We start from the raw sequence: 57671 nt of genomic DNA, 5'->3' as shown, positions 1-57671 counted from the left end.
ATGATTTAATCTTATTCCCTTTTCTTCAAGAACAATTACCTTAGACCGGTACAAACTTCCAATAGCACTTTTAAAGGCTTTTTTACTCATATTCAATTCGTACTTAATTGTATCTGGATCAGATTTATCATGCAAAGCCAAATAACCACCGTGTTCTTGCAATGATTTTAAAACGCGAGCCTCATTTTCAACTAAGGTCTTTTTAAAACCAATTGGTTGTAAACTCACATCAATCTTGCCATCTTCTCGAATCTTCTTTATATATCCAACACGGTTGTCTCCCTCCTCTACTTTAACATACATCTCGTTTTTGTAGAGTAAACCTTCGAATTGCTTATTTATTAGTACTGTAAAACCTATGCGCGTATTGCGTCCTATAATCAAATCAACTTTATCACCTACTTTTAAATCCATAAGTTTTTATTTTATTGCAGCAAAGTATTGCTTTAAAACACGGTCGTTTAAACTACTTGGCGTTTTTACCTCTAATACTTGTGGCACATCATTATTGTTAAACAACTGATCTAATCCATCTTTCAACGAAATTAAATCTGTTGCCTTAAGATAAGACAATCCGTACAATTCACACAATGGTTTCGCATTTAATCCGTGTGGTGTTTCAAAGTATGGTAAAGCATTCACATTTTGAGGACCTGGTATGATTTTAAAAATACCTCCACCGTCATTATTTATCAAAATTACCTTAAAATTCTTTGGAATATGAGTGTTCCAAAAGGCATTACTATCATAGAAAAAGCTGATATCTCCAGTAATAAATACCGTTGGTAATTTGTTAGACATCGCTGCTCCAATTGCCGTACTTGTACTACCATCTATACCACTAGTGCCTCGATTACAAAAAACCTGAATACAATTATTCAAATCAAATAGTTGTGCGTAACGCACTATAGAGCTATTGGCCAATTGCAGCTGAATATTGTTTGGTAATCTATTAATTACAGTTTCGAACACTTTCAAATCGCTATAGTCGCAAGAAGACAGATATTCTTTATGCTTTTTGGCGCGCTTTTCTTTTATCTGTAACCATTGCTTTTGATAAGTACTAACATTTGAATCAAAGTCGTACACTCTAAATAACAACTGACTAAAAAAAAGTTCAGGTGTCATTTTAAAATGGGTAGTTAAACTAAAAAAAGTATCAAATGCCTTTTTGTTATCAATATGCCAATGCGCAATTGGTTTAAATTTTCTTAGGAATTGTTTTATTTTCTTAGAAACAATCATTCCGCCGCAAGTAATTAAAAGGTCTGGTTGTAATTCTTTTAAATCTTGTTCTTCTAACGTAAAAATAGCCTTATCTATACTATTGATACTCTTCGACAAAAATGCATTAGATGTCGTTTCTGTTAGCACAATAACGCCCTCATCTTCAACTAACTTTTCTAACTGCTTCACAAATAATTCATCTGGGAATTTACTACCTACTAAAATCATTTTTTTAGAAGCAGATTTCCAATTTTGTTCTACAGTATCAACTTTAGCCTCTTCTAAAGGTGTATTCTCTATTTGCACTTTTTCTATAGGCAATTCTATAATTGCCTCTGTTAATTCATATAAAGGCTCATCAAAAGGCACATTTATATGAACTGGTCCTTTTTGCGCAATGGCAATTCCTAAACTTTTAATAATCCTACTGGTATTATCTGCGCTTTCATCAATAAGATTTACCTCAGAAAGTATGTGGTTTTTAAATACGCCTTCCTGTCTTATTGTTTGTCCATCTCCAACATCAATCAAATGAGCAGGCCTATCTGCAGATATAACAACCAGTGGAATATCGCTGTAAAAAGCTTCTGAAACTGCAGGATAATAATTTAAAAGAGCTGACCCAGATGTACATAATACAGCCACAGGTTCTTGCAATTGCTGAGCAATTCCTAATGCAAAAAAAGCGGCACAACGCTCATCTACCACACTGTAAGTTTTAATTGCTTGATGATTTGAAAAACCAATAGTTAAGGGTGCATTTCTTGAACCAGGAGAAATTACGACATGCTTTAATCCATGCGCCACACATGAAGCAATTACTTGTTGAGCTAATTCGTTTTTTGGAAACTGGGACATGAAGTAAAATTATCACTACAAAAATACGTATTCTAATTAAAGTGGACGCGAATTCTTATATTTGAAAAACAAATTTTATCAACTAAACTTTCATGAAAAAACTACTACTAATACTCTGTCTTTTTTTTACTATTCAAGAATCATTCAGTCAGTTTTACAAAGATAAAGAACCCTTTACACACACATACTCTATTGTTGCTAGAGATAGTATTACGGGAGAAATGGGTGTGGCTGTGCAATCGCATTGGTTTAGTGTTGGTAGTTTAGTTACCTATGGCAAAGCCGGAGTTGGAGTTGTTGCAACGCAATCATTAGTAAATCCAAGTTATGGCCCTAATGGTTTAAAATTAATGGAAAAAGGGTTAACACCTCAACAAGCTTTAGATTCGTTAATGATGATAGACGAAGGCGCTGCATATAGACAAGTTGCCTTTTTGAATAAAGATGGACTTGTTGCTTCACATACTGGTGATAAATGTATTACTGCGGCAGGGCATGTTACTGGTCCAAATTTTTCAGTACAAGCCAATATGATGTTAAGACCAACAGTTTGGGATGCCATGGCAAATGCTTTTAAAACAACAGAAGGCTCGCTTGCAGAGCGAATGCTCGCAGCAATGAAAGCAGCGGAAAAAGAGGGCGGAGATATTCGCGGAAAACAATCTGCAGCAATGTTAATTGTAAAACCAGAAAGTACCGGTAATAGTTGGGAAGATACTGTATTAGAATTACGAATAGAGGATTATGAAAATCCTATTCGTGAATTAGAGCGATTATTGAAAGTACATAAAGCTTATGATTTTATGAACCAAGGAGATATCGCCATGGAACATGGAGATTCTGAAAAGGCAGAACAGTTGTATTTGAGTGCTCAAAAACTATTTCCTAAAAATTTAGAGATGAAGTTTTGGTATGCTATCAATCTTTTGAATAATGAAGATTATGAAAAAGCGCATCCAATCTTAAAAGATATCTTTTTTCAAGATAACCATTGGCGACTGCTAACTGAAAGATTGGTTCACAGCGAATTACTCACCATACCACATGAAGAAGTTCAGAAAGTTTTAAAACTATAATACCTTTTTTATAATAGCTGCCTTAGCAACCGTTTCATTCCATTCTGCCTCTGGTTTACTATTTTCAGTTACACCTCCACCAATATAAATTTGAACCGATTTGGTTTTAGGGTTTATTTGCATACATCTTAGGTTTACATATAAATCAGCATGATTTTTAGATAATTCACCCAAATAACCAGTATAGTAAGAGCGGTCATAACCTTCTTCTTTTATGATAAATGCCTTTGCTTCCTTTTTAGGTGTGCCACAAGTAGCAGGTGTTGGATGCAAAGTTTCAATTAAAGAATCAATTGCTACATTCTTAGTAAGTTTACCAGAAATATCTGCCCTTAAATGCAGTAAACTTCCGGCTTTCGTGGTATATGTGTCAGAAACTTTAAAGTCAAAACCTTTTAATATTTCTTTGATATAATCAACTACAAATTGATGTTCCTCTTTCTCTTTATCTCCCCAAGAAACATCCAAAGAGTCAACATATTTCTGAGTAGCGGCCAAGGCCATCACTTCAAATTCATTATTCTTAACTTGTAGTAATCGCTCCGGTGTAGCTCCCATCCAAATACCCGTTTTAGGATGTATCCATATATATACAAATGCATTAGCATATTGAGCTAACAATTTAATAAACAACAAATCTAAATCAACTTGATTTAGTAAAACCTCTTCTATTCTTGAAACAACAATTTTAGATATTTCTGAAGTACTTATCTTCTGTATGGTTTTGGTAACCAAATCAACATGTGCTTCTTTTGAGCCTGCTGCTTTTTCAATATGAGAATCCATTTCCTCAATATCAGGCATCTCAAATTCTAAAGTCTTCGCATCAGAAAATGGAATTATATAAGTTCCTCTTTTTACATGAAATGGGGCGAAAATAAAACCTTCTTGCTGGTTATAAAAATGAATCTCATCGGAGCTTTGCAAATATCCTCGAACAATATTTTCATTTGGTTTGCTATACAAAACCAAAGGTCTCTTTAAAGCAATACTTTTATCAATACATTCTTTTATACTCACTCTTCAATTACTTTAATTAATTCTTGTTTTATTTCCTCAAATCGCGACCAAATCAAATCATGACTTGCACCTGTTAATGTGAGAATTTCATATTGCTCTTTAGAAAACTGATTTTCTAGAAATATAGAATTCTCATAAGGTACAATCCAATCAACATCTCCATGTATAGAAATAACATTTGCCGGAGTATTACCCCACGATTGCTCTATGGATTGTAAATCTTCAGGATGCCCTATTTTTTCTACTGAAGCCGCTTCTAACATTTTGGGCATCATCCAACGTGTTAATCGCCACTTATAAAAATTGACAAACCAAAACATGGGCTCTGCTTCAGAAGAAACTGCTCCTGCCATTATAACCACCTTTTTATACGACTTTTGAGAAGCTAATGCAATTGGACCTCCATAACTATACCCTGCCAAAATGGTGGTCTCTACATTCAACGAATCTGTAAACCTATTAATCCAAGCTTGTTCAAATGCAATTGGCTGTACTTCTTTTAAAGAATTCTCTGAATACCCTACTCGATCAAGAGCTAATAAATTAGCCTTGGAACGCAAATCGTCATCTACCAAATATGCCTTAAAATCCATGCTACCACCTGGTGAACCATGTAATAAAATAAGTGTGGGTTTCAGCGAATCTATCTCTTCTTGAGTTGATATTATTCGAAATTCCTTATCTCTAAAAGATGAATGTTGAATAAAAACGGACTTATTATTATCATCAAAAAATTCGCGAACCTCATCATCACTAAAAGGTTTAAAAAAAATATTGATAGTAATAATAAAAAGTATTAATAGACCTATCAATAAATAGGCTAAAATCTTTAAGACTTTTTTTAAAAAATTCATTCTATGCTTTTGGTAGCAGAATTACGGTTAGCTTACACATTGAAATTAAATTCTCCTGTTCATCTGTGATCTTAATCTCCCACAGATGCGTGGTTCTACCTCTATGAATGGGTCTTGCTGTTGCATATACCATACCTGATGAAATACTTTTTAGATGATTTGCAGATATTTCTAATCCTCTAACCTTAAATTTTTCTCGATCCACAAAAATGTGCGATGCAAAACTACCGGTAGTTTCTGCCAAGGCAACCGTTGCACCTCCATGTAAAACTCCATCTGGTTGATGTACCTTAGAATTTACTGGCATACTGGCTACTAAATAATCTTCTCCTACTTCAACCATTTTGATATCTAAGGTCTCCATAAGTGTATTTTTAATCACCGTTTGATTCACATGAGCTAATAAAGATTCTTTATTCATAGGTTGCTGTTTAATGGGATAAAAGTAATGATAAAATAGCGAATCAAAATTTGATTTTATTAGTATTTTTGCACTCAAGAAACAGGATTCATGCAATACAAAATTAGAGCCATACTAGATGTTGAAAAAGATGTTATTAGAGACGTGATAATAGATGCATCTAATAATCTTGAGGATTTGCATAAAGTACTTTCTAATGCCTTTGGATTTAATGGTCAAGAAATGGCTTCATTCTACAAAGCCGATGCAGATTGGAATCAAGGTGAAGAATATGCACTTTTCGATATGGGAACCAATAATGCTATGAAAGATGTACAAATTAAAGCAGCTTTGCCTAGAATTGGTGAAAAGTTGATTTACGTATATGACTTTATGAGCATGTGGACCTTTTTTGTGGAAGTCTCAGATACTGATGTTAGTTCAACCGAGTCATTACCATCTATTTCTTTTGCTTTTGGAGATGTGCCAGAGGAAGCTCCCGAAAAATCATTTTCTTCAGAAAGTATGAATGATGCCTTTGGCTTAGATGAGGATTTAGATGATGACTTCGGTGGTTTTGACAACATTGACGACTACAATTTTTAATCCTGAAATTCATTTCATTTTTCCTGTAACAATTCTGTAACTTGGTCGTTTAATAGTTAACAACCAAATTATACACTATTGGAAACCATTCTTACTCTCAATAATCTCGATAAGAAATTTGGGCATGTTCATGCCGTTAACAACTTATCTTTTCAAATAAAAAAAGGCAACGTTTATGGAATTTTAGGTCCGAACGGAAGTGGAAAATCAACTACGTTAGGAATCATTCTAAATGTTGTAAATAAAACTTCTGGTGACTATAAATGGTTTGATGGAAGCATGTCCACACACGATGCATTAAAAAAAGTTGGAGCTATTATTGAGCGACCAAATTTCTACCCGTATATGACTGCTGCTCAAAACTTGGCATTGGTTTGCAAGATAAAAGGGGTTTCAACTAAAGTAATTAATGAAAAACTTAAAACAGTTAATCTTTATGAACGTAGAGATGACAAATTCAAGACCTACTCACTGGGTATGAAGCAACGTTTGGCAATTGCATCTGCTTTGTTAAACGACCCAGAAATTTTGATTTTAGATGAACCTACCAATGGTTTGGATCCAAAAGGTATTCATGAAATCAGGCAAATCATAAAAAAAATTGCGAAAAACGGAACAACAATTTTGTTAGCCTCTCACCTACTCGATGAAGTTGAAAAAGTATGCTCGCATGTTGTTGTTATTAGAAACGGCGTAAAATTATACGATGGCCCTACAGATGAGATTACCAATTCTCATGGATTCTTTGATTTAAATACAGAAGGTCAGAACGAAAAATTGATCGAATTATTAAATGCATATACTGGTATTGCCAGCGTAAAAACAGAATTAGATGGAACATTAGTTGCCACTTTGGATAAAAATATTGCTGCCTCAGAAATCAACAAATATCTTTTTGAACAAGGCATTACTTTAACACACCTAGTTAAACGCAAACCTAGTTTAGAGCAACAATTCTTAACCTTAACTAACAACAACTAATCATGCTAAGACTTTTAAATATAGAATTCCATAAATTAAAACACAATAGAGCTAGTAGGATATTAATTTTAGCTTACTTCATCTTATTATCATGTATCTCACTGATTGCTGCAATAAAGTTTGATTTTGCTGAAATCAACTTTCACTTGGCTGAAATGGGTATTTTTAATTTCCCATACATCTGGCATTTAAACACTTTTGTAGCGGCTATTTTAAAATTCTTTTTACTATTGGTAATCGTATCTATGATGGCTAATGAATACAGTAATAAAACATTAAAACAGAATTTAATAGACGGGTTGAGTAAAAAAGAATTTGTACTATCCAAATTCTATACTGTTATTGCGTTTTCTGCAATTTCAACATTATTTGTTTTTGTAATATCACTAATTCTAGGATACGCTTATTCAGACTTTACAGAACTTAGTATAGTTACAACAGATTTAGAATATTTAATCGCGTTCTTAATCAAATTAATTGGGTTCTTCTCTTTCGGATTATTTTTAGGAATCCTTATAAAAAGGTCTGCTTTTGCCGCGGCTTTTTTAATAATCTGGAATTTTATCGAATTAATGATTAAAGGATTGTTGCATTGGAAAACAGATTGGAATGTTGATGCAGTTATGAGATTTTTGCCGCTAGAATCAATGTCTAACCTAATAAAAGAACCATTGACGCGATTCTCTGCAGTGCAGTCATTAACAAATCAATTAGGTGAAGATTTAAGTAAAGATTATTCTGTTCAGATATTAGATATTCTAATTGTATCGGGGTGGACTTTTATCTTTATTTACCTGTCATATAGGTTGTTATTAAAAAGAGATTTGTAATCTGTTAAAAAAAGGCATTACTGACGACAGATGATTATATTTGTTGTCCAATTTTGCCTATGAAATCAATCTTTTCTATTTTTTTTCTTTTAACATGTGTTTGTCAATCTGTTGCACAGGGTGAGGCAAATATTTGGTATTTTGGACATAATGCAGGACTTGATTTTAACTCTGGAATACCCGTAGCATTAAATAATGGCCAGCTGAACACATATGAGGGTTGCTCTTCCTTTTCAGACGGTAACGGCAATCTTTTGTTCTATTCAGACGGCACAACAGTTTGGAATAGAAATCACACTCCCATGGTAAATGGAACAAATTTGGCAGGTGACGCTTCTAGTACGCAATCTGCTATGATTATCCCCAAACCTAATAGTTCAAGCGAATACTATATTTTTACCGTTGGTGCTCAATCAAGTGAAAATGCAGGTTTTAATTATTATACAATTGATATGACAGCTGCAGGAGGATTTGGAGCCATAGTGGCAGGACCAATTGATCTTACACAGGAAAGGCTAGCTGCATTATGGACTGAAAAAGTTGCAGCTGTTCAAGGTGGAGATTGTGACTCCTATTGGGTACTTTCGTATATTCAAAATGAATTTTTTGCCTATCGTGTTTCAAGTTCTGGTGTTGCTTCTACCCCAGTGAGATCTGTAATACCTTTTTTTGCTACAGATCCTCGAGGATATTTAAAAATTTCGCCTGACGGAACAAAAATAGCTATAGCTCATATGAGTAATAGCAATATATTACTTTATGATTTTGACGACAATACTGGAGTGGTATCTAATGAAAGAAATTTATTTCTGCCTTTTCTGCCAGAACAACCATCTTTTTATCAATCCAATCAAGCCTATGGTGTGGAATTTTCACCAAACAGTCAGCTATTGTATGTACATGCCTCTAATGGAGCTGCCTGGAATGACAATAACCCTACTTCACACTTTTCAACTTTAACACAATATGACGTAACACTTTCTTCAGCAATAGATATTAGTAATTCTGCCATTGTGATAGACCAACAAAACATGTATCGTGGAGCTTTACAACTTGGACCAGATCACAAAATTTATAGATCAATTTCTCAATCATATGAAATTGGCATGCCATTTTTAGGAGTTATAGATCAACCAAATGAACGAGGAGAATTAGCGAACTATATTCACAATGGTGTTAATTTAGGAGGCCAGACCTCGTCTCAAGGACTACCTCCATTTATTGCCTCTATTTTCTCAAATGTCGAATTGACGGCAGAAATCAGTGATACTGGCGAAATTCAACTAATAAACGATCAAAATTTTCAATTATGCATAGGAGAATCTGTTTCAATAACTTCAGAAATGATTACAGGTTCTTCAACATATGAATGGTTCAAAAATGGCCAATCATTTTCTACTGACCCAAATATTGATTTAAATAATGTTAGTCCTTCAGATAATGGCAATTATTTATTGGTTGTAAATAATGTTGATGATTGCGGTAATATAAATACTTTAGAAGGTCAATTCACCCTCGTTGTTGAAAATATTCCTTATGCCGGAGCACCCGAGGATATTATAGAGTGTGACGAAGATAACGATAGCCTATTTAGTTTTGACTTAAGTCAAAATGATGCGCTAATTATTGATGGTCAATCGGATGTTGAAGTATTGTACTTTCTTTCTATGGAAGATGCCGAAAACATAGAAAATGCTTTGCCAAGACCTTATGAATTTGAAGGCGGAACTGTATATGCAAGAGTGCAACACATTAGAAGTAATCGATGTCATAGTATAACGTCCTTTGAAACTTTTGTTTATAGTGCTGCATTACCAACAGAAAGCATGGATATGACTCCTTTAGTATCATGTGACAATTCAAGTATTGGTTCATTTAGCGATGGTTTTATCATTTCTGACATCACTTCAAAAGCTACAGAAATACTGAATGGCCAAAATCCAACCGAATTCGTTTTAACATATTTTACAGATGACTTATATGCAAATCAAATTATTAATCCATCCGCTTTTCAAAATACAATAGCTGGCGGACAAACCATTTATGTGCAAGTAACGAATGCTTTAAATACTGATTGCTTTGCTCAAACTTCTTTTGATTTAAATATTTACGAGCAACCTATAGCCAATATTGCTCCAGCTATGATTCTTTGTGACGATGATAATGATGGTAGTATGACCTTTGATTTAATATCTCAGAATGACTTCATCAATACCACATCAGGTATGACCATTACATATCATACATCTATTTTGGAAGCGGAATCCGGAGAGAATGGTATTACCAGTTTTACTGGTTCCAATGGAACTCTTATTTATGCAAGAGTGGAGAATGAATTATTTGCTGGATGTTATGATATTTCCGAATTTGAATTATTGTTATATGATAGCCCGTTTCCTTTAGATAGCTCCTCAATTACTCGAATAGAATCTTGCGACAATACCAGTTATGGTTCAGATACCGATGGAATAATTCTATTTGATTTAACTCAAAAAGAATCAGAAATCTTAAACGGACAAGACCCCACTAAATTTAACATTACATATTATACCGATTCTGGATATATCGATCAAATTATAAATCCTCAAAATTACGCAAACTCAGCATTTGTTGGTGGTCAAACCATTTATGTTCGTATGTCTAATTCATTGGAATCAACTTGTTTTTCAGATACCTCTTTTGAGATTTCAATTTTTGAATTGCCAAATGTTTTAGATAATTATACCTACAAAAACTGTGATGAAGATGGCACACCGGATGGGTTTACTGATTTCAATTTAGAGCAAGTAAATGAATTTATAACGTTAGGGGATTCTAGTTTAAATGTGACTTATCATTTATCTATGTCTGATGCCGATTCTGGAGCGTCTAATATTGACCCGCCAAGTCCATTTAATAATAGTATTCAAAATATCATATATGCTCGAATAGAAAATAATAATGGTTGTCATAGGGTAAGTACGATAGAATTAGAGGTTTCTACCACCTCATTTCCTGTAAACTACAATTTCACCTTAGAAATGTGCGATGATGATGCAGTTGATGATGCTATGACTACATTTGATTTATCTCAAGCAACGGCAGATATATTAAATCAATTCCCTCCAGGTCAACCACTTTCAATTCATTATTACAGAAACTTATCTGATGCTCAAACCGAAGTGAATGAAATCACAAATATTTCAGCTTTCGAAATTGAGCAACCTAATCAACAAGAATTATATGTTCGTGTTGAAAGTGATGCAAATGGAGACTGTTTTGGATTAGGTTCTCATGTTACGCTTATTGTATATCCTAAACCATCATTTGATGTTATACCTGAAGCGATTGTTTGTTTAAATACTCCACCTGTAACTTTAGAAACAGTAAATGCACAAGGTAATTACAACTATCAATGGATAAATGAAGCAGGTACAATTGTAAGTAATGCTCCAACTGCTGAAGTTTATTCTGAAGGCGTATATGAGGTAATCGCTAGTTATACAAGCAGCGCCGGTGTTTGTTACTCAGACCCAAGATATGTAACTGTATCTAAATCAAATATTGCCACTATTTCTTCAGAAGATATTACTGTAGTTGACGATTCAGAAAACAACTCCATAACAATTGACACCACAAATTTAGGTGAAGGAGATTATGAATTTGCTATTGACAATGGCAATGGGGGTATAGGATTTTTTCAAGAGGACCCATTTTTCGAAAATATCTCTCCGGGTGTAAGAACTGTTTATGTTCAGGATAAAAATGGCTGTGGTATGGTGAGTATTGAAGTACCCGTTATAGGTTTCCCAAGTTTCTTTACTCCAAATAACGATGGTCATAATGACATTTGGCAAATTAAAGGCGTGACCTCAAATTTCTTTAGCTCCAGCCAAGTATATATTTTTGATAGGTATGGTAAATTATTAGCCACCATAAATCCTCAAACTGGTTGGGATGGATTTTATAATGGCGAAGCGCTACCCTCAAGTGATTATTGGTTTACCGCAACTTTAACCGAACAAAATGGTACTGTAAGAGTACGAAAAGGAAATTTTAGCTTGATTCGGAGATAATGAAAAGAAAAGCTTTCATACTAATATGGGTGCTATTTCAACTTTCTATACAAGCGCAAAACGTATCACTGTATAAACAATTTGGAGGTCCAATAGATTTTACAATTATTGGAAATACGCTTAACATCCAAGAAAACGGATTCTTTACACCTTGCGTAATAACTACCTCTTCAAGTGCTGCGTTACAATTAAATATTGAGGATGAGGTATTAGGTGCTTATTTATATTGGGCAGGTTCTGGCACAGGAGACTTTGACGTTGTATTAAATGAAACCCCTATTACAGCTACAAGAACATTTTCAGATGACCTTAATGAGCAGTTAGTATTTTTTAGTGCGTTTTACGATATTACAGAACAAGTCTTAGCAACAGGAAACAACACCTATACCTTAAGTGAATTAGATTTAACAGGTATTATCGATCAATACTGCCCTAACGGAACAAATTTTGGCGGATGGTCTATCCTAGTGGTTTACAGGAATGAAAACTTACCACTAAACCAAGTAAATATTTATGATGGATTACAGCATGTACCAGATAATTTAAGTATCAACCTAACAAATATTGAAGTAATAGATAATGACGGTGCTAAAATAGGTTTTATAGCTTGGGAAGGAGATGCTTTTTTAAGTGTGAATGAATCCTTATTCATCAATGGTAATCTCATTGGAAACCCTCCTCTAAACCCAAGTAACAACGCATTTAATGGTACCAATAGTTTTACAAATTCAAATCAATTGTACAATATGGATTTGGATGTATATGATGTTCAGAACAACATTCAAATAGGAGATACTGAAGCTCTTATTGAATTAACCTCTGGACAAGATTTCGTAATGATTAATACAGTTATTACTAAATTTAACAGCCAGCTCCCGGATCCCAGTATAGCCATAGAAAATGTGACAATTACTAATTGTAATGAAGGTATAGGCACTATTGATGTTGTTGTTTCTAACAACAATGCTACAAAAGCACTACCAGAAAATACCTCTATAACTATTTATGCAAATGATATTCTCTTAGCAACAATTTATACAACTAATGAAATAGATATTAATGCCCAACAATCGTATAGTATTCCAATCGTCATACCAGAAGCGGTGTTATTCAACTTTAATTTTACCGCCATTGTTAATGAGATTGATCCTGTATTAGAAATCAATCCAGATAACAACAAAGACATATTAGATTATAGTTATCCTCAAGCACCAGAAATTGAGAGTCCTATTGATTTATTGGAATGTAATATTGGTTTTAATACTGCCAATTTTGATTTAAGTGAATCTTACAATTTTTTAAAAGACCAAGTTGAAAATGATGACGCTATTTTATTTTTTCCAACTATAGAAGACCTTGAAGCAGACATCAATGCTATAAATCCCAATGTCCTATATACAAATAGTTCAAACCCTCAGATTATCTATATAAAAGCTGTTAACCAAACAACTGGATGTTTTAGTATAGGTGAATTTTCACTTTCGGTATACAATTGCCCTCCTACAGTACCAGATGGCTTCTCACCTAATGGTGATGGAATTAACGAAACATTCAATATTACTGGTCTATATGATATTTTTTTAGATTTTAACTTAGAAATCTACAACAGAAATGGCAGCCTCGTTTACCGTGGTAATCAGAATATAGATAAATGGAATGGGAGACTAAAAAATACTAAAGAATTAGTTCCGATAGGTATATACTTCTATATACTTCAATTGAATGACCCAAACTATCAAGCGATTCAGGGCAGTGTCTATGTGAGCAGATAAAATCATCACTAATGATTTAAAAAATTGTGCATTATAATATCTTAAACGAAACCTTTTAAAATAGAAAGTTTAGGCTATATGAATATTGCAAAAACGAACATTACGAAAACAAATAGATTGGTATTTTTGTATTATGAATTTTAAACTTGTTTCGGACTACAAACCAACTGGAGATCAACCAGAGGCTATTGCGGAATTAACAACGGGTGTTTTAAATGGCGAACAGAGTCAAGTATTGCTTGGTGTTACTGGTTCTGGAAAAACATTCACGGTTGCTAATGTGGTGGAACAAATAAATCGCCCGACGTTGGTTTTAGCACATAATAAAACCTTGGCAGCTCAATTATACTCTGAGTTTAAACAGTTTTTCCCAGACAACGCTGTAGAGTATTTTGTATCTTATTACGATTATTACCAACCAGAAGCATACATACCCGTAACTGGGACTTACATTGAAAAAGACCTCTCTATTAATGATGATATAGAGCGAATGCGAATCAGTACTTCTTCCACCCTATTATCAGGTAGAAGAGATGTTTTAGTCGTAGCTTCGGTTTCTTGCCTTTATGGTATTGGTAATCCCGATGAATTCAAGAAAAATGTGATTGAAATTCATCGAGACATGCAAATTTCTAGAACTAAATTTTTACATCAGTTAGTTCAGAGTTTATACTCTAGAACAGAAACTGAAATTAGTAGTGGTACCTTTAAAGTGAAGGGAGATATCGTAACAGTTTTTCCTTCGTATGGTGACTACGCTTATAGAGTTCACTTTTTTGGAGATGAGATTGAAGTTATTGAGAGCTTCGATTTACAACAAAACGAAGTGGTTGAAACCTTCGAAAATTTAAATATCTACCCTGCAAACTTATTCGTAACATCTCCTGACGTTTTGCAAAATGCTATACATAACATTCAAGAGGATTTAATGAAACAGTATGAGTATTTTATTGAAATCGGAAAACCTCTAGAAGCAAAACGTTTAAAAGAGCGAACCGAATTTGATTTAGAAATGATTCGAGAACTGGGTTATTGTTCTGGAATCGAGAATTACTCTAGATATTTAGATGGTAGACAACCAGGTACAAGACCATTCTGTTTATTAGATTACTTTCCAAATGATTATTTAATGGTAATTGACGAAAGTCATGTTACCGTTCCTCAAACACATGCCATGTATGGAGGCGATAGAAGTAGAAAAGAGAATTTAGTAGAATACGGTTTCAGGCTCCCCGCTGCAATGGATAATAGACCACTAAAATTTGAAGAGTTTGAGGTGATACAGAATCAAACAATTTACGTTAGTGCAACTCCAGCAAATTACGAGCTACAAAAAACAGAAGGTGTTTTTGTTGAGCAAGTTATAAGGCCAACTGGATTATTAGATCCAATCATTGAAGTACGCCCTAGCTTAAATCAAATAGATGATTTAATTGAAGAAATTCAAGTTCGAGTTGAAAAAGATGAACGTACCTTAGTCACTACATTAACTAAAAGAATGGCTGAAGAATTGGCCAAATACTTAACCCGTATACAAGTGAGGTGTCGCTATATACACTCTGATGTAGACACTTTGGAACGTGTAGAAATTATGCAAGATTTACGTAAAGGTTTATTTGATGTTTTAATTGGCGTGAACCTATTGAGAGAAGGACTGGATTTACCAGAAGTTTCTCTGGTAGCAATTTTAGATGCTGATAAAGAAGGTTTTCTTAGAAGTCATCGCTCTTTAACGCAAACTATTGGTAGAGCTGCAAGAAATGTGGAAGGTATGGCCATAATGTATGCAGACAAAATTACGAAGAGTATGCAACAGACAATAGATGAAACTTCTAGAAGAAGAGAAAAACAAATCGCATACAATACTGCAAACAATATTACGCCAAAACAGATTGTAAAAGCTATTGATAACTCTTTAACTAAAAACAATATCTCTGCATTCCATTATGAGAATAGTTCTGATAAAGCAGCAGAGGAAGAAGCTAAATATTTATCGAAATCAGAAATCGAACAACGCATTCGAGATAAACGTAAGGAAATGGAAACTGCTGCCAAAGCCTTAGATTTTATTGTTGCAGCAAAGTTAAGAGACGAGATAAAAGAATTACAAACGCATTTATAAAAAAAGCGCCCATTGGGCGCTTTAATATTTTTAAGAAATTATTTTAATTTCCTTTCTTGTAATCCGCTAAAAACTTAGCCAAACCAATATCAGTTAAAGGGTGCTTTAACAATCCTTCAATAGCACTTAAAGGTCCAGTCATTACATCTGCACCAATCTTAGCACAATCAATAATATGCATTGTGTGTCTTACAGATGCAGCTAAAATTTCAGTACCAAAACCGTAGTTATCATAAATCTGACGGATTTCGGCAATCAAGTTTAAACCGTCAGTTGAAATATCATCTAAACGACCAATAAAAGGTGAAACATACGTTGCACCAGCTTTAGCTGCTAACAATGCTTGTCCAGCAGAGAAAACTAAAGTAACATTCGTACGAATTCCTTTATCTGTAAAATATTTACATGCCTTGATACCATCTTTAATCAATGGTAATTTAACAACAATTTGAGGGTGCAAAGCTGCCAATGCCTCTCCTTCTTTAACCATCCTTTCAAAGTCTGTTGCAATAACCTCAGCACTTACATCGCCTTCTACAATAGTACAAATATCAACATAGTGCTGTAAGATATTCGCTTCTCCAGTAATGCCTTCTTTAGCCATTAATGATGGGTTTGTAGTTACACCATCTAAAATACCTAATGCTTGTGCTTCTTTAATTTGATCAAGATTTGCAGTATCAATAAAAAATTTCATTGTGTTGTGATTTAATTAATTTTGCGCAAAGATAGCAAATTAAACCTCCTTAAATAGTTGTCAAATAAATTTTTGACTGACAATTTCATAAATTTTAAGGATTATAATTTGTAGTGATTCATCAATAATTTTTCATAAACCAAATCTGGTAATAGACGCTTTAAAACGATTGAGAACTTTTGCATAAAGGCTCCTACTTTATAATGTAGTTTTGGTCGAGATGTATTTATAATTTTTGCTACGGCTTTTGCCATATCCATAGGATCTCCTCCTTCATCCACATGAGCATCCATTAAATCTAAATTTAATTGGTAATTCTCTCTATAAGCAGAATCTTCAAAAACAGGAGTATGGTAACGTCCGCTAGCTATACTTGTTGCAAAATCACCCGGTGCCACATTAGTAACTTTAATACCAAATTGTTTTACCTCCATACTCATTGCCTCTGTTACCAATTCTAAAGCACCTTTAGTTGCAGAGTAAATACCACGATAAGGTAAGCCCATGTATCCTGCAATAGAAGTTACGTTAATAATCAATCCTGATTTTTCTTTACGCATATATGGTAAAACGGCTTTAGCTACATCAATTGCACCAAAGAAATTTGTATCAAAAACTTTTCGCATTTCATCAGTTGGTGTATCTTCTATTGGACCTGTAATACCCATACCTGCATTATTTACCAGTACATCAATTTTACCTGTCTTCTCTATAACCTCTGCAATAGCAGATTTAATAGTATCTGAATTTGTAACATCTAAAGCCACCAATTGAAATGGGTGCCCTGTATTATTTTTTGGATTTCTACTAGTACCATAAACTTGATGACCCAAGGTCTGTAAATAAACACCAATGGCTTTACCAATACCAGAAGAACCTCCGGTTATAAAAACAACTTTACTCATAGGGCTAAAATAGTAGGTTTATTAGAAATAAAAAATCCTGCAAAGCAGGAAACTAAAAGGCAGAAAAAAAGGCAAGCGACCTACATCACACCGCTACGACCTAATACCCTTGCTGCGTTCCCGCCCTGGGGGATTCAAAGGGAGCTGGTTGTGTAGGACTTGCCGGCTGCAAATTTACAACCAATTCTTTCAATGTACAACCATTTTTTTGCAATTTTTTGTAACATTCTTAATCTAATAAATACTAACAATTTGAATAAAAGAAAAACGCTAAATTCTTATTGAACTTTTGAATTTAGTATATTTGTTAAACTCAATAATCAACAATTATGGAAAATCAAACTGTATCTTCAAAATCTATTATGCTTAATTATGGTGCAGCTATGGGTGTAGTTTCAATTATACTTGCAGTTGCAGTTTATGCTTTAGGATATACCTACGAGCAACATTGGTCTGTTACTGTTCTTGGAATTTTAATTTCAGTAGCCTTTATTGCTTTAGGTTTAAAAGCTTATAAAGCTGGTAACGGTGGTGAATTAAAATTTGGGCAGGGTCTTAAAACTGGAGTTGGTATCGCTTTGGTTTCAACAGTTATTTATACTATTTATCAAATAGCATTCGTTACTGTTATCGAACCAGAATTTTATAACAACTTATTAGTAATCCAAACTCAAACTTGGGTTGACCAAGGTTTGACTCCTGAGCAAATTGAAGGTGCCGAAGCTATGTTTAAGAAATTTTCAAATCCAGCAATGACAGCAGGGTTTACAATTATTGGAGGAGTGTTTTTTGGTTTTATTATTTCGCTTATAGCAAGTGCTATTATGAAACAATCAAATCAAGAAATTTCAAGTATCTAGAACAAAATATATGAATATATCGATTGTAATTCCTTTACTAAATGAGGAAGAATCGTTAAATGAACTTTATGATTGGATTGCACGTGTCGTGCAATCCAATCATTATTCTTATGAAATCCTATTTATAGACGATGGTAGTACCGACGCTTCATGGACTATTATTGAACAACTATCACAAAAAGATAGCAATGTTAAAGGAATTCGATTTCAATCAAATTACGGTAAATCTCAAGCATTGCATGCGGGGTTTAAAGAAGCACAAGGTGAAGTAGTTATTACTATGGATGCCGATTTGCAAGACAGTCCTGATGAAATACCAGAATTGTATAACCTCATTAAAAATGATGGCTTTGATTTAATCTCTGGTTGGAAAAAGAAACGTTACGATTCTAAAATCAGAAAAAACATTCCTTCTAAATTGTTTAATTGGGCGGCTCGCAAAACTTCTGGATTGCATTTACATGATTTTAATTGTGGTTTAAAGGCCTACCACCATTCCGTTATAAAAAATATCGAAGTATACGGTGAAATGCATCGCTATATACCCGTACTTGCTAAAAACGCAGGGTTTAATAACATTGATGAAAAAGTGGTGATTCATCAAGCGAGAAAATACGGCGTAACAAAATTTGGTATGGACCGATTTATAAACGGATTTTTAGATTTAGTTACTATTTGGTTTCTGTCTAAATTTGGTAAGCGCCCCATGCACTTATTTGGCTTACTAGGTAGTTTAATGTTTTGTGTTGGTTTTCTCTCTGCCATCTACATAGGTGTTACCAAATTATTAAATGTTTTCTACTACAATGATCCATCTCCATTGGTAACAAGCAATCCATTTTTCTACATTGCCCTTACTACAATGGTTATAGGAACTATGTTCTTTTTATCGGGCTTTTTAGGAGAGCTTATTTTACGTACAAAAAATAACGAAGAGCGCTATAAGATTAGCGAAAAGTTAAAGCTATAATTCGAGCGTATCACTTATATTTGCGCTACACATTAATCATACTTAAATATGGACACTATTGCCATTTTAGAAAAAGCAAAACAATGGTTATCTCCAACTTTTGACAAGGAGACTCAAGAAGAAATACAAAACCTAATTGATAACGATCAAGATCAGTTAGCAGATAGATTTTATAAAGACACAGAATTTGGTACTGGTGGTATGCGCGGTATTATGGGTGCCGGAACCAACAGAATCAATAAATATACCTTAGGAAGAGCTACTCAAGGCTTATCAAATTATTTAAACGCGACTTTTACTGAAAAACAAATTAAGGTGGTAATAGCCTATGATTGCCGTCATAACAGTCAAAAATTTGCTAATATTGTTGCTCAGGTTTTTGCCGCTAACGGCATTAAAGCATATGTATTTGAAACTCTACGCCCTACTCCAGAATTGTCTTTTGCAGTACGTCATTTAGATTGTGATGCTGGTATTGTATTAACAGCCTCTCACAACCCACCAGAATACAATGGTTATAAAGTATATTGGAATGATGGCGGACAAATTGTACCGCCGCAGGATGCAGAAATTATAAACGGAGTGAATAGTTTAGATTTTTCTGAAATTAAATATGATGGAGATGAATCTCTAATCGAGACTATTGGTGAAGAAGTTGACAACGCCTTTATTGATGGTGCTGTAAATAATGGTAAAATTCCATCACTTAAGTCCAGAGATGGATTAACAGTGGTATTTACTTCATTACACGGTACTTCAATTATGTCGGTCCCAGAAACACTTAAGAGAGCTGGTTATACAAATGTGCATATAGTTGAAGAGCAACGTGAACCAAATGGAGATTTTCCAACAGTAGCGTCGCCAAATCCAGAAGAGCCTGCTGCTTTAAAAATGGCAACCGATTTAGCTAATAAAGTTGGTGCAGATATTTTAATCGGTACAGATCCTGATTGTGATCGTTTAGGAGTTGCCGTGAGAAATTTAGAAGGAGAAATGACGTTGCTTAATGGAAATCAAACCATGAGTGTTATGACTGATTTCTTGATTAAAAAATGGAAAAACGAAGGCAAATTAAATGACAACCAATTTGTTGGCTCAACAATTGTGTCTTCTGAATTGGTAAATCGTATTGCAGAAGGGTATGGCGTTCAACCAAAAATAAGCTTAACAGGATTTAAATGGATCGCTAAAATGATTCGAGACTTTAGTCATATGGACTTTATTGGTGGTGGTGAAGAGAGTTTTGGATATATGGTTGGTGATTTTGTTCGAGATAAAGATGCTGTAACATCTACACTTTTGGCTTGTGAAATAGCAGCGTGGGCTAAAGAAAATGGTAGTTCTTTCTACCAAGAGTTATTAAACATCTACCAAAGAAATGGATTCTATAAAGAGCACTTAATTTCTATTGTGAAGAAAGGAATGGATGGAGCTGCACAAATCAAACAAATGATGATTGATTTAAGAGAAAGCCCTGTTTTAGAAATTGATGGCGAGCGTGTTGAAACGATTAGTGATTATCAATCATCTGTAAGAAAAAACATGATTACCGGTGAAGAGACTATAATGGATATTCCAAAATCTAATGTGTTGATTTATCAAACTGAATCAGGTACTAGAGTTGCTGCAAGACCCAGTGGAACCGAGCCAAAGATTAAGTTTTATTTTAGTGTAAATGCTTCATTAGAACAGACGGAAGATGCCGCTAAAACAGAACAGGCTCTTGATGCGAAAATCCAGCGCATTATTACTGAAATGAAATTAAGTTAATGACCTATTTTAAGAAGATATTAAGGTATGCAAAACCATATATGCGTTTTGTATGGTTGAATGTAATATTTAATATTCTCTACGCTATTTTTAATGTATTATCAGTGCTTGGGTTTATTCCGGTGCTTGGTATTTTGTTTGGTCAAGAATCTCCAGTACACGAAAAACCAGTTTTTGAAGGTGTTGGTTCTCTGTATGACTACGTTCAAAATTCATTAAACTATACTGTTACAAGTATGATGGAAAGTGGAGGTCATGAAAAAGCATTGCTATTTATTTGCTTGCTTTCATTTAGCCTATTCTTTCTAAAAAATCTATTTAGGTATCTCGCATCTTTTGTACTCGCATTTTTAAGAAATGGGGTTGTGAAAGACTTAAGAGATGGACTTTATCGCAAAGTGGTTGAATTACCAATATCGTATTTTTCAGAGAAACGAAAAGGAGATACAATTGCGAGAATGACTTCTGATGTGCAAGAAGTGGAAGTTTCTTTCTTAACCTCATTAGAAACGGTTGTAAGAGAACCATTAACAATTGTTCTTACTCTAATTTCTATGTTTGCCATTAGTGCAAAACTAACCTTGTTTGTTTTTATATTATTACCTATTTCTGGAATAATAATTTCTAAAATTGGTAAAAAACTAAAGGCTAATTCTCAGCTTGCACAGAAAGAAAACGGTTCCATTTTATCTTTTATTGAAGAAACACTTACAGGTTTAAGGGTTATTAAAGGCTTTAATGCAGAACAACGCATAGAAAGTAAATTTACCAATGCCACTAAAAAATATAGAAACTTAATGACGAGTGTTTTGCATAGAAAAACACTTGCATCTCCTATGAGTGAGTTCTTAGGAGTAACAACAATCATGGCTATTTTATGGTACGGTGGTAAGTTGGTTCTTGGGGAATCAAGTGATTTAACACCAAATGAATTCTTAGGCTATATCGGTTTATTCTATCTGGTCCTTAATCCTGCAAAAGCATTTGCCAACGCCTATTCAAATATTCAAAGAGGCGATGCTTCTGCTGAACGTATATTAGAGGTGCTAGAAACCAAAAACACCATAACAGATACTGTAAATGCCAAATTAAAAGATTCTTTTGAAAATGCTATTGTGTTTGATAATATTTCTTTTAAATACGAAGATGAGTACGTTGTAAAAAACTTCTCCTTAGAAATAAAGAAAGGTGAAACAGTTGCTTTAGTTGGTCAATCTGGTAGTGGTAAATCTACTTTAGCCAATCTTATAACTCGTTTTTATGATGTAAATAAGGGAAGTGTATTGATTGATGGTGAAGACATAAGAAATATAAAAAAGAAATCTTTAAGAGACTTAATGGGAATCGTTACCCAAGATTCTATTTTGTTTAACGATACTATAAAAAACAATATCAATCTTGGGGTAGAACATGCAACCGATCAAGAAATATTAGAGGCAGCCAAAATTGCCAATGCTCACGAATTTATTGAAAAATTATCTGAACAATATTTAACTAATATTGGTGATAGTGGTAATAAATTATCTGGCGGACAGAAACAACGACTTTCAATTGCTAGAGCAGTTCTTAAGAACCCTCCTATAATGGTTCTTGACGAAGCTACTTCTGCACTAGATACTGAAAGTGAGCAATTGGTGCAACAAGCCCTAGACAAGATGATGAAAAATAGAACATCTTTAGTTATTGCGCATAGACTGTCAACTATTCAAAAAGCAGATAAGATTGTGGTTATGAGACAAGGTAAGATTGTAGAGCAAGGTAAACACGAAGAATTGTTGGCATTACAAGGAGAATATCATAAATTAGTGACCATGCAATCACTAGATTAATATGGTAGAAGATCACATTTTAGTAAACGGATTTAAGCATGTTAAACACAAGCACAATTCTTTTGAACAACTAGAAATGATTGAGAGAGCCGAGTCATATCATCGCTGGCTTGACTCTAGAAGATCCGTTAGAGAGTATACTGACAAACCTGTTCCTAAAGCAGTGATTGAGCAACTTTTACTAAGTGCATCTACTGCTCCTTCCGGAGCTCATAAGCAACCATGGACCTTCTGTGCCGTATCTTCACCGGAAATTAAAACTAAAATAAGAGAAGCTGCAGAAGCCGAAGAAAGAGAATCTTACAGCCATAGAATGAGTGATCGCTGGAAAAAAGATTTAGCACCTCTCGGTACAGATGCAAGCAAACCCTTTCTAGAAATTGCTCCTTGGCTGATCGTTGTATTTAAACGTGTTTATGAATTCGAAAACGGTGTAAAGCATAACAATTATTATGTAAACGAATCTGTTGGAATTGCAAGTGGAATGTTAATTAGTGCCATTCATAATGCAGGTCTTGTAACCCTTACACATACACCTAGCCCTATGAACTTTTTAGGGAAAGTTTTGGATAGACCATCAAATGAACGCCCATTCTTATTGCTTCCTGTAGGATATCCAAAAGAACCTATTTATGTTCCAAGTATTGAACGTAAAGGTATTGAGGATATCAGTGTGTTTTATGAGTAGAAACCCATGGCCTTAATTTGCAAAAACATTTCTACTTTTTTATCCCTAGTTTTTCTGCTTTTTTGAGCATAAAATCATAAGCATCATCGAAATCATTTGCAATTTCACCTTCTAAAATAGCTTCTTTAATTGCATCTTTAATTTGGCCTATTTCTCTACAAGGATTTAAATTAAAAGTCTCCATAATCAATTCACCAGATATTGGTGGTTGAAAATTTCTAACATGGTCACGTTCTTCAACCTCTTTTATCTTTGTTCTAACAATTTCGAAGTTTTTGTGATAGCGTTTAAAACGTTTAGGGTTTTTAGTAGTTATATCTGCTTCGCATAAGGTCATTAAGCTTTCTATATCTTCTCCGGCATCAAATATCAGCCTTCTAACAGCAGAATCTGTAACATCTGATGCTAACACAATTGGTCTCGAACTTAATAGCACCATTTTCTGAACAAATTTCATTTTGTTATTTAATGGCATTCGCAAACGTTTAAAAAGCTTATAAACCATTTTTGAGCCTACAAATTCATGCCCATGAAAGGTCCAACCAATTTTCTTGTCAAACTTTTTGGTTGGGGCCTTGCCAATATCGTGTAACAAAGCAGCCCAACGCAACCAAACATCTTCAGTATTTCTAGATATATTATCTACTACTTCTAACGTATGATAAAAATTATCTTTATGCTTTTGCCCTTCTACCTCCTCTACTCCTTTTAAGGCGATTAATTCAGGTAAAATTTGGTGCAATAAACCCGTTTGTTCCAACAGTAAAAATCCTTTTGAAGGAACTGCTGCTGATAGAATTTTATTTAATTCATCAATAATCCGCTCACGTGTTATAATCTTCAATCTGTCGGAATGCTTTTTAATAGCCTGTAACGATTTTAATTCAATCTCAAAATCTAATTGTGTTGCAAATCGTATCGCACGCATCATTCTTAAAGGATCGTCAGAATAGGTAACTCCAGGTTCTAAAGGTGTTCTTATAACCTTATTTTCTAAATCTGCTAATCCTCCAAACGGATCTAACAACTGTGCCTTAGAAGCACCGTTCAAACCAATAGCAAGTGCATTAATGGTAAAATCTCTACGATTTTGATCGTCTTCTAAAGTACCATCTTCAACCATCGGATTTCTACTATCTTCTGAATAAGATTCTTTTCGAGCTCCAACAAACTCAACTTCAATATCTTCAAATCGCAGCATTGCTGTACCATAGGTTTTAAATACTTGCACCTTCGGATTGTTTGGTAATAATTGTGCAACCTTTTCTGCCAATGCAATACCACTACCTACTGCTACAATGTCTATGTCTTTTGCTGTACCTCGATTTAAAATAAAATCACGAACATAACCTCCAATAACATAGGATTCGATTCCTAAATCATCAGCCGCTGATTCTATATAATTAAAAATTGGATGTGCAATTGCCTTTGCAAAATTCATATGTAGCTATGCTCTTAAAATTTCTATGGTTCCATCTGTTAAGACACGAACAATTCTTGAAGGTTTTGACGTGCTTTTATGGTGGGGCAAATTTACAACATAGTCTACGCTCTCCAAAATAGCAGGTTCAATTTCTTGAAAAGATTTCGCAGTCGGCTGTCCACTAATATTTGCAGATGTTGAAACGATAGCCTTTCCAAAAGTATTTATTAATTCTTGGCAATATTCTGTATATGCGATTCTAATAGCTACAGTTTCATCTTTAGCAATGCATGAAGGTGCGATACCCTTAGGGTTATTATAAATTACAGTTGTTGGTTCTTTAGACTCTTCTAAAAATGAAATTACATTCTGAGGCACTGTTACATAACGCTGTAACATTTCTACCGATGAAACCAATAAAATTAAACTCTTAGAATCAGGTCTTTTTTTAATATTATAAATTTCTTGTACCGCCTCTTCACTTGTCGCATCACAACCAATGCCCCATACCGTGTCTGTTGGATAAACCAACACCTTATTAGACTCTAGAATAGCTAAGCTATTTGCTATTTCTTTTTGAAATTCTCTACTCATTAAATCAGCATAATGTTAATTTAGAAAGGAACTACAAAATAAATTAAAACACAATTGATTTTCAAGAAGTATAATTTAAAAATTATCTTTGCACCTTCAATAAAGGTTATTGAATAGTAAACAATAGGCAAATGAAAGATTTAATAGGAAAAATAAGTGGAGGTCAAGTACCTAATGGCACCGTAAAGGTAAGCGGAGCGAAAAATTCTGCTACTCGATTATTGGCTGCTTCTCTTATTGCTGATGAAAAGGTGGTGTTAGAAAATTTCCCTATAGAATTGGTAGATGCAAATTATAAGTTTGACTTTATTGAAAAATGTGGTGGAAAAGTAGTGGTGAATCGAAATGAAGAAACTGTTCAAATAGATTCTAGTAATTTAAAAGATATTATTCTTGAAGATTATAATTACCCAATTCGAACTACTTACCTATTAGTTCCTGGTCTTATTAAGCGCAATGGAGTAGCAAAAATTCCGTATCCAGGAGGATGTAAAATTGGTAACAGAGGTTACGAATTACACATTATGGTATGGGAAAAATTAGGTGCTAAAGTTGAAGAAAAAGATGATTATATTGAAGTAACCGCTCCAAACGGATTTACAGCTGCAGAAATTGATTTTCCAATTACTACTATTGGAGGTACCGAAACAGCACTGATTTGTGCCTCAATTTCAAAAGGAACAACAAAAATTAAAAATGCCTATATCTCTCCAGAAGTTGAAGACTTAATCAGTTTTTTAATTACACTTGGGGTTAAAATAAATGTAATCGGTAATAGTTTTATTGAGGTAACAGGTAAAGAATATTTAAGAGGTTCTTTGTACCCAATAATGCCCGATAGAATTGAGGCCCTTACTTGGGTTATTTATGGTGCATTAAGTGGAGGTAATATTACGATTCAAGATGTGCCCTTTGATTCTTTAAAAATTCCATTAGTTCATTTATATGAGGCTGGAATTGATTTTTATCGAAATAGAACTAATATCAAAATAACACCAGAGTGTATTCAAAATGGTGTAATTCAACCTTTCGAATTGGCAACTGGTACTCATCCAGGAGTGATTTCTGATATGCAACCTTTTTATGTTTTGTTAGGATTGCATGCTGATGGTATAAGTAGAATTCATGATTACAGATACCCAGAGCGTATAAAATACTGCGCAGAATTAGCCAAAATGTATCCGAATCTTATTAAATGGGAAAGTGGACTAATTACCACTCACGGTAAACATAACTTTACTCCAGTGGCTGCAAATGTTGAATCTACAGATTTAAGAGGTAGTATGGCTTTAGTAATAGCTGCTTTATTAGCCAAAGGTGAAACGACAATTACCAATGTTGAAATGGCTTTAAGAGGCTACAATAAATTAGAAGAAAAACTAAAAGGCTTGGGTATTCATATTCAGATAAGTAATCAATAATATTTTAAACCTCTTAATTAATCAAGGGCATGCAAATTATTGACAACTTCGATTTAACATCCTATAATTCATATAGAATTCAAGCTGCTTGCAAGACTGCCTATTTTCCTGAAACAGAAGCAGATGTTGTTAGTTTTTACAAATTAAAATCACCGTATATTTTAATCGGTTCTGGTCATAATATCATTTTTTCAAAACCATATTATGATAATAACTTTCTAATATTTAACGGCAATTACAATAATTACGAACTTGATTTAGCTAATAATGTAATTATTGCCGAATCGGGTATAACCATGTATGATTTAAGTAAAATTGCTCTTGACAATGATTTAAGTGGATTAGAAATCTTTTACGATATACCAAGTTCTTTAGGTGGAGCAATAGTTATGAATGCTGGTGCGAGTGGCGAAGAAATAAAAGACGTTATTGTTAAAGTTAGATATTTAGATCTAGAAGATTTTTCAATTAAAGAAGTTGCTAAAGAAGATATTGGATTTGAATTTAGAAATAGCTTTTTTCAAAAAAATACAGATAAGGTTGTATTAAAGGCTTGGTTAAAACTAAAATCTGGTAACTCAAATGAAATTAATTCTAAAATGGAATTGATTAAGGAGCAACGATGGAAAAAACAACCAAAGGATTTTCCAAATGCGGGTAGTGTTTTCAAAAGACCTAAAGGATATTTTGTAGGTGCAATTATTGAAGAATTAGGTCTTAAAGGACTCTCAATAGGTGGAGCCAAAATCTCAGAAAAACATGGGGGGATTTATTGTTAATTACAATAATGCTAAAGGACAAGATATTATTGACTTGATTACAATTATCAAACAAAAAGTAAAAGAAACTTACAATCTAGAATTAGAAGTAGAACAAAGGATTATTTAAATTTCTAATCGTTTCTCAATCCAATTTATAATGTATTCTTGGGTTTTGGAATCTGCCATTTCAAGACTTTGAAAACAGGTAAATAATTTGGAATTGCTTTTTTCAAACCGCTTTAGTTTTCGCTTTACACGTTTTAATTTTCTATACGATTGAAAATAAGTCAACTGTAGATTTTTTTTAATAATGGCAGTACCACTCTTAACTTCTAAATGCACACCTAAAGAAGAAACTATAAATTGATCTTTACTCCTAAAACGATACTTTATATTATTTATTAGTACTTCAGGATTTTGCTCAAAAAAAGAATCTATGGTAGATTTTCTAAGTGCTACTGGAGTATGATTTAGTTTCACATACTTGTTTAACCCTACAACCTTTGCCCCAGTTTGCTGTGCCTTTTTAGTCCCTTCTTTTACAACTTTTGGTCGAATCTTAAACAATGGAGCAACTTTTAAATATACTTTTCTAGCTTTTCTATTTTCATAAAACTCAGCCCATTTACCACGATAAATTGGTTTACCTTCTACAAAGAAATCGGTTACTTGAGTTTCTTTCATTAAAAAGAAATCGTCATTAAAAAATATAAAGTGTTCCGCAAGTCCTTTTATTCTCGTTAGCATTGGACCTATAGATCTAGAATTAAAAGTTGGCAAATATGACTCGAAGTCAGTAAATATTTCTTTGTGATCTACTAACCTAAGTTTTTTACCTTTTTTTTCTGCTAGTGCCTGAAGTTCACTAAAGTTTGGTGGTGTTTGGTTATCAGTAACAACAAATATGTTGCGAATAAATGGTGCAAATTTTATGATTGATTGTATACAATACACAATCTCATCAATAGACTGAAATCTAACTGTTTCTTTCTTATTAGACCAGTCTATTTTCTTCTCTAAATACGGATTGATTTTACGTTGCCATTGCTCATCATTACCATCCACCCAGGTAATTACTGCATCTACGTTTATATGATTAGAATTAAATGGCATGTCAAATCATTGAAGATTCTTTTTTAACGACCACAATTTAATATATCTTGTTAACACGCCATAAGCCTGTGTAGATGCCAACACAAACCCCGGAAAACCGTCTAAAAAACCTCTTCGAATAATATAATGAATAAAAAACCTTGCCGGAGGTTTTATACCAACATGGTAAAAATTAACTGCGCGACCTTCACCTAACAATCGTTTTGCTCTTAAGGCTGCGTAATGGTTTAATTTCGCTATATAATGGTCAAATCCACGATACGAAAAGTGTTCGAGTTTATTCTTGCAAAATCCAACGTCGCCATTTGCCTTAATTACTTCATGTACCAAATTCCCATTATATCTACAGAAGTTTCTATTGAATAATCGAATTACCTTATCACGTTCCCAACCTCCATGATTGATCTTTCTTCCGATAAAGTAAAATGTTCGATACACAAAAAAACCAACTTTATCAGTAGACGATAAATCTAATGCTTCTAACTCTGCTCTCAAGTCATCAGTAACACGCTCATCTGCATCTAAAACATAAATCCAATCATTACTTGCCCGATCAATCGCAAAATTTTTCTGGGTAGAAAAATCATCAAACACGCGCTGTATAGTTTTAACACCTGCTTTTTTAGCAAGGGCAAATGTATTGTCTGTACTATACGAATCAATAACAATTACCTCATCAGCAAAAGCCACTGATTTTATGGCAGCTTCAATGTTATCTTCTTCGTTAAAGGTTGGTATGATTGCGGTTATTCTCAAACGAATTTTGTTTTATACAGCTACGTTATTCTCTCTTAACGCATCGTTTAAAGATGTTTTCTTATCAGTACTTTCTTTACGCTTGCCAATAATTAAAGCACAAGGAACTTGGTACTCACCAGCTGCAAACTTTTTTGTATAACTACCAGGAATCACCACAGATCTTTCAGGCACTCTTCCCTTCATCTCAACAGGTTCATCACCAGTTACATCAATAATTTTAGTACTCATTGTCAAAACAACATTGGCTCCAAGAACAGCTTCTTTCTCAACATGTACACCTTCTACTACAATACATCTAGAACCAACAAAAACATTGTCTTCTATTATTACGGGCGCAGCTTGTAACGGCTCTAGAACACCACCAATTCCAACACCACCACTCAAATGAACATTTTTTCCAATTTGAGCACAACTACCAACAGTGGCCCAAGTATCTACCATAGTACCTTCATCTACATAGGCTCCAATATTCACATAACTTGGCATTAATATAGTACCAGAAGAAATGTAAGACCCGTGTCTTGCAACTGCATGAGGTACAACACGAATACCTCTTTCGGCATAATTTCTTTTTAACGGAATTTTATCGTGATACTCAAAAATACCAACTTCAAAAGTTTCCATTTTCTGAATAGGAAAATATAGCACAACAGCTTTTTTAACCCATTCGTTTACTTGCCACCCATCAGCCACTGGTTCTGCAACTCTTAAGGTGCCTTTATCTAATAAATCAACAACTTTTCTTATAGCATCTTGCGTAGTTTCTTCTTTTAGTAACGCTCTATCTTCCCAAGCGTTTTCAATAATTTGTTGTAATTCTGTCATCTCATTTTTTATTAGCAGAGCAAAGATAACCAACCCAATAAATTATTGGGTAAAAATGTACTTTTTATTTATATGCTTATTTTTGTCGCAACTTTAAAAAGAAACATGGCTCGAATTTTAGCGTTTGATTACGGAACAGTTAGAACAGGTATAGCGGTAACGGATCCAATGCAAATTATTGCTTCTGGATTGGCTACTGTTTCTACTAAAGATATTTTTAAGTTTATTACGAAGTATTTACAATCTGAGCCAGTAGAATTATTTGTCGTGGGACAACCCAAACAAATGGATTATACAGATAGTCAAAGTGCGGACGCTATTGCAACATTTATTTCTAAATTAAATTCGACTTATTCAAAAATTCCAGTGGTTAAAGTAGACGAGCGATTTACATCAAAAATGGCGTTTGATACTATGCTATCAAGCGGACTAAAGAAAAAGCATCGTCAAAATAAAGGCTTAATAGATGAAATAAGTGCCACCATTATTTTGCAAACCTATTTAGATCAGAAACCTATTTAGTAATTATAAAATCAAATCTGTAATGTGCATAAGGCAATTCGGAAGGCTGTTCTAAATAAGTCCCATTAACTCCTAATTTAGTACAAATCAATTCGAGTTCAGAACGTTTCCAAAATTTACCCATATTATTTTTCCGCTGTAGTTGCTGTTTTAAAAATCGTGCTTTTTTAATAGGGGTATCATAGAAATGGAATAACTTATCTTTATTAGTAATATCTCCAATAAAAATTACTCCTCCAGGTTTAAGAACAGTTAATAATTGCTTTATTAAACGAGCACCGCCTCTTTTCTTAGTAAAGTATTGCAACGAAAATTGTAAGTAAATTTTATCAAAGGATTTGCCTTCTAATACAGAATGCAACTCTAACGCTGAACCCAAAATATATTGAGAGTTCTTTTGTTTACTCTTAAGTTTAGCCACATTTAATAATGCCTCAGATTGATCTACCCCTACTATGCCATGGCATTTTTTTGCAATAGCCTCAGTTAAAATTCCATTACCACAACAAACATCAAGCACCTCATCTATTTTAGAAATGTTTAAATTTCTAATGATGTGATTAATGGTTAGCTCCGTACTTTTCGCATCTTTCCGCTGCACCTGAGCTATTAAATCCCCTCCCTGTTTTGAGGCGTGATCATTCCAATATTTTTTCCAATTCATTTGTGAGGCATTATTCAATCAAAACTACTAAAATTAATGGCATTTATTATATTTTTGCATTTTTAAAATGTTAAACAAATGGTCCTACCAATAATCGCATATGGCGATCCAGTTTTACGCAAAGTTGCAAAAGATATAACCCCAGAATACCCAGGGTTAGAGCAACTTCTTGAAAACATGAAAGAAACCATGAAAAATGCACATGGAGTTGGTTTAGCTGCCCCTCAAATTGGAAAAGCAATTCGCATATTTTTGGTTGATACAAGACCATTTGCAGAAGATGATGATTTAGATGCTGAAGAGCAAGAATTCTTAAGCACTTATAACAAAGTTTTTATCAATGCCAAAATTTTAGAAGAAACTGGTGATGAGTGGGCCTTTAGTGAGGGGTGTTTAAGTATACCAGATGTAAGAGAAGATGTTTTTAGAAATGAAACATTGACAATAGAATATTACGATGAAAAATTTGAAAAGCATACTGAAACGCTTTCTGGTCTTGCTGCTCGTGTGGTACAGCATGAATACGACCATATTGAAGGCGTATTATTTACAGACAAGTTATCATCGTTAAAAAAGAGATTAATTAAAAAGAAATTAGATAATATTTCAAAAGGTAAAATCAATCCAGAATACCGAATGAAATTTTATAACGTGAAGAAACGATAATATGAAATTAGAAGAAATTATTGCTGTTACTGGCAAACCAGGTTTATATAAGATTGTTGCACAATCTAACTCAAGTGTGATTGTGGAATCAATGCAAGACAACAAACGTTTTCCAATTACTGCTACGCATAATATTAGTGTTTTAGACAATATTGCAATCTATACGTTCGAAGAAGAGGTACCTTTAAAATTAGTATTTAAAGCGATTGCAGAGAAAGAAGAAGGCAAAGAAACTATTAGCCACAAAGAAAGTGCAAAAAAACTTGAAGCTTTCTTTGCTGAAGTGCTACCAAACTACGATGAAGAACGTGTGTACGCATCTAACATTAAAAAAGTTGTTCAGTGGTATAACATCTTAGTAAAAAATGGGTTTGATTTCTCTACCATTACAGAAGATGACGAAGGAACTGAAACGTCTGAAGCATAAATGAATTCTAGAGCCCAACAACTGCAGGCAATTGATAGACTGCTCACCATAATGGATGAGTTGCGCGAGCAGTGCCCTTGGGACAAGAAACAAACCATACAAACATTGCGTCACCTTACCATAGAGGAGACTTATGAGCTAGGTGACGCGATATTAGATAATGACCTAGAAGAAGTAAAAAAAGAATTAGGTGATTTATTACTTCATATTATTTTCTACTCAAAAATTGGTTCTGAAACCAACGATTTTGACATTGCCGACGTAGCTAATTCCATTTCAGATAAACTTATTCATCGCCACCCACATATCTATGGAGACATTGATGTAAAGGATGAAGAAGAGGTGAAACAAAATTGGGAAAAACTAAAACTAAAAGAAGGTAAAAAATCTGTTTTAGAGGGTGTTCCAAAATCACTCCCCGCTATGGTAAAAGCCAATCGTGTGCAAGACAAGGTTGCAGGAGTTGGGTTTGATTGGGAGCAACCAGAACAAGTTTGGGAAAAAGTTCAAGAAGAATTAGCAGAACTTAATGACGAAATTAAAAGCGGCAATCAAGATGCCATAGAAAGTGAATTTGGCGATGTGCTTTTTTCTATGGTGAATTATGCTCGTTTTATTAAAGTTAATCCAGAGGATGCTTTAGAAAGAACCAATAAGAAATTTATAAAGCGTTTTCAATATTTAGAGCAAGCAGCTAAAAACGAAGGTAAATCTTTACACAACATGTCTTTGGATGAAATGGATGTTTATTGGGAAAAAGCAAAGACTTTTTTCAAATAGCATTTCTTTATTTGGTTCTTTAATTTTTCTAACTTTATTTCAACAGAAAGTAATGAAAATTGATGCCAACTCACAAGAAGAATACATTTCTAAAATTCCAGAAGACCGAATTCCGCATTTTAAAGAACTACGCCGTACAATTTTAGATAATATCCCAAATGGATTTCAAGAGGTAATGAGTTACGGCATGATTGGTTATGTAGTACCCAAAAGTATTTATCCAGCAGGATATCACTGTACTCCAGAATTACCGCTACTTTTTGCCAATATTGCATCTCAAAAGAATTTTATTGCACTGTATCATGCTGGTATTTATGCTAGTCCTGAAATTTTAGAATGGTTTGTAATTGAATATCCTAAACATTGTAAGCGTAAATTAGATATGGGTAAAAGTTGTATACGTTTTAAAAAAGCAGAAGAAATTTCTTTTGATTTAATCGCACAACTAATGCAAAAATTTACTGTTGAAGATTGGATTACTTTATATGAAAAGAATATAAAGCGATAATTTTAGATCAAAGTTTTTTAAACTCATATGCTTTTTTTACTAAGGTATCTACAAACAGAAATTTATTTTCAGTCTTTAGCAATTCATAATTTATCATTTGCCCTTCGCAATAATCAAAAAATAGAAATTTCTTTTCTATAGGAATCTCTAATGTCTGAAGTAAAAATTCATCATTAAAGTATTCATTTGTCTCAAAGAGCGCATATAAATCGTCAAAACTTATAGGTACAAATACTTTAGTTACTCTTTTTTTCTTTACGAATAATCCAGCAACAAATTTTCCAATCATAATAAAATCGATTCCACCTGATGGAGATTTACCATATTTATACGGATGCTTTTTTATATCCTCTTTAATTATTTCGTTTAAGGCACTCGTATATTCTTCGGTGTTAAAGTCATTTTTATAAGCACCATCAACAGTTACTTCATCTAATTGATTCATACTTTCCTTTAATTGAATTACTTGAATTTCTTTTAAATGATGCTTTTGAACTGTTAGATATTGGATTTCATAAAAGCTAGATCTAAATACAATAGAATCATTTATTTGTGCAATAATGCTAAAATTTCCTTGTTCATTTGAATAGATTGTTTTTCTTTTAGAGAGATTTGTAACCTCTATAAAAGGCGCCACTCCAGTATCTGTATATATTTTACCAATCAACTTTTCTTGAGCCATTAGCTGTATTGATAGCAAGAAGAACAGAAATAAAAAAAGTTTACTCATAAATTGATTAGAACATCGTAACGAATGTATTTAAATACCTTAAACAACATTTATAACAAACTCATAAATAAACCTTAAAGAACGTTAATGTGTTCGTTACACATAAAAAAAGGAGATCAATTTGATCTCCTTTCTATTAAAACTTTATTGCTCCTTTTACTTTTTGCTTGAGCAGCGCAATATCAATTACTTCACTCATCTCGGTAACGTAATGAAACTTCACTCCTTTTAAATATTTCTGATTAATCTCATCTACATCCTTCTTATTGTCTACACATAAAATTATTTCTTTAATATTTGCTCTTTTAGCAGCTAAGATTTTCTCTTTAATTCCACCAACTGGCAATACCTTTCCTCTCAAAGTAATTTCACCAGACATGGCCAATTTAGATTTAACTTTTCGCTGGGTAAATACAGAAACTAGAGAAGTTAACATTGTGATACCTGCACTTGGTCCATCCTTTGGAGTCGCTCCTTCTGGAACATGTATATGTACTTTATACTCGCCAAAAACTTTTGGATCTATACCAAAGGTATCAGCATGTGCTTTAATATATTCTAATGCAATTGTTGCTGATTCTTTCATTACAGTGCCTAGATTACCTGTAATAGACAATCCTTTACCCTTAGAGACCAAAGATTCTATGAATAAAATATCACCTCCTACACGTGTCCAAGCCAAACCTGTAACAACACCTGCAACATCATTATTTTCATATTTATCACGCTCTAAATGCGAAACTCCTAAAACTTTTTCAACAGTTTCTTTAGACACCTCAATATCATACTCCTCTTCCATTGCAATAGATTTGGCAGCATAACGAACCATTTTAGCAACTTGCTTATCAAGTCCTCTAACACCAGATTCACGCGTATACCCCTCTACAATCTTTTCTATTTGAGGTTTATTAAGCTTTAAATGTTCCTTTGTAAGTCCATGCTCTTTTAACTGCTTTGGCAACAAATGCTTTCTCGCAATTTCAACTTTCTCTTCAATGGTATAACCACTTACATTAATGATTTCCATACGATCTCTTAAGGCCCATGGAATAGTAGATAATGTGTTTGCGGTGGCAACAAATAAAATCTTAGAAAGGTCGTAACCTAATTCTAAATAATTATCATAAAACTCGCTATTTTGAGCTGGATCTAAAACTTCTAACATTGCTGCAGAAGGGTCACCATTATGCGAATTTGATGCTAACTTGTCTATTTCATCTAATACAAATACTGGATTTGAAGTTCCTGCCTTTTTAAGACTTTGCAGCAAACGCCCTGGCATTGCGCCAATATAGGTTTTACGGTGTCCTCTAATCTCTGCCTCATCTCGCAATCCACCTAAACTCATTCGCACATACTCTCTACCTAAAGATTCCGCTATAGATTTACCTAAAGATGTTTTTCCAACTCCTGGAGGACCATGTAAACAAATAATTGGTGATTTCATATCGCCCTTTAGCTTTAATACAGCTAAATGTTCAATAATACGCTCCTTCACTTTTTCAAGACCAAAATGATCTCTATCTAAAATCTTTTGCGCTCTTTTTAAATCGAATTGGTCTTGTGAATACTCATTCCAAGGTAACTCAATCATTAAATCTAAATAATTGCGCTGTACAGAATATTCTGCGACCTGAGGATTCATACGTTGCAGTCTTCCTATTTCTTTATCAAATTTTTCTGCTACCTCTTTCGGCCACTTTTTAGATTTTGATTTTTCTTTTAGCTCTTGTAATTCCTCATCATAAGAAACTCCACCTAACTCTTCTTGAATCGTTTTTAATTGTTGATTCAGGTAGTACTCACGTTGTTGCTGATCCATATCAGAACGCGTTTTATTTTGAATATCATGACGCAATTCTAGCTTTTGCATTTCTTTAGTCATGTATTTTAAGGTCAACAAAGCACGTTCTTTTAGATTATTCTCGTTTAACAAGGCTTGCTTCTCGTTTACTTCTAAATTCATATTAGAAGCAACAAAATTCACTAAGAAAGCGCTACTCTCAATATTCTTAATTGCAAAAGAAGCCTCCGAAGGAAGATTCGGGTGAATCTTAATGATTTTTAAGGCCATCGATTTTATAGAATCGATAATCGCTTCAAATTCTTGTTCTTTAACTTGACTTCTATCTTCGTCAACATTTTTTGTTGTTGCTCTTAAATAAGGTTGTTCTTGTGTTATTCTATCTAATTCAAAACGCTTCGTACCTTGAATGATAACCGTTGTGTTACCATCAGGCATTTTTAACATTTTCAAAATTCTAGCAACTGTACCAACTCTATTAATATCTTCAATCCCCGGACTCTCAACTAACTCGTCTTTTTGAGCAACTACCCCCATTATTTTATTACCTCCATTGGCATCTTTAATTAATTGAATAGATGCATCTCTACCCGCAGTAATAGGAATTACCACACCAGGAAATAGAACCGTATTTCTCAACGGAAGAATCGATAATTCTTCTGGTATACTTTCTCTATTTATTGCTTCTTCGTCTTCAGGAGTCATTAATGGTATTAACTCAGAATCTCCTTCAAACATTTGTTGTAATGACAGATTGTCAATTTTTATGAATTTCGTATCGCTCATATTTATTTAGGGTCATTTTGTCACAATTATCAGTAACTCAAACACTGCACAAAAGTACTCCTATTTACTAACTTACTGATAACGTGCATATTTAAACACAATTAAGGTTTATCTCTGTTATTATTTGACAAGAGTTATGCCAACGTAAACAGTACGTGTTTTTAGGATGAATATTTTCTATCTCTATAATTCAAAATAGGTTTCTCAAACAATCTATAGAGTAACTCAGATAAAACTAAAGTAGCTGATACAAAGATAAATGACCAGAAACATCTTTCATAGAAGTGTAAAAAACGAGAGTCATAAAATTTTTCTATACTCAATAGAACTATGGAATAATTTATGAGATAAACTGCATAAGATCTCAAGCTGAGATATGAAACTAATTTTGAAAATACACCGTTAAAATGAATCGAGGTAAGATATGGAAACATTAGACCAAAACTAATAATAACCATATGCAAGTAGATAAAAACATAAAACCACAGAGCTGACTCCGGCAATAAATTATTTAGGGCAATAATAGCATGAGCTAGTATAAATATGATTAATCCTAAAACAAAAAACACACCCTTAAACCTCTTAAAAAAATGTGGAAATGCTCGAACAAAATATATAAGTATAAATCCAATATAAATAGCATCTAATCTGAATAATACAACCTTTCTAAAAGTTCTACTCCAAGCTTTATAAGATTCTACCTCAACAATATAATAATAGTAAACTTTAAAAAATTGTAGAATGAATATGACAACTAATGTAGTATATAAAAACAATTGAGACCTATTATTTTTTTTAAAATACTTAATAACAGCATACAACAATAATGGTAAAAATAAGTAGGCATATTCCTCTATTGATAAGCTCCAAGCCTCTGTAAAAAAATTAGGGTGAGCATGTTCAAAATTTTGAAGAAAGATAAAATAATACCCAAGTTGATCCGGCAATTTTTTACATACTAAGAAATAAATAAAAATATTAACAAATAGAATAAAAAAATAATTAGGTAATGTTCGAAACCAACGTCTTTTCCAGAAATTTAATAGATCGTTAAAACTGGTTTTATTTTGTTCTATATTTTTCAATATAATCCCACCAATTAGATATCCACTTAACACAAAAAATAGATCAACTCCTAAAGCTCCTAAAACTCTTAAAAAAGTAACTAATGAACTTTCAGACTCAGGAAATAACAAAAAACTAAGATGTGAAATAACAACCAAAGTAATTGCACTTGCTCTTATTAAATCTAAACCAAAATTTCTATTATTACTATAATTCAAAAGGCAATGAAAAAATTTTAATTAACAAATTAACTGAAATTAATTTATATAGCCACATCAATTAATATGATGTATTTTTAGATAATTTTTAAAATTCTTTAACTAAAACTGTAACAGTTTAACAGCTGCCATGTCTTTTTAACAGAAACGATTCATTGCAACATACCGAACAACATATTAGAACACTTTTGCAGAAATGTGAAAGAGGAGAGCAAAGTGCTCAATTGGAGATTTATAAGCGTTATTATAGAGCAATGTATAATACAGCACTTAGAATTCTAAACAACAGCTTTGATGCTGAAGATATGATGCAGGAATCGTTTTTAATTGCATTTACCAAATTGAGCACTTTTAAAGGAGAAGTAACCTTTGGCTCATGGTTAAAACGAATTGTGATAAACAAATGTTTAACACAACTTAAAAAGAATAAACGCTTTGAAGAAGTAAAACTAGAAGTAGTAGCCTCTAATAATACAGAAGAAAATCAAAATTATTCTAATGTAGCAACTGAGGTAGTTTTGAAAAAGATAAGCGAATTAAAAGACAATTACAGAGTGGCATTAACACTTCATTTAATAGAAGGATACGACCACGAAGAAATTTCTGAAATTATGCAAATCTCAAATCAAAATAGCAGAACTACTATTTCTAGAGCAAAAGAAAAATTGAGAAAGATAGTATTGAGTGAAATAACATTAAACTAAAAAGTAGCAAATGAAAGAAAATTTTACACAACTTTTTGATCGCGACTTTGATGTGCATGAACCATCTGAAAACCATTTAAAAAAGTTTGAAGCTCGTTTAAAAGCCCAACATCAACCTGCAAGCAAGAAACCATGGTCTTGGATAGGTATTGCGGCCTCAATTGTATTATTACTTGGGGTATGGCTTGGGCAAAACATACAAACTGGTAATGGATTAGAATTAGCAGATATATCTCCTCAGATGGAAGAAACACAAGTTTATTTTGCTTCACTTATTAGTACTGAAATCGAAAAAATCAACAGTCAAAAAACACCAGAAAATCAAAAAATTATTGATGATGCTTTTAAAAGATTAGAGCATTTAGAATTGCAATATGTAAACTTAACAATTGAATTAAAAAATAGTGATAGTGACAAACGTGTAATTTTTGCAATGGTTTCAAATTTTCAGCAACGTGTAGAAGTATTGCAAAACGTAATAGAACAGTTAAACGAATTAGACCTTATTAAAACAACAGATCATGAAACAGTATTATAAGATATTATTTCTATTCCTTTTACTACCAACAATTGCTGTGGCAAATAGTTGGAGAGGAAAACATACAAAGACAAAAACAATCACGAAAGAATTTAATGTAAGTGCTAATGCTGATGTTATTTTAGATAATAGATATGGTAGCATTGACATTACTACATGGAACCAAAATAAGGTTGCCTTAGAGATTAAAGTAAAAACAAATAGTAATAATGAACAGAAAGCCCAAGATAGATTAGATGATATTCAAATTTTAGTGAGCGGATCAAATAGCGAAGTGTCTGCTAAAACTCAAATTGGAAAGAACAACAATTCTTGGGGTTGGTTTAAAGGAAACAACAGTGTAAACATAGACATTGAATACATTGTTAAAATGCCTAAATCAAACAACCTTGATGTAGATATGGACTATGGAGATGTAATGATAAGTGATGTAGATGGTGAAGTATCAGTGAATTTAGATTACGGCAAATTAATCGCGGGTAACTTACCAAATAATGGGAATAGCATAAACCTTGATTACTCGAGAGGATCATCGGTTGAAACTATGGGAAATGTTACCATTAATATCGATTATTCTTCAATTGATATTACTTCAGCTGGTGATGTAGACTTAAACACAGATTACAGTGACACTAGTATAGATAACGCGAGTAATGTAAAATTCAATTCTGATTATGGTAGTATAAAATTAGGAATCGTAAACTCTTTTGAAGGAAGTAGTGACTACGTAGCTCTAAAAGCAGATAAGATTTTAGAAAATCTAGTAGTTGATGCAGACTATGGAAGTTTAAAAATTGGTGAATTGGGTCCAAACTTTAAAAAGGTTAGTGTTACTACAGATTATCTTGGCGTAAAACTTGGAGTACCTGCAAGCAGTTCTTTTAAATACCAATTAGAAAGTAAATACGGTGGGATTTCGGTACCAGATGGGGTTAACAATATAAAACAAATAGAAAAGTCTACAAGTAAATATTTCGAAGGGGATTACAACGGTAGTAATGGAAATATTTATATAAAAACTTCTTACGGAAGTATAAAAATCTATAAAATCTAAATAATCATTTGCCATGAAAAACTTAAAAACAATTTTAATTTGCTTTTTAGCAATTGCAACAACACAATCATTTGCCTTTGATAGAAAGATAAAAGGAAACGGAAACGTAGTAACTATTAATAGAACAACAGAAGAATATGATACAGTTGCTGCTGGAGGATCTTTTGACGTAGAACTTGTTAAAGGCTCTGAAGGAAATCTTACCATTCAAGTTGAGGAAAATTTAGCTGAATATTTAGTTACAGAAGTAAAAAAAGGTGCCCTTAAAATTAAGTGGAAAAAAGGATACAGCATTCGACATAAAAAAAGTGTAAAAGTTATCGTACCAATTGAAAGTATTAATGGAGTATCTCTCGCAGGCAGTGGTCAAATCACTTCTACTACAACCATTAAAACAAATGATTTTGGGATAGCCCTTGCTGGTAGTGGAGACATTGTTTTAGAGGTGAATGCCACCTCATTAAAAGCGAGTATAGCTGGAAGTGGTGATCTAGAACTTACTGGATCTTCAACAAGTACAGTTTGCTCTATTGCAGGTAGTGGTAGCTTTGATGGCTATGAGTATGAAGCTGGAGATTTAGAAGCTAAAATTTCAGGAAGCGGTAATATCAAAGCAACAGTTAATGGAGACTTAAATGCTAGTATAGCCGGATCTGGAAATGTAAAATACAAAGGAAATCCAACCACTCAGAAGGTTAAGGTTAGTGGCTCTGGAAACATTTCTAAAATTTAAAAGAACACAACTACGCCAAACTTAAAAAGGGAACTTTCTTAAATGAAGTTCCCTTTTTTATTTATTGAAAGTTTCTGTATTTATCTGTAATCTCAAAAACGTGATTTAGAATAGCCTCTTCATGATCATCAAATTCAAAACCTTTACGATCCATAACGGCTGATGCAACTTCGTTCACCTTGTTCATTTTGAAAGTCGTAAAACCTGCACTTCCTCCCCACGCAAAAGAAGGGACAAAATTTCTAGGAAAACCTGCTCCAAATATATTAGCACTAACACCAATAACTGTTCCTGTATTAAACATGGTATTGATACCGCACTTAGAATGATCTCCCATCATTAATCCGCAAAACTGCAATCCGGTTTTTGCAAATCGCTCTGTTTCATAACTCCACATGCGTACTTCTAGGTAATTATTTTTAAGATTCGAATTATTAGTATCTGCACCTAAATTACACCACTCACCAATAACAGCATTTCCTAAATAACCATCATGGCCTTTATTAGAATTAGCAAACATGACTGAGTTATTTACCTCTCCTCCTATCTTACAATTAGGTCCAATGGTTGTGCCTCCATAAATTTTAGCGCCCATTTTTATAACACCTTTATCACCTAAAGCAAAAGGACCTCTAATTGCAGCATTTTCAAGTACTACTGCATCTTTACCAATATAAATGGGACCTTGAGTTGCATTCAAAATAGCCACTGTTAATTCTACTCCTTCTTCTACAAAAATATCTTGCTTGTTAAAACAGGTAACTGTATCCGGTATATCTGCCGATTTTCTACCTTCGGTTAAAAACTCAAAATCCTCACGTATCGCAGCATAATTAAAACTGAATATATCCCAAGTATTTTTCAATTGCATAAGTTCTCCCTCATACAACACTTTTACATATTCATCAAAATTCTCATTTTCCTGTGTATCTGTCGCATAAAAAGCAACAACTACTTCTCCAAAAACGATGACCTCATTTTCTTTTAAAGCTTTTACTTTATCTACCAAATCCGAAGTAGGAACAAAAGAAGCATTAATCATAATATTTGCCTCTAATTCTATCATTGGATATTTATCTCCTAAATAATCTTCTGTAAGAGTTGCAGTAGTAAGACCTAGTCTTTTCTCCCATTTTTCTCGAATTGTTAAAATACCAACTCTAATATCTGCAACAGGTCTGGTATATGTAAATGGCAACAATGCGTTTCGTGTTTCACCATCATACAAAATGTAGTTCATAAAAGTACTTTTTCTTGCGCAAAGATAGTAGATATCCCACCTTGTACAAAGAATTAATATAAGCTAAGAATTAGGTTTTTAAAAAACTCTTGATAAGTTAAAACCTAAATAAATATCTCCTTCAGACCAATCTCCTGTTGCATTTGTCAAAAATCCCGCGTCATACATGGGTTGTGCATTGGTTAAATGCAATTGAAATACATGACCTCCAGTTTCAATATCAACACCTAAAGACAGTGGGTTCCTAAATGGACTATTTGAAGCTCTATTAAAATGGTATGCATAGTCCATATTTATACTCACATACTTACTTATTTTATATCTACCTCCAGCACCTAAGGCGAATTGTGTATTCTCCTGTAAATCATTTTCCACAAAATTTTCATGAAACAAAATTGGTGAAATTTGCAATGATAGTTTATCAGTAAATTTTCTAGAGATCAATGCTTCCGTCAAATAGGTCAGTCGATGTTTAAATTCGAAATCTGTAAATTGATCTTCATCAAAAGCAGTATTTGCTGCAACACTACTAAATCCAACAATGGTAAAAGGAAAGCCACCCTTTTCTTGCTGAACAAACCTATATTTAAAAGCTAAATCATATACTTTATTGTACGAACTTCTCGAAAAACCCACATTAAACCAATCTGCGAAGCTGTATATTAAACTAAATCTAATAGATGAGGTATCTAAGCCAAAAAATTCATCTAAACCTCCTTTTATTGAGCCGAAGCGATGCGCAATAATAAAAAAGAAATCTTTTTCGGCAACAAGTTTTGTTGATTCTATATTAACTATTTTAAGCCCTTTAAATGCTGAAGTGACGGTACTATCTACCTCAATTTCTGATTCTAGTTCATCTAACAAATCTTCTTGGGCGAATGATTTAAATGACAATGCTAAACAAAACAATAGCATTAGTAGGGTTAGTCTACGCATGTGCACAAATAATTGACAATATTAAATTATTGAATGATTACTGATTTACTATGACTTTTACCTTCAGAACTCAAACGAACTAAGTACATACCACTCGTTAAATTATCCGTAGGCACACTGTTATCAACTCTACTAATCAATTTCTGTTGCACTTTTGTACCCAGATAATTGTAAATTTCTACCTCTGCATTTTGAAAACCTTGAGGAAGACCAATATTGATAAAGTTTCGGGCTGGATTAGGATACATCGTAAATTGCGCTAATTCAAAAGTGTCTGTTGACAAAAGAGGAGAGAAAGAATTACTTGCAGCTACTCCTTTATTGGAAAAACCATGGTAACCAACGCTTAAACTACTTGAACTTCCTCTTGCCCATGCCAAATCTATTGAAGTATCAGAATTTGAAAATTCAAAATCGTTTGCATCAGAACCAGTCAAACCTCTAGTTGCTACTATGGTTCTTATACCTCCTGAAATATTATTAGAAATCAAACTCCAATCATTCGTATCATTTACTGGGCCACCTCCTCCAATATAACCATCTTCTAAACCTGTACTGGTATAATAAAGTAAATCTGAATTAGACCCCATAACATTTGAAGATGTTGGTGCACCAATAGCAAGTGCAAACCATCTGTCACTTGGACCAGTTAAAGTTACAGTAACCATGGTTGATGAAACTTCAATCTTTGCCGTCATTTCAAGCCCAGAATCTGAAGAGAGTACAATATCTCCCGTACCTATAGTCTGACCAAACGTTATACTTGTAATAAAGAGCATATTACAAATAAGTATGTATGTAATTTTTTTCATAAGCTTAAATTTTAAGTAGTTTTAGTAATTCGTTATTGTTTGTGTTTTTGACATAATCATATGGTGTTTGACCTCTAATGTCTTTTATGGTAAGATCTGCACCCGCATTAACTAATAAAGAAACCATTTCTTTATTCTTTATAAAAGCCGCATAATGTAGGGCAGACATTCCTGTATTTTCTACCTCGTTCACTTTGGCTTTAGCTTCAATTAATAATTTTGCAATATCAACATCTCCCTTAAATACGGCCGCCATTAAAGCAGTACCATTAGAACTCAGGCTATTTACATTAACATTTTTTTCTATTAAAAACGTAACTATTTCTTTATTACCATTATAGGCAGCTAAGATTAAAGGTGTAAACCCTTCTTTATTTGGTTTTGAAATAACACTTGAATCTGCCTCATATAAGACTTGTATATCATCTATGGAACCATGACGACAAATATCATATATATTGTATTGGCCAAAAGTTGTAGTAGTAAAAAGTATAATACTACATACGAAAAGAGATTTTATTTTTTGAGGATTTGACATTGATCAACTTTTACTTGTTCCAATAATTCATCAAAACCTATGCACCTCCCCTTAATCATGACTGAATCATTTAAATTTATAGTCGAAACTATTGTATCAAATGTACAAAAAATAACGTTATCAAGGGTTATTTCACTAACTGTTAATTCTGTAATTTTACCTGTCACAAGAATAGTCTTGTCTAAATAATTAACATTTGCTTTGCTATAGTTAAAAACAAATGCATCTTTTAATTGAGTACCTCCAATAATTATATCAGTAGATTCAGATGAAATATCACGATGATCTTTATAGATGTATTGATACAGCCCAAATAAAGAAACAAGTAAAAATAAAACAACAACTAGAATTCTTTTTTTTCTCATACGACCATAAATATGGTTTAAAGTTAATGATTTTATATCTTTGTTGTTAACTGTTAATTAGTTCTACATGAAGAAAACTTATTTTTCAAATTTAATAATGGTTTTAATTGGTGTTTCACTGCTTAATTGTTCATCAGATAGTACAGACGATTTAACACTGCCAACAGATCCGATATCGTACAGTAATGAAATTAAATCTATAATGGATAATCATTGTACGAACTGCCATAGTGACCCTCCAATTAATGGAGCACCAAACGCTTTAGCCACCTACGCACAAGTTCGAATAGCTGCTGAAAGTGGCATTTTATTGGATAGAGTTGAATTAGCACCGGGCAGTCCTGGTGTAATGCCTCCTTTTGGAAGTACTTTAACTTCAACACAAATTGACTTTATTAAAGAATGGATGGAAAATGGATATATTGAATAATTATGAAAGAAAAGATTTTTATTTTAATATTTCTCTGTACTACTTTATCTCTTAAAGCCCAAAAATATTACACAAAAACAGGGAGTGTAGCGTTTGAAGCTTCCGTTCCCTCTTTTGAAAAAATAGAAGCAGAAAACAATGCTGTTACGGCAATTTTAAATTCTGAAAATGGGGAAATAGCCGCATTGGCATTGGTCAAAGGTTTTCATTTTAAAATTGCTTTAATGGAAGAGCACTTCAATGAAAGTTATGCCGAATCTTCTAAGTTTCCTAAGGCAACCTTTAAAGGCAGTATTGAAAATTTTAGTTTTGACTCATTAAACAACGGTGTTACAACATATAACCTTAACGGTCAATTAACTTTTCATGGGCAAACAAAAACAATAACTACTAAATGTGAACTAAAATTAATTGATAACAAAATTTACTTGGATTCTTCTTTTTATATTACTACAAAAGATTTTGATATTTCAATACCGAAGATTGTGAGCAAAAAAATATCCGAAAAAGTAAATGTTATAATTTCATTTGAAATGTTAGAAAAAGAGAAATGATAACTTTTAATAAACTTTTCTCTTTTTAAAATACTCAAATAGCAATATACTCATATACAGCATTGAAAAAGCATAACCAATATCTTCAATCGGTATAGTACCTAATCGAATCCCCATATTTTCTGAATCATTATACCATACTACTTGCTCTTCTATAAAACTTCCCGTTAGTATACCATTAACTAAAAAAAAGGGAATCAAAATAAAAATAAAAGTTATATAAAATACTCTAAGAAACTCAATATTTCGTTTAATAGAATATACGAGCAATACAAAAAGAAAACTAAAATTTACCACAGTATATTTTCGATCAAAATAAATCCAAACCAGAACAATTGCTAAACTAGAAAACATAAAAGTAATAGCTTTTGTTAATCCAACAGGTAATCTGATTTCTGGGTAGAAGTGTTGAAACACATAATGTATAAAAATACTAGCGTAGGGTATACAGATGAAAAACAACCACTCCTCTATTGGCATTCCAATAATTTCAAGTGAAAGGTGATATTTTTCATTAAATCCCCAAACACCTTGTATAGTAAAAAAGGCATCCCAAGTTAAAAATATAGTTGCTGTTATACATATACTACCAAACACAGCTTTCCAATACTTGATGTAATGCATCCGTTTTTTTTCAAAACTATAGATAAAAGGAACAATAAAAGAACCGAGATTAAGCAGTAAATATAAATACATTACATTTTGAAGTATTTCTTTGGAACATATAACATTCCAAAGCATTCGCCCTCCTCTTTACCTAGGTGTTTATGATGCACTTTATGCGCTTTTCTCAAACCAATAAGATATTTATTTTTAGTACGTTTAAACCATTTAAATCGTTGATGTATCAACACATCATGAACTAAAAAATACGCTATTCCATAAAACAAAATACCAAGACCAATAAAGAACATGTAATTCAATCCACCTTCTAACCCAAAATAGAATAAGGAAATACTAGGAATTGCAAATATTGCAAAGAAAATATCATTTCTTTCAAAAACACCGGCATATTTTGGCTGATGATGATCTTCATGAAAATACCACATAAATCCATGCATAACGAATTTATGAGTGCACCATGTTACACATTCCATTATAACAAAGGTTACTATTGTTATTAAAATAAATAAAATCATATTCGCTCTTGAATTTTATGAAGCTCTGAAATTTTTTCTTCACTCATAGAGTCTATGTTTATTAAAGCCTCTAATATTTGAATTTTAAATTCTGAATTCATGTTGGCACTTTCAATATTGGTTGTAATATAATTATAATCGAGCTGTTTATGTTCATGATATCCTAAAAATTCAGGAACCCTGTATTGCATAATTAAACGTAAATAACGTAATTCTATGTGATTAGGATTTTCAGCTATTAATTGCTCAAGTAACTTTTTTCCTCTTTTAAAATATTTCATTTTAGTAAGAGGAAATCCAGCATAACGCGATTTCATAAAATACATTCCTGCCAAGTAACCTTGGCATTCAACACTATTGGCATTTTCTAGCTCGTTTATGTAAAATTCTGTTTGCTCTTCAGATTCTACTTTTAAAAAATTCTGCCTCAATTCTTCAATTGAAACATCATTAGAGCATGTTAAAATGAACAAAAGAGCCACCAGAGGTTTCATCTTACAATAAGTTTAATTTATAAACAACAAAAGAACGAGCTAAAACATGCATTTTAGCATAGTTTGGTACTCGAACTCTTGAACTAATAATTTTTTCCGAAGGAATTTTCTTTAATTTCTTAAGCAATTTAGAATAATATCTGAAAGCAGTATACACACCAAATTTCGCCTCAATAGGCAATTGTTTAATCCCTTTATAAGCTTCTGCAAAGTCCTCCTCAATTTCTGCTATTATTTTTAGTTTCGATGCTTTATCTAAAGATTCGAAATTTACATCTGGAAAATAACTTCTATTTAAAATTTCAAAATCATCTTTTAAATCTCTTAAGAAATTAACTTTTTGAAAAGCAGAACCTAAACGCATTGCCGGCGCCTTTAAAGTGTCATACTTTTCTTGATTGCCATTTACAAATACTTTTAAGCACATTAATCCCACAACATCGGCAGATCCATAAATATATTCTTTGTAATCCTCGATAGATTTATATTCACTCTTTTCTAAGTCAAGTTTCATACTTTTTAAGAAAGATTGCACCAAAGCATCATCTATTTCATATCGCTTCACAGTTTCTTGGAAGCTATTTAATATCGGATTTAAGCTTATACCATCTCTGTGCGCTTTGTAATAATCTCTTTCAAAATCATCCAATAAGCTTGATTTATCGTATTCATGAAAAGAGTCAACAATTTCGTCAGCAAATCGCACAAAAGCATAAATATTATATATGTCTTGTCGTATTGATGGGGCCAACATTCTTACAGCTAAAGAAAAAGAAGTACTGTAAGATTTAGTTACAACTCGAGTGCATTTGTGGGCAGTGTGGTCAAAAATGGATTTCATTGTAGAGTTTAATTAGATTGTTTTAAGACTAATTCTGAAACTAATTTTCCTGAGATTAAAGCAGGTGGTACACCAGGTCCAGGGACAGTTAACTGGCCTGTAAAAAATAAATTCTCAACTTTCTTACTTTTTATTTTTGGTCGCAAAAAAGCAGTTTGGGTCAAAATATTGGCAAGCCCGTAGGCATTACCTTTATAGGAATTATAATCTTTAATAAAATCTTTAACACAATATGATTTGTGAAAGATTATTGATTCTTTTAAGGATTGATCAGTCAAATCTTCTAATCTTTCCATGACTAATTTAAAATATTTTTTTCGAATTTCCGAAGTATCTTCAATTCCAGGAGCAATTGGAATTAAAAAAGTTGCTGCTTCTTTACCTTCTGGCGCAAAACTATCATCTGTTAAACTTGGAAAACTTGCATAAAACAAGGGGTTTTCTGGCCAACTCGGCTCATCGTATATGTGAAAAGCATGTACATCAAAACTTGTATCAAAAAATAACGTATGATGATTAACATTTTCTAATTTCTTGTCAAATGCAACATAAAATAATAAAGCCGACGGTGCAAAGGTTTTTTTATTCCAATAATTTTCTGAATATGCTTGATACTTTTTTGGCAATAAACTTTCTGAATGCGCGTAATCTGCACCGCTTACAATCATGTCAGCTTCATAAAATGTATTATTTGAATGCAGACCAACTGCCATGCCATCAACTATTTCAATTTTGTCGATTGGCGTTTTAGTCAAAAACTGCACTCCTAAATCTTGGGCCAAAGTTACCATACCATTTACAACTTCGTACATTCCACCTTTAGGATGCCAAGTACCTAAACCAAAATCAGCATAATTCATAAAATTATAAAAGCTAGGTGTATCAGATGGTTTGGCTCCTAAAAACAATACAGGAAACTCAAGAATTTGAATCAAACGAGCACTTTTTATATGCTTTCGAACCGTTTTACTTATACTTCTAAAAAACTGAGTAACATTGGCAATTGTTTCCTTACTTATCAATTCAAAAATTGAAACTCCTGGTTTGTAGACAAGACCGTTAATTGCTACTTCATAATTAAACTTAGCAGATTCTATAAACTTATTCAGATATTTAGAACTGCCTTGTTCTTCTTTCTCAAATGCTTTATAAATTGCATCCAGATTATCACCTATTGTGATACTATCATCTTTTCCAAAATACACAGTATAAGCTGGAGACAATTTCTCTAAATCGTAATAATCTGAAGGTTTCTTATTAAAATCGGCAAAAAACTTTTCGAAAACATCAGGCATCCAATACCAAGTTGGTCCCATATCAAAGGTAAAACCATCTCTTTTAAACTGTCTCGCTCTACCTCCGAGATTTTCATTTTTTTCAACTACTGTAACATCGTGTCCAGATTGCGCCAAATAACAAGAAGCTGCTAAAGAAGAGAATCCTGAACCGATTATGTAAATTCTTTTTTTCATTTTGTATAACAAATATAAATAAAAAGTTGAACAAAATAAAAATTGAATTTAAATTATTTTTAGATCATAAAAAAATCCGCTACAACTGCAGCGGATTTTAAATATTCATTTATTTATAAATTACTTACTCAAGTACATTTTACGTCTTGAATACAATTCATAAAACTCATCGTCCTTTAAACTGTCTATGAATAATATACTCTCACCTGTCGACTTCATTTCAGGCCCCAAATTCTTATCAACATTCGGGAATTTATTAAATGAGAATACTGGTTGTTTTATAGCGTATCCTGATAATCTTGGTTTAAAATTAAAATCAGTTACCTTATTAACGCCTAACATAACCTTTGTAGCATAATTCACATATGGCTCTTGGTATGCTTTTGCAATAAAAGGAACCGTACGAGATGCTCTTGGGTTTGCTTCAATAATATAAACTGTATCATCTTTTACTGCAAACTGAATATTAATCAAGCCTTGCGTTTTTAAAGCTCTTGCAATCTTTTTGGTATGATCTTTAATTTGCTGCATTACCAAATCACCTAAATTAAATGGTGGTAAAGTTGCATTTGAGTCACCTGAGTGCACCCCGCAAGGTTCAATGTGCTCCATGATACCAATAATGTATACATTACCATCTTCGTCACAAATTGCATCAGCCTCTGCCTCTATTGCTCCATCTAAATAATGATCTAGTAACAAGGTGTTATTAGGTATTTTACGTAATAAATCAACTACATGTCTCTCTAATTCCTCCTTATTAATTACAATCTTCATTCCCTGTCCTCCTAATACATATGAAGGTCTAACAAGAATAGGAAAATGTAAATCGTCTGCAATTGCCATGGCCTCATCTGCAGTGGTTGCTGTTCCGAACTTAGGGAAAGGGATTTCAAGATCTACAAGCAACTCAGAGAATCGTCCTCTATCTTCGGCTAAATCAAGTGCTTCAAAACTTGTTCCTATAATTTTAACACCATATTTAGATAATTTTTCAGCTAATTTTAAGGCTGTTTGTCCTCCCAACTGAACAATTACTCCTTCTGGCTTTTCATGTTGAATAATATCATAAATATGCTCCCAAAAAACTGGCTCAAAGTATAACTTATCAGAAATATCAAAATCTGTTGATACTGTTTCAGGATTACAATTTATCATTATTGTTTCATAACCAGCTTCACGTGCCGCTAAAACTCCGTGCACACAACAGTAATCAAACTCAATACCTTGCCCAATTCTGTTTGGACCAGATCCTAAAACAACAATTTTCTTTTTATTTGAAACAACACTTTCATTGTCTACGTAGGTTTCACCATTTACCGTCATATTACTTTCAAATGTTGAATAATAATATGGCGTTTGTGCAGCAAACTCAGCAGCACACGTATCTACCAACTTGTAAACTCTGTTAATATTGAATTCTTTTCTTTTATTATGTACTTGGCTTTCAAGAGCTCCGACCATATGAGCGATCTGACGATCTCCATATCCATTTTGTTTTGCCTCTAAAAGCAACTCTTTTGGTAAAGTATCAAGAGTGTAGGTACTGATTTCTTTCTCTAAAGCATATAACTCTTCGTATTGCTTCAAGAACCAGTAATCAATTTTAGTAATATCGTGTATCTTACTTAAAGGTATACCTAATTGTAAAGCATCGTAAATTACAAATACTCTATCCCAACTAGGGTTCTTTAATTTATCTATAATCTTATCATATTCTTTATAACTTTTACCATCAGCTCCAATACCATTTCTCTTTATTTCTAAAGATTGTGTTGCCTTGTGTATAGCTTCTTTAAAAGAACGCCCAATACCCATAACCTCACCTACAGCTTTCATCTGTAGACCTAATGTTCTATCAGAACCTTCAAATTTATCAAAATTCCAACGTGGTATTTTTACAATAACATAATCTAATGTTGGCTCAAATAAAGCTGAAGTAGTTTTTGTAATTTGATTATTAATCTCATCTAAGTGATAACCAATAGCCAATTTAGCTGCAATCTTAGCAATTGGATAACCAGTCGCTTTAGACGCTAATGCAGAAGATCTAGATACACGTGGGTTAATCTCAATTGCAATAATATCCTCTTTTTCATCTGGACTCACGGCAAACTGAACATTACAACCTCCTGCAAAATCACCAATTGAGCGCATCATTTTAATAGCCATGTCACGCATTTTTTGATATGTGCGATCACTTAAAGTCATTGCTGGAGCTACAGTAATAGAATCTCCAGTATGAATTCCCATTGGATCCATGTTTTCAATAGAACAGATAATTACAACATTATCATTACTATCTCTTAAAAGCTCTAACTCGTATTCTTTCCATCCCATCATTGCCTTATCAATCATCACCTCATGTATAGGTGAAATTTCAAGGCCTCTTCTCAATAATTCATCAAAATCTTCTTCTTCATACACAATAGCAGCACCAGCACCTCCCAACGTATAAGAAGCTCTAATACATAATGGGAAGCCAAACTCTTGTGCAATCTTTTTACCCTCTAAATAAGAAGTAGCTGTTGCTTGTGGTGCCATTGCTACACCAATCTTGCCCATTAACTCTCTAAACTGCTCTCTGTCTTCTGTGATATTAATAGCATCAATATTAACACCAATCAATTCTACATCAAAATCTTCCCAAATACCTTTATCATCTGCCTCAATAGCTAAATTTAAAGCTGTTTGTCCTCCCATAGTTGGTAACACTGCATCTACTTTATGAATATTTAAAATTTCAATAATAGATTTAGTAGTTAATGGTTTAAGATAAACGTGATCCGCCATCTGGGGATCGGTCATAATAGTAGCTGGATTGGAGTTAATTAAGATAACCTCAATACCTTCTTCTCTTAGCGACCTAATAGCTTGTGAACCAGAGTAATCAAACTCACATGCTTGCCCAATTACGATAGGACCTGAACCGATAATTAAAATTGACTTTATATCCTTATTTTTTGGCATAATTAAAATTTATATGGATGCGATTGTAAATATGTTGAATTTCAGTTTGAACTTAAAAAATAGTTATTAAAACTTGTTAATAGGCTAAAAAAAAGGTGTTACTAAAAAAAAGTAACACCTTGTATATATATTGAATTCTATCATTATTTCTTTGGACGAGGGTCTGAAGAAACACTTAATCTCTTTCTTCCTTTCGCTCTTCTTCTAGCTAATACTTTTCTACCATTAGCAGAAGCCATTCTTTCTCTAAAGCCATGCTTATTTCTTTTCTTTCTTTTTGATGGCTGATACGTTCTTTTTGGCATTACTTAAATTTTTATAAAATCTACTTAAATTTTTCTACTTAGCTTTAATTGCGAAATCCTCTGCTAAAAGTGGGGCAAATATACAATCATTTTTATTTCTAACAAGCACAAAAATATAATTTTTTAAAAAAATATTTACTACTGATTTTCAGACCAATTTAGATATATTTGTTTCATACTTAAAAACAAAACTATGTATCAAAAACCCATGTTAAAAGAAGGGAGTTTAGAAGGAATGGTGATTGTAGTTACAGGAGGCGGAAGTGGCTTGGGTAAAGCCATGACAACTTACTTTCTTGAGTTGGGTGCCAAAGTGGCTATTACATCTCGAAATTATGACAAACTTATAGCGGTTAAGGAAGCCTTAGAAACTAAAACAGGCGGACAGGTTTTACCTGTTCAATGCGATGTAAGACATTATGACCAGGTTGAAGCAATGCTTCAAAAAACTATAGATACTTTTGGTAAGGTTGATGGTTTATTAAACAATGCCGCTGGTAACTTTATATCTCCAACAGAACGTTTGTCTGCAAATGCTTTTGATACTATAATAGACATTGTATTAAAAGGAACAAAAAATTGTACGCTTGCATTTGGCAAACACTGGATTAACACGAAACAAGAAAAAGCTACAATTCTTAATATCGTAACAACTTATAGCTGGACTGGTTCTGCTTACGTTGTTCCTTCAGCATCAGCCAAGGCAGGAGTTTTAGCCATGACACGTTCTTTAGCTGTTGAATGGGCCAAATACGGAATTCGTTCAAACGCTATCGCACCAGGTCCGTTCCCAACAAAGGGAGCTTGGGATAGATTATTGCCCGGAGATTTAAAAGATAAGTTTGATATGGCCAAAAAAGTACCTATTGGTCGTGTAGGAGAACACCAAGAACTAGCAAATATTGCGGCATACCTAATGTCTGACTATTCAGCATATGTCAATGGGGAAGTAATCACCATTGATGGAGGAGAATGGTTGAAAGGTGCAGGAGAATTTAACATGTTAGAAGCTATTCCAGAAGAAATGTGGGACATGCTTGAAGCTATGATAAGAAGTAAGAAAAATAAGTCTTAATGAATACACTACAGTCTTGTGTAGAAGAATTGGAATCAACACAGCCTTAGGATAAAACAATTTGTCAAAATAGTTTTAAAATGAGTTTTTCTTTATATTTGAAGAAACACTTACGCTATGAAAAACATTTTACTACTATTAACCTTTTTCATTTCTTTCAACTCATTTAGTCAGGATAAGCCAAACATTGTTATTGTTTTTTTAGACAATTTTGGCTTTGGTGAACCTGGATTTAACGGTGGAGGTATAATTAGAGGCGCTGAAACTCCTCGCATGGACCAAATAGCCGATGAGGGGTTAAGATTGACCAATTTTAACGTTGAAGTGCAATGTACGCCGTCTAGATCTGCTATAATGACAGGACGTTATGCCATAAGAAGTGGCAATGCAACTGTTCCAGTTGGAAAAGGAATATATGGATTGGTTCAATGGGAAAAAACAATGGCAGAAATGCTTTCTGATGCTGGCTATGCAACGGCAATGTATGGTAAGTGGCATTTGGGAAGAACTGAAGGTAGATTTCCAACTGATCAAGGTTTTGATGAATGGTATGGTGTACCCAATTCTACAGACGAATCTACTTATTCCTCGCTACAAGGATTTGCAGACAGCGGTGTAGATGAAACCTATGTTATGGATGGAGTCAAAGGTTCTATCCCAAAAAAAGTAAGACCATATAATTTAGATTACAGACCACTAATTGATCGAGATTTAACAAACAGAGCTATAGATTTTATGGAAAGAAAGGCCAAAGAAAAAGATCCTTTCTTTATCTATTTACCCTATACAGCTACCCACTTCCCTACCCTGCCTCATCCTGATTTTAAAGGGAAATCTGGAAATGGAATTTGGGCAGATTTATTAATGCAAATTGATAGTTACACCGGAGAACTACTTGATACATTGGAAGAATTGAAAATTGCTGATAATACTATTTTTATTTTTACCGCCGATAATGGACCTGAAGCAGTAGACTATGGAAATACGAATCTAACGGTTGAAACGGCTATTAACGGTTCTGCTGGACCTTGGAGGGGTACTTTATTTACCGGATATGAAGGTGCACTAAGAGTTCCTTTTGCTATGAAGTGGCCAGATAAAATAGAAGCCGGCAGTGTGAGCGACGAAATTGTCCATGCAATGGATTTATTTCCTACCTTGGCTAAAATTGCCGGTGGTACTGTACCAAATGATCGACCTATTGACGGTATAGAAATGGAAGATTTTTTCTTAGGAAACAAAAAAGCCTCTGGAAGAGAAGGGTTTATTGTGTATATGGGTAAAGATATTTTTGGAGTTAAATGGAAAAACTGGAAACTTCATTTTAAAGAACAAAGTGCTTGGAATAGTGTACTCGACACCTACACAATGCCAAGACTATACAACTTACTTGAAGATCCACAAGAAAAAAACAATGTCTTATTCCCTCATACTTGGGTTCCCAAAGCAGCTTTGGAACAATTGACAGAACATATTATCTCTTTAAAGCAAAATCCACCGATTCAAATGGGTCAAAAAGATCCTTATAAACCTTAATAAATATAATGCTATGAAAAAATATTTTACACTTTTATTTTTATTTTCTTTTAGTTTAATTTTCGCTCAAGAAGAAGATGCGGGAGATTTAGCTAAGAAAATTCAGAACCCTATTGCGAATCTTATTTCTGTTCCTTTTCAAAATAATTTTGATTTCGGTAAAGATATAAGACCTACCAACACACTAAATATACAACCTGTTTATCCGATTAGTATTTCTGAAAATCTCGATTTAATCACTAGAGCAATAGTTCCAGTTGTCAGTGCGCCAATTCAACCAGAAGGTCGATTAGATGGTATTGGCAATATTACTTTGGCAACATTTTTCACATCTGCAAATCCTGGAAAAGTAATATGGGGCGCAGGACCTACATTTATGTTTCCATCCGTAGAACAAGGGTTAGGATTCGATAAATTTGGTATTGCTCCTTCTGGGATTGCCTTATATCAAAATAATGGTTGGACCTTGGGTTGCTTAGCTCAAAACTTTTTTGGTGTAGCCGGAAATAGCAATGCAGATTTAAACTTTTTCTATACGCAAATCTTTGCAGTAAAAAACTTGAAAAAAGGATGGTATGTTAATTCTGCACCTATTATTACATCTAACTGGGACGCCCCAAGTGGCAGTCAGTGGACTGTGCCAATTGGAGCAGGATTTGGAAAATTATCTAAAGTTGGAAAGTTACCGATCAACTGGCAAACAGGCATTTACAAATACATAGAGCATCCTGGAAATGCAGATTACCAATTGCGTTTACAAGTGGTACTTCTATTTCCTAAATAGGTTTAATCAACCCCGAAACTTCTTTAAATTTCACACCTCTTTCAATAGAATTGCAATCTATTCCGTAATTGAAAATTATATAGTAATGAAACTGATTCTAAAAACTGTTTTTATTCTTGTTTCCATAGTGTTACTTTCAAGCTGTTCATTGCTTGATATTAAATTAGAATCTGAAACTGTTCCTTTAGAAACTGACCAAATAATTACTAGAAATTTAATTCATGATTATGCTTTAACATTTTTTCATGAGGTACCAAAAGCAGCAGATTCAATATTCGCTATTACTGATAAAAAAGAGGTTCAAATCAATTCAATTTTATGGAAAATAGCAGCAACAAGACAAGCCAAAGGTAAAATGTTTCAAACGGACCCAAAAATAGCCTTGCTCGATACATGGCTATTGGTATCATCTATGAATGACTATTTTAAAGAAGGCATTGGAAAAGATGTTTTTGAGGAACAACAACCAATTGCCCATGCAACTTGTAAAGACTTATTAGATCGTATTGATCAAATAGCACAACGTTCGTTAAAAGAAGAATATTCTGTTGCGTTTGAGTTT

General features: G+C 33.2%; 58 protein-coding genes and 1 other RNA gene (2 of these 59 cut by a window edge). 30 read left to right on the top strand and 29 right to left on the bottom strand.

Annotated features, from left to right (window positions below; genetic code table 11):
- Together ACYQ5R_RS11825 and menD are read right to left on the bottom strand one after the other, a co-directional pair.
- Positions 1-414: the 5' portion of a S1 RNA-binding domain-containing protein gene (locus ACYQ5R_RS11825; RefSeq protein WP_460191162.1), read on the bottom strand. 6 nt of this gene lie to the left of the window's left edge; only the first 414 of its 420 coding nucleotides appear in the window; it begins with the start codon at positions 412-414; the stop codon falls past the left edge of the window.
- A 6-nt stretch (positions 415-420) separates the two neighbouring features.
- Positions 421-2085, bottom strand: a complete 1665-nt coding sequence (gene menD / locus ACYQ5R_RS11820) for a 2-succinyl-5-enolpyruvyl-6-hydroxy-3-cyclohexene-1-carboxylic-acid synthase (RefSeq protein ID WP_460191161.1) — start codon at positions 2083-2085, stop codon at positions 421-423.
- A 92-nt stretch (positions 2086-2177) separates the two neighbouring features.
- On the opposite strand from menD, the gene ACYQ5R_RS11815 reads away from it, so the two are divergent.
- On the top strand, positions 2178-3161 hold the full coding sequence (locus ACYQ5R_RS11815; protein WP_460191160.1) for a DUF1028 domain-containing protein: 984 nt from the start codon (positions 2178-2180) through the stop codon (positions 3159-3161).
- Here ACYQ5R_RS11815 and ACYQ5R_RS11810 read toward each other — a convergent pair.
- The 3 genes from ACYQ5R_RS11810 to ACYQ5R_RS11800 are packed head-to-tail and all read right to left on the bottom strand — an operon-like array spanning position 3156 to position 5456.
- Complete coding sequence (locus tag ACYQ5R_RS11810) at positions 3156-4181, bottom strand: chorismate-binding protein (protein WP_460191159.1); 1026 nt, start codon at positions 4179-4181, stop codon at positions 3156-3158. The genes ACYQ5R_RS11815 and ACYQ5R_RS11810 overlap by 6 nt on opposite strands.
- On the bottom strand, positions 4178-5035 hold the full coding sequence (locus ACYQ5R_RS11805; RefSeq protein ID WP_460191158.1) for an alpha/beta fold hydrolase: 858 nt from the start codon (positions 5033-5035) through the stop codon (positions 4178-4180). Before ACYQ5R_RS11805 ends, ACYQ5R_RS11810 begins: the two co-directional genes overlap by 4 nt.
- Position 5036: 1 nt before the next feature.
- Positions 5037-5456 carry a PaaI family thioesterase gene (locus tag ACYQ5R_RS11800; protein ID WP_460191157.1) on the bottom strand — a complete coding sequence of 140 codons (420 nt, stop codon included), beginning with the start codon at positions 5454-5456 and terminating at the stop codon, positions 5037-5039.
- A 90-nt stretch (positions 5457-5546) separates the two neighbouring features.
- On the opposite strand from ACYQ5R_RS11800, the gene ACYQ5R_RS11795 reads away from it, so the two are divergent.
- The 6 genes from ACYQ5R_RS11795 (at position 5547) to uvrB (ending at position 15801) form a co-directional block, all read left to right on the top strand.
- Positions 5547-6041: an IS1096 element passenger TnpR family protein gene (locus ACYQ5R_RS11795; RefSeq protein ID WP_460191156.1), complete on the top strand. Its 495-nt coding sequence runs from the start codon at positions 5547-5549 to the stop codon at positions 6039-6041.
- A 78-nt stretch (positions 6042-6119) separates the two neighbouring features.
- Positions 6120-7022, top strand: coding sequence for an ABC transporter ATP-binding protein (locus ACYQ5R_RS11790; RefSeq protein WP_460191155.1), 903 nt, complete (start codon positions 6120-6122; stop codon positions 7020-7022).
- Positions 7023-7024: 2 nt separating this feature from the next.
- Complete coding sequence (locus ACYQ5R_RS11785; RefSeq protein ID WP_460191154.1) at positions 7025-7852, top strand: ABC transporter permease; 828 nt, start codon at positions 7025-7027, stop codon at positions 7850-7852.
- A 59-nt stretch (positions 7853-7911) separates the two neighbouring features.
- Entirely contained in the window at positions 7912-11907 is a 3996-nt protein-coding gene (locus tag ACYQ5R_RS11780; RefSeq protein WP_460191153.1) for a T9SS type B sorting domain-containing protein, read from the top strand.
- Positions 11907-13679, top strand: a complete 1773-nt coding sequence (locus ACYQ5R_RS11775; protein ID WP_460191152.1) for a T9SS type B sorting domain-containing protein — start codon at positions 11907-11909, stop codon at positions 13677-13679. The genes ACYQ5R_RS11780 and ACYQ5R_RS11775 overlap by 1 nt, the downstream gene beginning before the upstream one ends.
- Before the next feature lie 133 nt (positions 13680-13812).
- A complete protein-coding gene (gene uvrB, locus ACYQ5R_RS11770) occupies positions 13813-15801 on the top strand; it encodes an excinuclease ABC subunit UvrB (protein ID WP_460191151.1) in 1989 nt (662 codons plus the stop codon).
- A gap of 43 nt (positions 15802-15844) precedes the next feature.
- On the opposite strand, the gene fsa is transcribed toward uvrB, so the two are convergent.
- The 3 genes from fsa to ffs form a co-directional block, all read right to left on the bottom strand.
- Entirely contained in the window at positions 15845-16498 is a 654-nt protein-coding gene (fsa, locus tag ACYQ5R_RS11765) for a fructose-6-phosphate aldolase (protein ID WP_460191150.1), read from the bottom strand.
- A 101-nt stretch (positions 16499-16599) separates the two neighbouring features.
- The gene (locus ACYQ5R_RS11760) at positions 16600-17403 is read right to left on the bottom strand and encodes an SDR family oxidoreductase (RefSeq protein ID WP_460191149.1); all 804 of its coding nucleotides are present in this window, start codon (positions 17401-17403) and stop codon (positions 16600-16602) included.
- Between the two features lie 66 nt (positions 17404-17469).
- An RNA gene (gene ffs / locus ACYQ5R_RS11755) (signal recognition particle sRNA small type) lies at positions 17470-17568 on the bottom strand.
- 164 nt (positions 17569-17732) lie between these two features.
- Between ffs and ACYQ5R_RS11750 the strand changes: the two genes are divergently transcribed.
- The 5 genes from ACYQ5R_RS11750 to ACYQ5R_RS11730 are packed head-to-tail and all read left to right on the top strand — an operon-like array spanning position 17733 to position 23520.
- Entirely contained in the window at positions 17733-18263 is a 531-nt protein-coding gene (locus ACYQ5R_RS11750; RefSeq protein WP_460191148.1) for a DUF4199 domain-containing protein, read from the top strand.
- 10 nt (positions 18264-18273) lie between these two features.
- Entirely contained in the window at positions 18274-19233 is a 960-nt protein-coding gene (locus ACYQ5R_RS11745) for a glycosyltransferase family 2 protein (RefSeq protein WP_460191147.1), read from the top strand.
- Between the two features lie 48 nt (positions 19234-19281).
- Complete coding sequence (locus tag ACYQ5R_RS11740; protein WP_460191146.1) at positions 19282-21003, top strand: phospho-sugar mutase; 1722 nt, start codon at positions 19282-19284, stop codon at positions 21001-21003.
- Positions 21003-22832 carry an ABC transporter ATP-binding protein gene (locus ACYQ5R_RS11735; RefSeq protein WP_460191145.1) on the top strand — a complete coding sequence of 610 codons (1830 nt, stop codon included), beginning with the start codon at positions 21003-21005 and terminating at the stop codon, positions 22830-22832. Before ACYQ5R_RS11740 ends, ACYQ5R_RS11735 begins: the two co-directional genes overlap by 1 nt.
- Before the next feature lies 1 nt (position 22833).
- A complete protein-coding gene (locus ACYQ5R_RS11730) occupies positions 22834-23520 on the top strand; it encodes a nitroreductase family protein (protein WP_460191144.1) in 687 nt (228 codons plus the stop codon).
- 31 nt (positions 23521-23551) lie between these two features.
- Here ACYQ5R_RS11730 and ACYQ5R_RS11725 read toward each other — a convergent pair whose 3' ends face one another.
- Together ACYQ5R_RS11725 and ACYQ5R_RS11720 are read right to left on the bottom strand one after the other, a co-directional pair.
- The gene (locus ACYQ5R_RS11725; RefSeq protein WP_460191143.1) at positions 23552-24961 is read right to left on the bottom strand and encodes a CCA tRNA nucleotidyltransferase; all 1410 of its coding nucleotides are present in this window, start codon (positions 24959-24961) and stop codon (positions 23552-23554) included.
- A gap of 6 nt (positions 24962-24967) precedes the next feature.
- The gene (locus ACYQ5R_RS11720) at positions 24968-25537 is read right to left on the bottom strand and encodes an L-threonylcarbamoyladenylate synthase (RefSeq protein ID WP_460191142.1); all 570 of its coding nucleotides are present in this window, start codon (positions 25535-25537) and stop codon (positions 24968-24970) included.
- A 131-nt stretch (positions 25538-25668) separates the two neighbouring features.
- Here ACYQ5R_RS11720 and ACYQ5R_RS11715 point away from each other — a divergent pair, with 131 nt between their 5' ends.
- The 3 genes from ACYQ5R_RS11715 to ACYQ5R_RS11705 are packed head-to-tail and all read left to right on the top strand — an operon-like array spanning position 25669 to position 27846.
- Entirely contained in the window at positions 25669-26958 is a 1290-nt protein-coding gene (locus ACYQ5R_RS11715; RefSeq protein ID WP_460191141.1) for a UDP-N-acetylglucosamine 1-carboxyvinyltransferase, read from the top strand.
- 29 nt (positions 26959-26987) lie between these two features.
- Entirely contained in the window at positions 26988-27737 is a 750-nt protein-coding gene (gene murB / locus ACYQ5R_RS11710) for a UDP-N-acetylmuramate dehydrogenase (protein WP_460191140.1), read from the top strand.
- Positions 27718-27846, top strand: a complete 129-nt coding sequence (locus tag ACYQ5R_RS11705; protein ID WP_460191139.1) for a hypothetical protein — start codon at positions 27718-27720, stop codon at positions 27844-27846. Before murB ends, ACYQ5R_RS11705 begins: the two co-directional genes overlap by 20 nt.
- On the opposite strand, the gene ACYQ5R_RS11700 is transcribed toward ACYQ5R_RS11705, so the two are convergent.
- The 3 genes from ACYQ5R_RS11700 to ACYQ5R_RS11690 are packed head-to-tail and all read right to left on the bottom strand — an operon-like array spanning position 27843 to position 30416.
- Positions 27843-28832 (bottom strand): Stealth CR1 domain-containing protein, encoded by a 990-nt coding sequence (locus tag ACYQ5R_RS11700; RefSeq protein ID WP_460191138.1) that lies wholly within the window; start codon positions 28830-28832, stop codon positions 27843-27845. The two genes, ACYQ5R_RS11705 and ACYQ5R_RS11700, sit on opposite strands and share 4 nt — an antisense overlap.
- A 6-nt stretch (positions 28833-28838) precedes the next feature.
- Positions 28839-29588 carry a glycosyltransferase family 2 protein gene (locus tag ACYQ5R_RS11695; protein ID WP_460191137.1) on the bottom strand — a complete coding sequence of 250 codons (750 nt, stop codon included), beginning with the start codon at positions 29586-29588 and terminating at the stop codon, positions 28839-28841.
- A 12-nt stretch (positions 29589-29600) separates the two neighbouring features.
- The gene (locus ACYQ5R_RS11690) at positions 29601-30416 is read right to left on the bottom strand and encodes a 2,3,4,5-tetrahydropyridine-2,6-dicarboxylate N-succinyltransferase (RefSeq protein ID WP_460191136.1); all 816 of its coding nucleotides are present in this window, start codon (positions 30414-30416) and stop codon (positions 29601-29603) included.
- A gap of 105 nt (positions 30417-30521) precedes the next feature.
- On the opposite strand from ACYQ5R_RS11690, the gene ruvX reads away from it, so the two are divergent.
- Entirely contained in the window at positions 30522-30938 is a 417-nt protein-coding gene (ruvX, locus tag ACYQ5R_RS11685) for a Holliday junction resolvase RuvX (protein ID WP_460191135.1), read from the top strand.
- Here the strand turns inward: ruvX and ACYQ5R_RS11680 are convergent.
- Positions 30931-31602 (bottom strand): class I SAM-dependent methyltransferase, encoded by a 672-nt coding sequence (locus ACYQ5R_RS11680; protein ID WP_460191134.1) that lies wholly within the window; start codon positions 31600-31602, stop codon positions 30931-30933. The genes ruvX and ACYQ5R_RS11680 overlap by 8 nt on opposite strands.
- Positions 31603-31680: 78 nt before the next feature.
- Between ACYQ5R_RS11680 and def the strand changes: the two genes are divergently transcribed.
- Genes def through ACYQ5R_RS11660 form a run of 4 tightly spaced genes read left to right on the top strand, consistent with a single transcriptional unit; the run spans position 31681 to position 33983 of the window.
- Positions 31681-32268, top strand: coding sequence for a peptide deformylase (def, locus tag ACYQ5R_RS11675; RefSeq protein ID WP_460191133.1), 588 nt, complete (start codon positions 31681-31683; stop codon positions 32266-32268).
- A gap of 1 nt (position 32269) precedes the next feature.
- Positions 32270-32695 carry a DUF5606 family protein gene (locus ACYQ5R_RS11670; RefSeq protein WP_460191132.1) on the top strand — a complete coding sequence of 142 codons (426 nt, stop codon included), beginning with the start codon at positions 32270-32272 and terminating at the stop codon, positions 32693-32695.
- Positions 32696-33475, top strand: coding sequence for a nucleoside triphosphate pyrophosphohydrolase (mazG, locus tag ACYQ5R_RS11665; RefSeq protein ID WP_460191131.1), 780 nt, complete (start codon positions 32696-32698; stop codon positions 33473-33475).
- A gap of 52 nt (positions 33476-33527) precedes the next feature.
- Positions 33528-33983, top strand: coding sequence for a DUF1801 domain-containing protein (locus ACYQ5R_RS11660; RefSeq protein WP_460191130.1), 456 nt, complete (start codon positions 33528-33530; stop codon positions 33981-33983).
- Between the two features lie 7 nt (positions 33984-33990).
- Here ACYQ5R_RS11660 and ACYQ5R_RS11655 read toward each other — a convergent pair whose 3' ends face one another.
- The 3 genes from ACYQ5R_RS11655 to ACYQ5R_RS11645 form a co-directional block, all read right to left on the bottom strand.
- Positions 33991-34713, bottom strand: coding sequence for a peptidase associated/transthyretin-like domain-containing protein (locus tag ACYQ5R_RS11655; RefSeq protein ID WP_460191129.1), 723 nt, complete (start codon positions 34711-34713; stop codon positions 33991-33993).
- 136 nt (positions 34714-34849) lie between these two features.
- Positions 34850-37303, bottom strand: a complete 2454-nt coding sequence (gene lon, locus ACYQ5R_RS11650; protein ID WP_460191128.1) for an endopeptidase La — start codon at positions 37301-37303, stop codon at positions 34850-34852.
- Positions 37304-37464: 161 nt separating this feature from the next.
- Complete coding sequence (locus ACYQ5R_RS11645; RefSeq protein ID WP_460191127.1) at positions 37465-38586, bottom strand: acyltransferase family protein; 1122 nt, start codon at positions 38584-38586, stop codon at positions 37465-37467.
- Between the two features lie 155 nt (positions 38587-38741).
- Here ACYQ5R_RS11645 and ACYQ5R_RS11640 point away from each other — a divergent pair, with 155 nt between their 5' ends.
- Genes ACYQ5R_RS11640 through ACYQ5R_RS11625 form a run of 4 tightly spaced genes read left to right on the top strand, consistent with a single transcriptional unit; the run spans position 38742 to position 41615 of the window.
- A complete protein-coding gene (locus ACYQ5R_RS11640) occupies positions 38742-39290 on the top strand; it encodes an RNA polymerase sigma factor (protein WP_460191126.1) in 549 nt (182 codons plus the stop codon).
- A 10-nt stretch (positions 39291-39300) separates the two neighbouring features.
- Positions 39301-39828: a hypothetical protein gene (locus ACYQ5R_RS11635; protein WP_460191125.1), complete on the top strand. Its 528-nt coding sequence runs from the start codon at positions 39301-39303 to the stop codon at positions 39826-39828.
- The gene (locus ACYQ5R_RS11630) at positions 39812-40882 is read left to right on the top strand and encodes a DUF4097 family beta strand repeat-containing protein (RefSeq protein ID WP_460191124.1); all 1071 of its coding nucleotides are present in this window, start codon (positions 39812-39814) and stop codon (positions 40880-40882) included. The genes ACYQ5R_RS11635 and ACYQ5R_RS11630 overlap by 17 nt, the downstream gene beginning before the upstream one ends.
- A 13-nt stretch (positions 40883-40895) precedes the next feature.
- Positions 40896-41615: a head GIN domain-containing protein gene (locus ACYQ5R_RS11625; protein ID WP_460191123.1), complete on the top strand. Its 720-nt coding sequence runs from the start codon at positions 40896-40898 to the stop codon at positions 41613-41615.
- Positions 41616-41676: 61 nt separating this feature from the next.
- Here ACYQ5R_RS11625 and ACYQ5R_RS11620 read toward each other — a convergent pair whose 3' ends face one another.
- From ACYQ5R_RS11620 to ACYQ5R_RS11600, 5 genes are all read right to left on the bottom strand, one after another.
- A complete protein-coding gene (locus ACYQ5R_RS11620; RefSeq protein WP_460191122.1) occupies positions 41677-42855 on the bottom strand; it encodes a GlmU family protein in 1179 nt (392 codons plus the stop codon).
- A 78-nt stretch (positions 42856-42933) separates the two neighbouring features.
- Positions 42934-43794, bottom strand: coding sequence for a DUF5777 family beta-barrel protein (locus ACYQ5R_RS11615; RefSeq protein WP_460191121.1), 861 nt, complete (start codon positions 43792-43794; stop codon positions 42934-42936).
- A 26-nt stretch (positions 43795-43820) separates the two neighbouring features.
- On the bottom strand, positions 43821-44606 hold the full coding sequence (locus ACYQ5R_RS11610) for a T9SS type A sorting domain-containing protein (RefSeq protein ID WP_460191120.1): 786 nt from the start codon (positions 44604-44606) through the stop codon (positions 43821-43823).
- A gap of 4 nt (positions 44607-44610) precedes the next feature.
- Positions 44611-45144 carry an ankyrin repeat domain-containing protein gene (locus ACYQ5R_RS11605; protein ID WP_460191119.1) on the bottom strand — a complete coding sequence of 178 codons (534 nt, stop codon included), beginning with the start codon at positions 45142-45144 and terminating at the stop codon, positions 44611-44613.
- Positions 45123-45509 (bottom strand): OB-fold protein, encoded by a 387-nt coding sequence (locus tag ACYQ5R_RS11600; RefSeq protein ID WP_460191118.1) that lies wholly within the window; start codon positions 45507-45509, stop codon positions 45123-45125. Before ACYQ5R_RS11600 ends, ACYQ5R_RS11605 begins: the two co-directional genes overlap by 22 nt.
- Positions 45510-45576: 67 nt before the next feature.
- Between ACYQ5R_RS11600 and ACYQ5R_RS11595 the strand changes: the two genes are divergently transcribed.
- Positions 45577-45939 (top strand): c-type cytochrome, encoded by a 363-nt coding sequence (locus ACYQ5R_RS11595; protein WP_460191117.1) that lies wholly within the window; start codon positions 45577-45579, stop codon positions 45937-45939.
- A 2-nt stretch (positions 45940-45941) separates the two neighbouring features.
- Entirely contained in the window at positions 45942-46493 is a 552-nt protein-coding gene (locus tag ACYQ5R_RS11590) for a YceI family protein (RefSeq protein ID WP_460191116.1), read from the top strand.
- Positions 46494-46499: 6 nt separating this feature from the next.
- Here ACYQ5R_RS11590 and ACYQ5R_RS11585 read toward each other — a convergent pair whose 3' ends face one another.
- The 7 genes from ACYQ5R_RS11585 to rpmH form a co-directional block, all read right to left on the bottom strand.
- Positions 46500-47189: a lycopene cyclase domain-containing protein gene (locus tag ACYQ5R_RS11585; protein WP_460191115.1), complete on the bottom strand. Its 690-nt coding sequence runs from the start codon at positions 47187-47189 to the stop codon at positions 46500-46502.
- Positions 47189-47590: a sterol desaturase family protein gene (locus tag ACYQ5R_RS11580; RefSeq protein WP_460191114.1), complete on the bottom strand. Its 402-nt coding sequence runs from the start codon at positions 47588-47590 to the stop codon at positions 47189-47191. Before ACYQ5R_RS11580 ends, ACYQ5R_RS11585 begins: the two co-directional genes overlap by 1 nt.
- Positions 47591-47628: 38 nt before the next feature.
- The gene (locus tag ACYQ5R_RS11575; protein ID WP_460191113.1) at positions 47629-48126 is read right to left on the bottom strand and encodes a hypothetical protein; all 498 of its coding nucleotides are present in this window, start codon (positions 48124-48126) and stop codon (positions 47629-47631) included.
- 1 nt (position 48127) lies between these two features.
- Positions 48128-48967 carry a phytoene/squalene synthase family protein gene (locus tag ACYQ5R_RS11570; protein ID WP_460191112.1) on the bottom strand — a complete coding sequence of 280 codons (840 nt, stop codon included), beginning with the start codon at positions 48965-48967 and terminating at the stop codon, positions 48128-48130.
- Positions 48968-48975: 8 nt separating this feature from the next.
- Positions 48976-50439 (bottom strand): phytoene desaturase family protein, encoded by a 1464-nt coding sequence (locus ACYQ5R_RS11565; RefSeq protein ID WP_460191111.1) that lies wholly within the window; start codon positions 50437-50439, stop codon positions 48976-48978.
- A gap of 120 nt (positions 50440-50559) precedes the next feature.
- Positions 50560-53409, bottom strand: a complete 2850-nt coding sequence (gene carB / locus ACYQ5R_RS11560) for a carbamoyl-phosphate synthase large subunit (RefSeq protein ID WP_460191110.1) — start codon at positions 53407-53409, stop codon at positions 50560-50562.
- Positions 53410-53552: 143 nt separating this feature from the next.
- Positions 53553-53714, bottom strand: coding sequence for a 50S ribosomal protein L34 (gene rpmH / locus ACYQ5R_RS11555; protein WP_070235330.1), 162 nt, complete (start codon positions 53712-53714; stop codon positions 53553-53555).
- 193 nt (positions 53715-53907) lie between these two features.
- On the opposite strand from rpmH, the gene ACYQ5R_RS11550 reads away from it, so the two are divergent.
- From ACYQ5R_RS11550 to ACYQ5R_RS11535, 4 genes are all read left to right on the top strand, one after another.
- Positions 53908-54789, top strand: coding sequence for an SDR family oxidoreductase (locus ACYQ5R_RS11550; protein WP_460191109.1), 882 nt, complete (start codon positions 53908-53910; stop codon positions 54787-54789).
- 117 nt (positions 54790-54906) lie between these two features.
- The gene (locus tag ACYQ5R_RS11545; protein ID WP_460191108.1) at positions 54907-56325 is read left to right on the top strand and encodes an arylsulfatase; all 1419 of its coding nucleotides are present in this window, start codon (positions 54907-54909) and stop codon (positions 56323-56325) included.
- Positions 56326-56338: 13 nt separating this feature from the next.
- Positions 56339-57109: a neuromedin U gene (locus ACYQ5R_RS11540; protein WP_460191107.1), complete on the top strand. Its 771-nt coding sequence runs from the start codon at positions 56339-56341 to the stop codon at positions 57107-57109.
- A gap of 85 nt (positions 57110-57194) precedes the next feature.
- Positions 57195-57671, top strand: the beginning of a protein-coding gene (locus ACYQ5R_RS11535; RefSeq protein ID WP_460191106.1) for a hypothetical protein. 645 nt of this gene lie beyond the right edge of the window; only the first 477 of its 1122 coding nucleotides appear in the window; it begins with the start codon at positions 57195-57197; its stop codon lies beyond the right edge, outside the window.

The sequence above is a fragment of the Urechidicola sp. KH5 genome (genome assembly GCF_054661455.1).
The sequence above is the reverse complement of the archived record's forward strand: the minus strand, read 5'-3'. Positions and strand labels throughout refer to the sequence as shown.

Coding starts and splice junctions, on each gene's coding strand:
- menD (WP_460191161.1), bottom strand. CDS start 2,085: ATGTCCCAGTTTCCAAAAAACGAATTAGCTCAACAAGTAATTGCTTCA.
- ACYQ5R_RS11815 (WP_460191160.1), top strand. CDS start 2,178: ATGAAAAAACTACTACTAATACTCTGTCTTTTTTTTACTATTCAAGAA.
- ACYQ5R_RS11805 (WP_460191158.1), bottom strand. CDS start 5,035: ATGAATTTTTTAAAAAAAGTCTTAAAGATTTTAGCCTATTTATTGATA.
- ACYQ5R_RS11800 (WP_460191157.1), bottom strand. CDS start 5,456: ATGAATAAAGAATCTTTATTAGCTCATGTGAATCAAACGGTGATTAAA.
- ACYQ5R_RS11795 (WP_460191156.1), top strand. CDS start 5,547: ATGCAATACAAAATTAGAGCCATACTAGATGTTGAAAAAGATGTTATT.
- ACYQ5R_RS11785 (WP_460191154.1), top strand. CDS start 7,025: ATGCTAAGACTTTTAAATATAGAATTCCATAAATTAAAACACAATAGA.
- ACYQ5R_RS11780 (WP_460191153.1), top strand. CDS start 7,912: ATGAAATCAATCTTTTCTATTTTTTTTCTTTTAACATGTGTTTGTCAA.
- ACYQ5R_RS11775 (WP_460191152.1), top strand. CDS start 11,907: ATGAAAAGAAAAGCTTTCATACTAATATGGGTGCTATTTCAACTTTCT.
- uvrB (WP_460191151.1), top strand. CDS start 13,813: ATGAATTTTAAACTTGTTTCGGACTACAAACCAACTGGAGATCAACCA.
- fsa (WP_460191150.1), bottom strand. CDS start 16,498: ATGAAATTTTTTATTGATACTGCAAATCTTGATCAAATTAAAGAAGCA.
- ACYQ5R_RS11760 (WP_460191149.1), bottom strand. CDS start 17,403: ATGAGTAAAGTTGTTTTTATAACCGGAGGTTCTTCTGGTATTGGTAAA.
- ACYQ5R_RS11750 (WP_460191148.1), top strand. CDS start 17,733: ATGGAAAATCAAACTGTATCTTCAAAATCTATTATGCTTAATTATGGT.
- ACYQ5R_RS11745 (WP_460191147.1), top strand. CDS start 18,274: ATGAATATATCGATTGTAATTCCTTTACTAAATGAGGAAGAATCGTTA.
- ACYQ5R_RS11740 (WP_460191146.1), top strand. CDS start 19,282: ATGGACACTATTGCCATTTTAGAAAAAGCAAAACAATGGTTATCTCCA.
- ACYQ5R_RS11735 (WP_460191145.1), top strand. CDS start 21,003: ATGACCTATTTTAAGAAGATATTAAGGTATGCAAAACCATATATGCGT.
- ACYQ5R_RS11730 (WP_460191144.1), top strand. CDS start 22,834: ATGGTAGAAGATCACATTTTAGTAAACGGATTTAAGCATGTTAAACAC.
- ACYQ5R_RS11725 (WP_460191143.1), bottom strand. CDS start 24,961: ATGAATTTTGCAAAGGCAATTGCACATCCAATTTTTAATTATATAGAA.
- ACYQ5R_RS11720 (WP_460191142.1), bottom strand. CDS start 25,537: ATGAGTAGAGAATTTCAAAAAGAAATAGCAAATAGCTTAGCTATTCTA.
- ACYQ5R_RS11715 (WP_460191141.1), top strand. CDS start 25,669: ATGAAAGATTTAATAGGAAAAATAAGTGGAGGTCAAGTACCTAATGGC.
- murB (WP_460191140.1), top strand. CDS start 26,988: ATGCAAATTATTGACAACTTCGATTTAACATCCTATAATTCATATAGA.
- ACYQ5R_RS11705 (WP_460191139.1), top strand. CDS start 27,718: ATGGGGGGATTTATTGTTAATTACAATAATGCTAAAGGACAAGATATT.
- ACYQ5R_RS11700 (WP_460191138.1), bottom strand. CDS start 28,832: ATGCCATTTAATTCTAATCATATAAACGTAGATGCAGTAATTACCTGG.
- ACYQ5R_RS11690 (WP_460191136.1), bottom strand. CDS start 30,416: ATGACAGAATTACAACAAATTATTGAAAACGCTTGGGAAGATAGAGCG.
- ruvX (WP_460191135.1), top strand. CDS start 30,522: ATGGCTCGAATTTTAGCGTTTGATTACGGAACAGTTAGAACAGGTATA.
- ACYQ5R_RS11680 (WP_460191134.1), bottom strand. CDS start 31,602: ATGAATTGGAAAAAATATTGGAATGATCACGCCTCAAAACAGGGAGGG.
- def (WP_460191133.1), top strand. CDS start 31,681: ATGGTCCTACCAATAATCGCATATGGCGATCCAGTTTTACGCAAAGTT.
- ACYQ5R_RS11670 (WP_460191132.1), top strand. CDS start 32,270: ATGAAATTAGAAGAAATTATTGCTGTTACTGGCAAACCAGGTTTATAT.
- mazG (WP_460191131.1), top strand. CDS start 32,696: ATGAATTCTAGAGCCCAACAACTGCAGGCAATTGATAGACTGCTCACC.
- ACYQ5R_RS11660 (WP_460191130.1), top strand. CDS start 33,528: ATGAAAATTGATGCCAACTCACAAGAAGAATACATTTCTAAAATTCCA.
- ACYQ5R_RS11655 (WP_460191129.1), bottom strand. CDS start 34,713: ATGAGTAAACTTTTTTTATTTCTGTTCTTCTTGCTATCAATACAGCTA.
- lon (WP_460191128.1), bottom strand. CDS start 37,303: ATGAGCGATACGAAATTCATAAAAATTGACAATCTGTCATTACAACAA.
- ACYQ5R_RS11635 (WP_460191125.1), top strand. CDS start 39,301: ATGAAAGAAAATTTTACACAACTTTTTGATCGCGACTTTGATGTGCAT.
- ACYQ5R_RS11630 (WP_460191124.1), top strand. CDS start 39,812: ATGAAACAGTATTATAAGATATTATTTCTATTCCTTTTACTACCAACA.
- ACYQ5R_RS11625 (WP_460191123.1), top strand. CDS start 40,896: ATGAAAAACTTAAAAACAATTTTAATTTGCTTTTTAGCAATTGCAACA.
- ACYQ5R_RS11620 (WP_460191122.1), bottom strand. CDS start 42,855: ATGAACTACATTTTGTATGATGGTGAAACACGAAACGCATTGTTGCCA.
- ACYQ5R_RS11615 (WP_460191121.1), bottom strand. CDS start 43,794: ATGCGTAGACTAACCCTACTAATGCTATTGTTTTGTTTAGCATTGTCA.
- ACYQ5R_RS11610 (WP_460191120.1), bottom strand. CDS start 44,606: ATGAAAAAAATTACATACATACTTATTTGTAATATGCTCTTTATTACA.
- ACYQ5R_RS11605 (WP_460191119.1), bottom strand. CDS start 45,144: ATGTCAAATCCTCAAAAAATAAAATCTCTTTTCGTATGTAGTATTATA.
- ACYQ5R_RS11600 (WP_460191118.1), bottom strand. CDS start 45,509: ATGAGAAAAAAAAGAATTCTAGTTGTTGTTTTATTTTTACTTGTTTCT.
- ACYQ5R_RS11595 (WP_460191117.1), top strand. CDS start 45,577: ATGAAGAAAACTTATTTTTCAAATTTAATAATGGTTTTAATTGGTGTT.
- ACYQ5R_RS11590 (WP_460191116.1), top strand. CDS start 45,942: ATGAAAGAAAAGATTTTTATTTTAATATTTCTCTGTACTACTTTATCT.
- ACYQ5R_RS11585 (WP_460191115.1), bottom strand. CDS start 47,189: ATGTATTTATATTTACTGCTTAATCTCGGTTCTTTTATTGTTCCTTTT.
- ACYQ5R_RS11580 (WP_460191114.1), bottom strand. CDS start 47,590: ATGGAATGTGTAACATGGTGCACTCATAAATTCGTTATGCATGGATTT.
- ACYQ5R_RS11575 (WP_460191113.1), bottom strand. CDS start 48,126: ATGAAACCTCTGGTGGCTCTTTTGTTCATTTTAACATGCTCTAATGAT.
- ACYQ5R_RS11570 (WP_460191112.1), bottom strand. CDS start 48,967: ATGAAATCCATTTTTGACCACACTGCCCACAAATGCACTCGAGTTGTA.
- ACYQ5R_RS11565 (WP_460191111.1), bottom strand. CDS start 50,439: ATGAAAAAAAGAATTTACATAATCGGTTCAGGATTCTCTTCTTTAGCA.
- carB (WP_460191110.1), bottom strand. CDS start 53,409: ATGCCAAAAAATAAGGATATAAAGTCAATTTTAATTATCGGTTCAGGT.
- rpmH (WP_070235330.1), bottom strand. CDS start 53,714: ATGCCAAAAAGAACGTATCAGCCATCAAAAAGAAAGAAAAGAAATAAG.
- ACYQ5R_RS11550 (WP_460191109.1), top strand. CDS start 53,908: ATGTATCAAAAACCCATGTTAAAAGAAGGGAGTTTAGAAGGAATGGTG.
- ACYQ5R_RS11545 (WP_460191108.1), top strand. CDS start 54,907: ATGAAAAACATTTTACTACTATTAACCTTTTTCATTTCTTTCAACTCA.
- ACYQ5R_RS11540 (WP_460191107.1), top strand. CDS start 56,339: ATGAAAAAATATTTTACACTTTTATTTTTATTTTCTTTTAGTTTAATT.